The organism is Microbacterium rhizosphaerae (assembly GCF_034120055.1).
Classification (GTDB): domain Bacteria; phylum Actinomycetota; class Actinomycetes; order Actinomycetales; family Microbacteriaceae; genus Microbacterium; species Microbacterium rhizosphaerae.
Map to the genome: position 1 here is coordinate 2,284,784 of NZ_CP139368.1, position 57,671 is coordinate 2,342,454.

Annotated in this window: 52 protein-coding genes (2 of these 52 running past the window's edge); 19 read left to right on the forward strand and 33 right to left on the reverse strand. The window is 70.2% G+C overall.

Annotated features, from left to right (window positions below; translation table 11 throughout):
- The 3 genes from SM116_RS10190 to SM116_RS10200 all read right to left on the reverse strand — a co-directional run.
- Window positions 1-203 carry the beginning of an RNA polymerase sigma factor gene (locus tag SM116_RS10190; RefSeq protein ID WP_320940874.1) on the reverse strand. The gene continues 1,018 nt to the left of window position 1, outside the view, so the window shows 203 of its 1,221 coding nt (coding positions 1-203); it begins with the start codon at window positions 201-203; its stop codon lies beyond the left edge, outside the window.
- A gap of 7 nt (window positions 204-210) precedes the next feature.
- Entirely contained in the window at window positions 211-564 is a 354-nt protein-coding gene (locus SM116_RS10195) for a YciI family protein (protein ID WP_320940875.1), read from the reverse strand.
- 130 nt (window positions 565-694) lie between these two features.
- On the reverse strand, window positions 695-1,621 hold the full coding sequence (locus SM116_RS10200; protein WP_320940876.1) for a heme o synthase: 927 nt from the start codon (window positions 1,619-1,621) through the stop codon (window positions 695-697).
- Between the two features lie 318 nt (window positions 1,622-1,939).
- On the opposite strand from SM116_RS10200, the gene tkt reads away from it, so the two are divergent.
- From tkt to pgl, 6 genes are read left to right on the forward strand one after another with little or no spacing between them, the layout of a single operon-like run.
- On the forward strand, window positions 1,940-4,048 hold the full coding sequence (gene tkt, locus SM116_RS10205) for a transketolase (protein WP_320940877.1): 2,109 nt from the start codon (window positions 1,940-1,942) through the stop codon (window positions 4,046-4,048).
- A 32-nt stretch (window positions 4,049-4,080) separates the two neighbouring features.
- Window positions 4,081-5,187 (forward strand): transaldolase, encoded by a 1,107-nt coding sequence (gene tal / locus SM116_RS10210; RefSeq protein WP_320940878.1) that lies wholly within the window; start codon window positions 4,081-4,083, stop codon window positions 5,185-5,187.
- Window positions 5,184-6,809, forward strand: coding sequence for a glucose-6-phosphate isomerase (locus tag SM116_RS10215; protein WP_320940879.1), 1,626 nt, complete (start codon window positions 5,184-5,186; stop codon window positions 6,807-6,809). Before tal ends, SM116_RS10215 begins: the two co-directional genes overlap by 4 nt.
- A 13-nt stretch (window positions 6,810-6,822) precedes the next feature.
- Entirely contained in the window at window positions 6,823-8,373 is a 1,551-nt protein-coding gene (gene zwf / locus SM116_RS10220; protein WP_320940880.1) for a glucose-6-phosphate dehydrogenase, read from the forward strand.
- Window positions 8,370-9,314: a glucose-6-phosphate dehydrogenase assembly protein OpcA gene (locus tag SM116_RS10225; protein WP_320940881.1), complete on the forward strand. Its 945-nt coding sequence runs from the start codon at window positions 8,370-8,372 to the stop codon at window positions 9,312-9,314. The genes zwf and SM116_RS10225 overlap by 4 nt, the downstream gene beginning before the upstream one ends.
- Before the next feature lie 7 nt (window positions 9,315-9,321).
- Window positions 9,322-10,101, forward strand: a complete 780-nt coding sequence (gene pgl, locus SM116_RS10230) for a 6-phosphogluconolactonase (RefSeq protein ID WP_320940882.1) — start codon at window positions 9,322-9,324, stop codon at window positions 10,099-10,101.
- A 57-nt stretch (window positions 10,102-10,158) separates the two neighbouring features.
- Here the strand turns inward: pgl and SM116_RS10235 are convergent, their stop codons facing one another.
- From SM116_RS10235 to SM116_RS10285, 11 genes are all read right to left on the reverse strand, one after another.
- On the reverse strand, window positions 10,159-10,515 hold the full coding sequence (locus SM116_RS10235; protein WP_320940883.1) for an RNA polymerase-binding protein RbpA: 357 nt from the start codon (window positions 10,513-10,515) through the stop codon (window positions 10,159-10,161).
- Window position 10,516: 1 nt separating this feature from the next.
- Complete coding sequence (gene secG / locus SM116_RS10240; RefSeq protein WP_320940884.1) at window positions 10,517-10,768, reverse strand: preprotein translocase subunit SecG; 252 nt, start codon at window positions 10,766-10,768, stop codon at window positions 10,517-10,519.
- An 89-nt stretch (window positions 10,769-10,857) separates the two neighbouring features.
- Window positions 10,858-11,646: a triose-phosphate isomerase gene (gene tpiA, locus SM116_RS10245; RefSeq protein WP_320940885.1), complete on the reverse strand. Its 789-nt coding sequence runs from the start codon at window positions 11,644-11,646 to the stop codon at window positions 10,858-10,860.
- Entirely contained in the window at window positions 11,637-12,851 is a 1,215-nt protein-coding gene (locus tag SM116_RS10250; RefSeq protein WP_320940886.1) for a phosphoglycerate kinase, read from the reverse strand. The genes tpiA and SM116_RS10250 overlap by 10 nt, the downstream gene beginning before the upstream one ends.
- Before the next feature lie 6 nt (window positions 12,852-12,857).
- Complete coding sequence (gene gap, locus SM116_RS10255) at window positions 12,858-13,868, reverse strand: type I glyceraldehyde-3-phosphate dehydrogenase (protein WP_320940887.1); 1,011 nt, start codon at window positions 13,866-13,868, stop codon at window positions 12,858-12,860.
- A gap of 107 nt (window positions 13,869-13,975) precedes the next feature.
- Window positions 13,976-14,602 (reverse strand): superoxide dismutase, encoded by a 627-nt coding sequence (locus SM116_RS10260; RefSeq protein WP_320940888.1) that lies wholly within the window; start codon window positions 14,600-14,602, stop codon window positions 13,976-13,978.
- A gap of 151 nt (window positions 14,603-14,753) precedes the next feature.
- On the reverse strand, window positions 14,754-15,722 hold the full coding sequence (whiA, locus tag SM116_RS10265; protein WP_320940889.1) for a DNA-binding protein WhiA: 969 nt from the start codon (window positions 15,720-15,722) through the stop codon (window positions 14,754-14,756).
- Window positions 15,723-15,808: 86 nt separating this feature from the next.
- Entirely contained in the window at window positions 15,809-16,678 is an 870-nt protein-coding gene (gene rapZ, locus SM116_RS10270) for an RNase adapter RapZ (RefSeq protein WP_320940890.1), read from the reverse strand.
- 39 nt (window positions 16,679-16,717) lie between these two features.
- Entirely contained in the window at window positions 16,718-18,625 is a 1,908-nt protein-coding gene (gene uvrC, locus SM116_RS10275) for an excinuclease ABC subunit UvrC (RefSeq protein WP_320940891.1), read from the reverse strand.
- Between the two features lie 3 nt (window positions 18,626-18,628).
- Window positions 18,629-21,547 carry an excinuclease ABC subunit UvrA gene (gene uvrA, locus SM116_RS10280; RefSeq protein WP_320940892.1) on the reverse strand — a complete coding sequence of 973 codons (2,919 nt, stop codon included), beginning with the start codon at window positions 21,545-21,547 and terminating at the stop codon, window positions 18,629-18,631.
- Window positions 21,548-21,605: 58 nt separating this feature from the next.
- Entirely contained in the window at window positions 21,606-22,043 is a 438-nt protein-coding gene (locus SM116_RS10285; RefSeq protein ID WP_320940893.1) for a MarR family winged helix-turn-helix transcriptional regulator, read from the reverse strand.
- 42 nt (window positions 22,044-22,085) lie between these two features.
- On the opposite strand from SM116_RS10285, the gene SM116_RS10290 reads away from it, so the two are divergent.
- Window positions 22,086-22,322: a hypothetical protein gene (locus tag SM116_RS10290; protein WP_320940894.1), complete on the forward strand. Its 237-nt coding sequence runs from the start codon at window positions 22,086-22,088 to the stop codon at window positions 22,320-22,322.
- A gap of 18 nt (window positions 22,323-22,340) precedes the next feature.
- On the opposite strand, the gene uvrB is transcribed toward SM116_RS10290, so the two are convergent.
- A complete protein-coding gene (uvrB, locus tag SM116_RS10295) occupies window positions 22,341-24,419 on the reverse strand; it encodes an excinuclease ABC subunit UvrB (RefSeq protein ID WP_320940895.1) in 2,079 nt (692 codons plus the stop codon).
- Between the two features lie 110 nt (window positions 24,420-24,529).
- Window positions 24,530-25,129 (reverse strand): dephospho-CoA kinase, encoded by a 600-nt coding sequence (gene coaE, locus SM116_RS10300; protein ID WP_320940896.1) that lies wholly within the window; start codon window positions 25,127-25,129, stop codon window positions 24,530-24,532.
- A 114-nt stretch (window positions 25,130-25,243) separates the two neighbouring features.
- Here coaE and SM116_RS10305 point away from each other — a divergent pair, with 114 nt between their 5' ends.
- Window positions 25,244-25,987, forward strand: coding sequence for a response regulator transcription factor (locus SM116_RS10305; RefSeq protein WP_320940897.1), 744 nt, complete (start codon window positions 25,244-25,246; stop codon window positions 25,985-25,987).
- Window positions 25,988-25,990: 3 nt separating this feature from the next.
- On the opposite strand, the gene SM116_RS10310 is transcribed toward SM116_RS10305, so the two are convergent.
- The 5 genes from SM116_RS10310 to SM116_RS10330 form a co-directional block, all read right to left on the reverse strand.
- Window positions 25,991-27,145 carry a fused MFS transporter/spermidine synthase family protein gene (locus SM116_RS10310; RefSeq protein WP_320940898.1) on the reverse strand — a complete coding sequence of 385 codons (1,155 nt, stop codon included), beginning with the start codon at window positions 27,143-27,145 and terminating at the stop codon, window positions 25,991-25,993.
- Window positions 27,142-28,806, reverse strand: a complete 1,665-nt coding sequence (locus tag SM116_RS10315; protein WP_320940899.1) for a sensor histidine kinase — start codon at window positions 28,804-28,806, stop codon at window positions 27,142-27,144. Before SM116_RS10315 ends, SM116_RS10310 begins: the two co-directional genes overlap by 4 nt.
- An 86-nt stretch (window positions 28,807-28,892) precedes the next feature.
- Window positions 28,893-30,344 (reverse strand): 30S ribosomal protein S1, encoded by a 1,452-nt coding sequence (gene rpsA / locus SM116_RS10320; RefSeq protein WP_320940900.1) that lies wholly within the window; start codon window positions 30,342-30,344, stop codon window positions 28,893-28,895.
- 175 nt (window positions 30,345-30,519) lie between these two features.
- Window positions 30,520-31,167, reverse strand: coding sequence for a PH domain-containing protein (locus tag SM116_RS10325; protein ID WP_320940901.1), 648 nt, complete (start codon window positions 31,165-31,167; stop codon window positions 30,520-30,522).
- Complete coding sequence (locus SM116_RS10330; RefSeq protein ID WP_320940902.1) at window positions 31,164-31,331, reverse strand: hypothetical protein; 168 nt, start codon at window positions 31,329-31,331, stop codon at window positions 31,164-31,166. The genes SM116_RS10325 and SM116_RS10330 overlap by 4 nt, the downstream gene beginning before the upstream one ends.
- Before the next feature lie 149 nt (window positions 31,332-31,480).
- On the opposite strand from SM116_RS10330, the gene SM116_RS10335 reads away from it, so the two are divergent.
- Together SM116_RS10335 and SM116_RS10340 are read left to right on the forward strand one after the other, a co-directional pair.
- Window positions 31,481-31,864, forward strand: coding sequence for a DUF3054 domain-containing protein (locus tag SM116_RS10335; RefSeq protein ID WP_320940903.1), 384 nt, complete (start codon window positions 31,481-31,483; stop codon window positions 31,862-31,864).
- Window positions 31,865-31,891: 27 nt separating this feature from the next.
- A complete protein-coding gene (locus SM116_RS10340; RefSeq protein ID WP_320940904.1) occupies window positions 31,892-32,926 on the forward strand; it encodes an FUSC family protein in 1,035 nt (344 codons plus the stop codon).
- On the opposite strand, the gene SM116_RS10345 is transcribed toward SM116_RS10340, so the two are convergent.
- Entirely contained in the window at window positions 32,916-33,530 is a 615-nt protein-coding gene (locus tag SM116_RS10345) for a TetR/AcrR family transcriptional regulator (RefSeq protein ID WP_320940905.1), read from the reverse strand. The two genes, SM116_RS10340 and SM116_RS10345, sit on opposite strands and share 11 nt — an antisense overlap.
- Window positions 33,531-33,667: 137 nt before the next feature.
- Between SM116_RS10345 and SM116_RS10350 the strand changes: the two genes are divergently transcribed.
- The 5 genes from SM116_RS10350 to SM116_RS10370 all read left to right on the forward strand — a co-directional run bounded on the left by SM116_RS10350 (window position 33,668) and on the right by SM116_RS10370 (window position 38,312).
- The gene (locus SM116_RS10350) at window positions 33,668-34,261 is read left to right on the forward strand and encodes a DUF6230 family protein (RefSeq protein WP_320940906.1); all 594 of its coding nucleotides are present in this window, start codon (window positions 33,668-33,670) and stop codon (window positions 34,259-34,261) included.
- A 70-nt stretch (window positions 34,262-34,331) separates the two neighbouring features.
- Window positions 34,332-35,639, forward strand: a complete 1,308-nt coding sequence (locus SM116_RS10355) for a DUF6114 domain-containing protein (RefSeq protein ID WP_320940907.1) — start codon at window positions 34,332-34,334, stop codon at window positions 35,637-35,639.
- A gap of 66 nt (window positions 35,640-35,705) precedes the next feature.
- Entirely contained in the window at window positions 35,706-37,079 is a 1,374-nt protein-coding gene (locus SM116_RS10360; RefSeq protein ID WP_320940908.1) for a ferredoxin reductase family protein, read from the forward strand.
- Window position 37,080: 1 nt separating this feature from the next.
- Window positions 37,081-37,545, forward strand: coding sequence for an FMN-binding protein (locus SM116_RS10365; protein ID WP_320940909.1), 465 nt, complete (start codon window positions 37,081-37,083; stop codon window positions 37,543-37,545).
- Window positions 37,542-38,312 carry an FAD:protein FMN transferase gene (locus tag SM116_RS10370; RefSeq protein ID WP_320940910.1) on the forward strand — a complete coding sequence of 257 codons (771 nt, stop codon included), beginning with the start codon at window positions 37,542-37,544 and terminating at the stop codon, window positions 38,310-38,312. The genes SM116_RS10365 and SM116_RS10370 overlap by 4 nt, the downstream gene beginning before the upstream one ends.
- Window positions 38,313-38,327: 15 nt before the next feature.
- On the opposite strand, the gene SM116_RS10375 is transcribed toward SM116_RS10370, so the two are convergent.
- The 4 genes from SM116_RS10375 to SM116_RS10390 all read right to left on the reverse strand — a co-directional run bounded on the left by SM116_RS10375 (window position 38,328) and on the right by SM116_RS10390 (window position 43,861).
- On the reverse strand, window positions 38,328-38,711 hold the full coding sequence (locus SM116_RS10375; RefSeq protein ID WP_320940911.1) for a hypothetical protein: 384 nt from the start codon (window positions 38,709-38,711) through the stop codon (window positions 38,328-38,330).
- Between the two features lie 45 nt (window positions 38,712-38,756).
- Window positions 38,757-40,871, reverse strand: coding sequence for a DEAD/DEAH box helicase (locus SM116_RS10380; protein ID WP_320940912.1), 2,115 nt, complete (start codon window positions 40,869-40,871; stop codon window positions 38,757-38,759).
- A 132-nt stretch (window positions 40,872-41,003) separates the two neighbouring features.
- On the reverse strand, window positions 41,004-42,653 hold the full coding sequence (locus SM116_RS10385; protein ID WP_320940913.1) for an FAD-dependent oxidoreductase: 1,650 nt from the start codon (window positions 42,651-42,653) through the stop codon (window positions 41,004-41,006).
- Window positions 42,654-42,712: 59 nt separating this feature from the next.
- Window positions 42,713-43,861, reverse strand: coding sequence for a cysteine desulfurase family protein (locus SM116_RS10390; protein ID WP_320940914.1), 1,149 nt, complete (start codon window positions 43,859-43,861; stop codon window positions 42,713-42,715).
- A gap of 53 nt (window positions 43,862-43,914) precedes the next feature.
- Between SM116_RS10390 and glgX the strand changes: the two genes are divergently transcribed.
- Genes glgX through glgB form a run of 3 tightly spaced genes read left to right on the forward strand, consistent with a single transcriptional unit; the run spans window position 43,915 to window position 50,342 of the window.
- Window positions 43,915-46,068 (forward strand): glycogen debranching protein GlgX, encoded by a 2,154-nt coding sequence (glgX, locus tag SM116_RS10395; protein WP_320940915.1) that lies wholly within the window; start codon window positions 43,915-43,917, stop codon window positions 46,066-46,068.
- A gap of 45 nt (window positions 46,069-46,113) precedes the next feature.
- A complete protein-coding gene (locus tag SM116_RS10400; protein ID WP_320940916.1) occupies window positions 46,114-48,186 on the forward strand; it encodes a maltotransferase domain-containing protein in 2,073 nt (690 codons plus the stop codon).
- Window positions 48,183-50,342: a 1,4-alpha-glucan branching protein GlgB gene (gene glgB, locus SM116_RS10405; protein WP_320940917.1), complete on the forward strand. Its 2,160-nt coding sequence runs from the start codon at window positions 48,183-48,185 to the stop codon at window positions 50,340-50,342. The genes SM116_RS10400 and glgB overlap by 4 nt, the downstream gene beginning before the upstream one ends.
- 18 nt (window positions 50,343-50,360) lie before the next feature.
- Here the strand turns inward: glgB and SM116_RS10410 are convergent, their stop codons facing one another.
- Together SM116_RS10410 and SM116_RS10415 are read right to left on the reverse strand one after the other, a co-directional pair.
- On the reverse strand, window positions 50,361-51,317 hold the full coding sequence (locus tag SM116_RS10410) for a tetratricopeptide repeat protein (protein WP_320940918.1): 957 nt from the start codon (window positions 51,315-51,317) through the stop codon (window positions 50,361-50,363).
- Window positions 51,314-53,170, reverse strand: coding sequence for a DUF8094 domain-containing protein (locus SM116_RS10415; RefSeq protein ID WP_320940919.1), 1,857 nt, complete (start codon window positions 53,168-53,170; stop codon window positions 51,314-51,316). Before SM116_RS10415 ends, SM116_RS10410 begins: the two co-directional genes overlap by 4 nt.
- Before the next feature lie 166 nt (window positions 53,171-53,336).
- Here SM116_RS10415 and SM116_RS10420 point away from each other — a divergent pair, with 166 nt between their 5' ends.
- Window positions 53,337-54,401: an AI-2E family transporter gene (locus SM116_RS10420; protein WP_320940920.1), complete on the forward strand. Its 1,065-nt coding sequence runs from the start codon at window positions 53,337-53,339 to the stop codon at window positions 54,399-54,401.
- Here SM116_RS10420 and SM116_RS10425 read toward each other — a convergent pair whose 3' ends face one another.
- From SM116_RS10425 to SM116_RS10445, 5 genes are all read right to left on the reverse strand, one after another.
- Window positions 54,402-55,115 carry an alpha/beta hydrolase gene (locus SM116_RS10425; RefSeq protein WP_320940921.1) on the reverse strand — a complete coding sequence of 238 codons (714 nt, stop codon included), beginning with the start codon at window positions 55,113-55,115 and terminating at the stop codon, window positions 54,402-54,404.
- Window positions 55,116-55,117: 2 nt separating this feature from the next.
- A complete protein-coding gene (locus SM116_RS10430) occupies window positions 55,118-55,402 on the reverse strand; it encodes a hypothetical protein (RefSeq protein ID WP_320940922.1) in 285 nt (94 codons plus the stop codon).
- A gap of 3 nt (window positions 55,403-55,405) precedes the next feature.
- Complete coding sequence (locus tag SM116_RS10435) at window positions 55,406-55,993, reverse strand: aggregation-promoting factor C-terminal-like domain-containing protein (RefSeq protein WP_320940923.1); 588 nt, start codon at window positions 55,991-55,993, stop codon at window positions 55,406-55,408.
- A 228-nt stretch (window positions 55,994-56,221) separates the two neighbouring features.
- Entirely contained in the window at window positions 56,222-56,788 is a 567-nt protein-coding gene (locus SM116_RS10440; protein ID WP_320940924.1) for a DivIVA domain-containing protein, read from the reverse strand.
- Window positions 56,785-57,671, reverse strand: the 3' portion of a protein-coding gene (locus SM116_RS10445; protein WP_320940925.1) for a phosphatidate cytidylyltransferase. 331 nt of this gene lie beyond the right edge of the window; 887 of the gene's 1,218 nt are visible here — the last part of the coding sequence; its start codon lies beyond the right edge, outside the window — the gene reads right to left on this strand; the stop codon is at window positions 56,785-56,787. The genes SM116_RS10440 and SM116_RS10445 overlap by 4 nt, the downstream gene beginning before the upstream one ends.

A 57,671-nucleotide genomic window follows, 5' to 3' on the forward strand; every position in this document is an offset into this window, starting at 1 on the left:
ACCGTCGTCAGCCACGCGCCCGGGCGGTCGGGGATGCCGCGTCCCGGCCACACCTCGACCGCCCGCGCGAACGCCTCCTGTGCGCTCTCCTCCGCCAGATCGAGGTCGCCGGTGAGCGCGGCGGTCGCGGCGACCACCGCCGACCACTCGCCGCGGTGCGCCTCGGTCAGCGCAGCCGAGACAGGCCGGGACGCGGCATCCATCTGCCACTCAGCCGTGCGAGACGAGCGGGTGCACCTGAACCGCGCTGTGGTCGTGCTGGAGCTCGCCCAGCTCGCGGGCGAGATCCAGTGCGGCGTCCAGGTCGGCGACGTCCACCACATAGAACCCGCCGAGCACCTCCTTGGTCTCGAGGAACGGCCCGTCGGTCACGAGCGGCCGCTCGCCGCCCGGGCGGAGCGTCGTGGCCATGCGGCTCGACTCGAGCTGGCCGGAGCCGATGATCGCCGAGCCGGCGCGAGCGCGGAACGCGCGGTGGCCCTCGTCGATCTGTCGCCATTCCTCCGCGGTCGCGGCATCCCACCGCGCCTCGTCGCCGTAGATCAGGATCAGATACTGCGCCATGTCTTCCCTCTTCCGTTCGTCGGAATCGTCGAGAGGCGTTGTGCCCCTCATCTGACCGACGAACGAGGAGCCTCGTGATTCGACAGGCGACGCGGATCGGATTCTCCGACCGCGTTCATGAGGAGACTACTCAGAAAGGCAGCAGCGGGTCGATCGCGATCGCGACGAACAGCAGCGTCAGGTACGTGATGGATGCGTGGAACACACGCATCGGACGGGGCTCCGTGCCGCGCACCGCGCGATTGTAGAGGCGGTGCGACTCGTAGACGAACCATCCGCCGAAGACGAGGGCGGATGCCGTGTACACCAGGCCCATCTGCGCCACGGGGATCAGCAGCAGCGAGCACGCCACGGTCGCCCACGCGTACAGGATCACCTGCAGCCCGACCTGCGAACCGCTGCGGGTGGCGCCGAGCATCGGCACGTCCACGTCGTCGTACTGCTTGCCGTACTTCATCGACAGAGGCCAGTAGTGGGGCGGCGTCCAGAGGAAGACGAGGAGGAAGAGTATGACCGGCGGCCACGCGAGCGAGCCCGTGACGGCGGTCCAGCCGATGAGCACGGGGAAGCATCCGGCGATGCCTCCCCACACGATGTTCTGCTCGGTGCGGCGCTTGAGGATCATCGTGTAGATCACGACGTAGAAGAAGATCGCGACGGCGGAGAGGACGGCGGCCAGCCCGTTGGTCGTGAGCCACAGCCACACCGTCGAGAGCGCGGCCAGTGTCCACGCGAAGATCAGCGCGCCCCGGGGCGAGACCTCGCCGGTCACCAGCGGCCGGTTCTCGGTGCGCTGCATGTGCGCGTCGATGTCGCGATCGAGGTACATGTTGAACGCCGCGGCGGAGCCGGCGCTCATCGAGCCGCCGATGACCGTGGCGAGCACGAGCCACAGGCTCGGGAAGCCGCCCTGGGCCAGGATCATGACCGGCACCGTCGTCACGAGCAGCAGCTCGAGCACGCGGGGCTTGGTGAGAGCGACGTACGCGCGGAGGGTTCGACCGAGCGAGTGGCGCGACTTCTGCGCCGTGGATGTCGCTCCCTGCGTGGTCGTCATGCTGCGCGAGCCCCCTGAATGCCTTCGAAAACCTTCTCGAGTCTATGGCATGGGGCGCCGGTGCCCGGTCGCGCATCACCTCGGCGCGCGCGCGGTCGTGATGATCCCGACACCGTCCGGACTCGCGGTCGTCACAGCCGGGCGATGGGCCGCTGAAAGGCTGTCGTCACACAATGTCAAGGCCCCAACGGGACGGAATGCCGCTTCGCTATGCTGAGACAACACGCGCGCCCAAGCGTCGACGTCCACCCCCCTCTCCGCACCGAAGCGGCGTGTGTTGAGGGTTCGACCGGGCGCCCCTCCAGGAAAGGCGGTCCCGTGTCGGAACTGCAGTGGGAAGAGATCGATGGACGCGCCGTGGACACGGTGCGCGTACTGGCGGCTGATGCGGTGGAGAAGGTCGGCAACGGCCATCCCGGCACCGCGATGAGCCTCGCGCCGGCCGCGTATCTGCTGTACCAGCGGGTGCTGCGCCACGACCCCGCAGACACGCACTGGCTCGGCCGCGACAGGTTCATCCTCTCCGCGGGTCATTCATCGCTCACGCAGTACATCCAGCTCTACCTGGGCGGGTTCGGTCTCGAGCTGTCCGACCTGGAGGCGCTGCGCACGTGGGGGTCGCTGACCCCCGGTCACCCCGAGTACCGGCACACCAAGGGCGTGGAGATCACGACCGGTCCGCTCGGCCAGGGACTGTCCTCGTCGGTCGGCTTCGCGTACGCGGCGCGCTACGAGCGCGGCCTGTTCGACCCGGATGCGCCGGCGGGCACCAGCCCGTTCGACCACTTCATCTACGTGATCGCGAGTGACGGCGACCTGCAGGAGGGCGTGACGAGCGAGGCGTCCTCGCTCGCCGGCCACCAGGAGCTCGGCAACCTGATCGCGATCTACGACTCCAACCAGATCTCGATCGAGGACGACACCGACGTGGCGTTCACCGAGGACGTCGCCAAGCGCTACGAGGCCTACGGCTGGCACGTGCAGACGGTGGACTGGAAGAGCACCGGCCAGTACGTCGAGGACGTGCCGGAGCTGTTCGACGCCATCGAGGCGGCGAAGGGCGTGATCGACAAGCCGTCGCTCATCATCCTCAAGACGATCATCGGCTGGCCGGCTCCCGGCAAGCAGAACACGGGCAAGATCCACGGCTCGGCCCTCGGCGGCGACGAGCTGGCGGCGACGAAGAAGGTCCTGGGATTCGACCCGGAGAAATCCTTCGCCGTCGCGGACGACGTCATCGCGCACACCCGCAAGCTGGGCGAGCGCGGGGCGGCCGTCCACGCCGAGTGGCAGACCTCGTTCGATGCGTGGGCTGAGGCGAACCCGGAGCGCAAGGCGCTGCTGGACCGTCTGCTGGCCGGCGAGCTGCCCGACGGCATCGCCGATGCCCTGCCGGTCTTCCCGGCAGGCAAGGACGTCTCCACGCGCGCGGCGTCGGGGACCGTCATCAACGCGCTCGCCGCGGAGCTGCCCGAACTGTGGGGCGGTTCGGCCGACCTCGCGGAGTCGAACCTCACGACGATCAAGGACGCGAAGTCCTTCATCCCGCAGGAGTGGTCGACGCACGAGTGGTCCGGCGACCCGTACGGGCGGGTGCTGCACTTCGGCATCCGCGAGCACGCGATGGCCGCGATCGTCAACGGCATCGTCCTGCACGGTCCGACGCGCGCCTTCGGCGGCACGTTCCTGATCTTCAGCGACTACCAGCGCCCGTCCCTGCGCCTGTCGGCGCTGATGGACATCCGGTCGATCTTCGTCTGGACCCACGACTCCGTCGCGCTCGGCGAGGACGGCCCGACGCACCAGCCGATCGAGCAGCTGGCGACACTGCGCGCGATTCCGAACTTCGCCGTGGTGCGGCCGGCCGACGCCAACGAGACCGCGCACGCGTGGCTCGAGCTGCTGCGCCGCCAGGGCGGGCCCGCCGGCCTCGCCCTGACGCGTCAGAACATCCCCGTGTTCGAGCGCGGCGACGGCGACGCCGAGGGCGACACGTTCGCCTCGGCCGCGAACACGGCCAAGGGCGCTTACATCCTCGCGGAGTCGCCGACCGGCACGGTCGACGTCATCCTGATCGCCACCGGGTCCGAGGTGCAGCTCGCGGTGAACGCCCGCGAGGCGCTGAAGGCCGAGGGCGTGGGAGCGCGCGTGGTCTCCGCGCCGTCGCTGGAGTGGTTCGCGGAGCAGGACGAGGCGTACCGGGAGCACGTGCTGCCGGCATCCGTCGCCGCTCGCGTCTCGGTCGAAGCCGGTGTCGCCCTGTCGTGGCGCGGCATCGTCGGCGACCGCGGCCGCTCGGTCTCCATCGAGCACTTCGGCGCCTCCGCCGATTACAAGACCCTGTTCGAGAAGTTCGGCATCACCACCGACGCCGTCGTGGACGCCGCGCGCGCCACGATCGCCGCGGTCGCCCGATCGAACAGCTGAGCATCCAGGAACCCGAGGAACCGAGGAGTACCATGAGCACCCCCACCGAACAGCTCACCGCCGCCGGCGTGAGCATCTGGCTCGACGACCTGTCGCGAGGACGGATCACCTCCGGCAACCTGGCAGAACTCATCCGCACGCGCAACGTGAGCGGCGTGACCACGAACCCGACGATCTTCGCCGCTGCCCTGGCCGGTCACGGCTACGACGACCAGGTGAGCGAGCTCGCGAAGAGCGGCGCGAACGCGGACGACGCGATCTTCCGGATCACGACGGATGACGTGCGGGATGCCGCGGACATCCTGCGTCCCGTGTACGACGCCACGAACGGGGTCGATGGCCGCGTGTCGATCGAGGTCTCCCCCGACCTCGCCCACGACACCGACGCGACCATCGCGCAGGCCCAGCAGCTGTGGCACGCGGTCGACCGGCCGAACATCCACATCAAGATTCCCGCGACGAAGGCCGGCGTCCCCGCCATCACGGCGGTGCTCGCGCAGGGCATCTCCGTGAACGTGACGCTGATCTTCAGCCTGGAGCGCTACGCCGCGGTCATCGACGCCTTCCTGGCCGGCATCGAGCAGGCCAAGGCGAACGGCCACGACATCTCCGGCATCCATTCGGTCGCCTCGTTCTTCGTGTCCCGGGTGGACACGGAGGTCGACAAGCGGCTCGCGGCGATCGGAACCGACGAGGCGGCGCAGCTCAAGTCGAAGGCCGGCATCGCCAACGCGCGCCTGGCCTACGAGCTGTTCGAGAAGGAGTTCGCCTCCGACCGGGCGAAGGCCCTCACCGCGGCCGGCGCGACCGTGCAGCGCCCGCTGTGGGCGTCCACGGGCGTCAAGGACCCGTCCCTTCCCGACACCCTGTACGTGACCGAGCTCGTCGCCCCCGGCACCGTGAACACGATGCCGGAGAAGACCCTCGAGGCCACGTTCGACCACGGGGTCATCACCGGCGACACGGTGACGTCGAACTACGCCGACGCGCACGCGGTGATCGACCGCCTGGGCCAGGCGGGGGTCGACTTCGCAGACGTGACCCAGGTGCTCGAGGACGAGGGCGTCGAGAAGTTCATCGACTCCTGGCACGGCCTGCAGAAGACCGTCACGGACGCACTGGCGGGAGCTGCGCGGTGAGCTTCGAGATCCATGTCTCGGGGCACATCAAGAACGTCGTAGAGGAGACCCTTCCCGGTCTCGTGGCCGACCTCGTCGCCTCGGGCGTCACCGCCGGAGATCCGACGCTGTGGGGTACGCAGGCCGAGCCCGAGGCGTCACGGCGTCTGGGCTGGCTGGATGCGGTCACCGTCTCGCGCCCGCTCGTCGCGGAGATCGAGGCGCTGCGCGCCGAGTTGCACGCCCGTGGAGTGACGCGCGTGGTGCTCGCGGGCATGGGCGGCTCGTCACTCGCGCCCGAGGTCATCACGCAGACGGCGGGAGTGCCGCTGATCATCCTGGACTCGACGGCGCCCGGCCAGGTCCTCGACGCGATCGACGGCGACGCCGAGTCCGGCGGCCTCGACAGGACCGTGCTCGTGGTCTCCAGCAAGTCGGGCTCGACCATCGAGACCGACTCCGCCAAGCGCGCGTTCGAGGCCGCCTTCCGCGACCTCGGCATCGATCCCGCCGAGCGCATCGTCGTCGTGACCGACCCGGGCTCGCCGCTCGACCAGTCGGCGCGCGCCGACGGCTACCGCGTGTTCAACGCAGACCCGAACGTGGGCGGTCGGTACTCGGCGCTGACGGCCTTCGGGCTCGTGCCCGCCGGCCTGGCGGGCGTCGACCTCGGCGAGCTCCTGGACGAGGCCGATGCGACCCTGCTCGAGGTCGCGATCGACAGCCCGTCGAACCCCTCGCTGGTGCTGGCCGCGGCGATCGCGGGCGGCGGGGATGCGCGGCGCGACAAGCTCGGCCTCATCACCGACGGCACCCACATCGTGGGCCTGCCCGACTGGATCGAGCAGCTCGTCGCCGAGTCCACCGGCAAGGAGGGCACGGGCATCCTCCCCGTGGTGCTGCTGCCGGTCTCGCCCGAGGTCGAAAGCAAGCCGGACGACCTCCAGATCGTGCGATTCGTCGACGACGCGAACAAGTTCCACCTGTTCGAGCACCACGAGGGCGAGGTCCTCGTCAGCGGCTCGCTCGCCGCGCAGTTCATCGTCTGGGAGTACGCCACCGTGATCGCGGGACGGATGCTGGGCATCAACCCGTTCGACCAGCCCGATGTCGAGTCCGCCAAGGAGGCCGCCCGCGGCCTGCTGGATGACCGACCCGCCCCGACTCCGCCCGCATTCACTGCGGAGGGCGTCGAGGTCCGCGTCTCCGACCCGGCCCTGGCCGAGTCCGGAACCGTCGCCGGCGTCCTCGAGGCCCTGTGGGCCCGCATCCCTGCGCATGGCTACGTGTCGATCCAGGCCTACGTCGACCGCATCGAGCTGCCCCAGCTCGACGGTCTGCGTGAACTGGTCGCGGCCGACTCGGGCCGCCCGACGACGTTCGGATGGGGTCCGCGCTTCCTGCACTCGACCGGCCAGTACCACAAGGGCGGTCCCGCCGACGGCGTGTTCCTGCAGATCACCGAGGCGACCGACGTCGACCTCGAGATCCCGGGTCGTCCGTTCACCTTCGGCCAGCTGATCGAGGCCCAGGCCGCGGGCGACGCCAAAGTCCTCGCCGAAGGACACGGCCGCCCTGTCGTCACGATCACCCTGACCGATCCGCAGACCGAGGTCCTCGGCCTGTTCGAGGCAGCCCAATAGGAGACGCCGACCAATGACCGTCGACATCTCGCGCGGGAACAATCCCCTGCGCGATCCCGACGACCGCCGCCTCAACCGGATCGCCGGTCCGAGCGCGCTCGTCATCTTCGGGGTGACGGGAGACCTGTCCCGGAAGAAGCTCATGCCCGCCGTCTACGACCTGGCGAACCGGGGGCTCCTGCCGCCGGGCTTCGCGCTGGTCGGATTCGCCCGCCGCGACTGGGCGGACGAGGACTTCGCCCAGGTCGTGTACGACGCGGTGAAGGCGAATTCGCGCACCGAGTTCCGCGAGGAGACGTGGCAGGAGCTGCTGCAGGGCATCCGCTTCGTCTCGGGCGAGTTCCAGGACCCCGCCGCCTTCGCCAAGCTGCGCGAGACGGTCGAGAGGCTGGACGTCGAGCGCGGCACGATGGGCAACCACGCGTACTATCTGTCGATCCCGCCGAAGGACTTCCCCATCGTCGCGGAGCAGCTGAAGAGCTCGGGGCTGGTGGACGACACGGCCGACAAGCCGGACCGCTGGCGTCGCGTGGTGATCGAGAAGCCCTTCGGCCACGACCTGGAGTCCGCGCAGGCGCTCAACGACGCGCTGCGGACGGCCTTCCCGGCCGACTCGATCTTCCGCATCGACCATTACCTCGGCAAGGAGACGGTCCAGAACATCCTTGCGCTGCGCTTCGCGAACGAGCTGTACGAGCCGATCTGGAACCGCAACTACGTCGATCACGTCCAGATCACGATGGCCGAGGACATCGGCGTCGGCGGACGCGCCGGCTACTACGACGGCATCGGCGCTGCGCGCGACGTCATCCAGAACCACCTCCTGCAGCTGCTCGCCCTGACCGCGATGGAGGAGCCCATCTCCTTCAACGCGAAGGATCTGCGCGCAGAGAAGGAGAAGGTCCTGGCGGCGGTCACCCTGCCCGCCGACCTGTCGCTCGCCACGGCGCGCGGACAGTACGCGGGCGGATGGCAGGGCGGCGATCGCGTCGTCGGATTCCTCGAGGAGGACGGGATGAACCCCCGGTCCACCACCGAGACCTACGCCGCGATCAAGCTCGCCATCAACACGCGCCGTTGGGCCGACGTGCCGTTCTACCTGCGCACCGGCAAGCGGCTCGGACGCCGCGTCACCGAGATCGCGGTCGTGTTCAAGCGCGCGCCCGAGCACCTGTTCACCCGCAACCAGACGTCGGGCCTCGGCGAGAACGCGCTCGTCATCCGCGTGCAGCCCGACGAGGGCGTGACCATCCGCTTCGGGTCGAAGGTGCCCGGTGCCGGGACGCAGGTGCGCGACGTCACGATGGACTTCGGCTACGGCCACGCGTTCACCGAGGCGAGCCCCGAGGCGTACGAGCGCCTGATCCTCGACGTCCTCCTCGGCGACCCGCCGCTCTTCCCCCGCCACGAGGAGGTCGAGCTCAGCTGGAAGATCCTCGACCCGATCGAGAAGTTCTGGGCGCAGGACGACCGACCGCTCGAGCAATACTCACCTGGCTCGTGGGGACCGCCGTCTGCCGACGATCTCCTCGCTCGCGATGGCCGCACATGGAGGCGCCCATGATCATCGACCTGCCCGACACCAACGTGAGCAAGATCTCGCGCGCGCTCGTGAGCGTGCGCGAGGAGGGGGGCGCGGTGGCCCTCGGCCGCGTGCTGACGCTCATCATCGTCGTGAGCCACGACACCGCGGAAGAGGTCATCGAGGCGGCGAACGACGCCTCGCGCGAGCACCCGATGCGCGTCATCGTGGTCATGTTCGGGGATGCCGAGGCTCCTCCCCGCCTCGACGCCGAGATCCGCGTCGGCGGCGACGCCGGTGCCAGCGAGGTGATCGTCCTGCATCCGTACGGCCTCGCCGGCTCGAACGCGGAGAGCCTTGTCACGGGTCTGCTGCTGCCGGACGCGCCCGTCGTCGCGTGGTGGCCGCGCGAGACGCCCCCGATGCCGTCGCGATCGGAGATCGGCCGCATCGCCCAACGGCGCATCACGGATGCCGCGACGCAGCCCGACCCCACCGCGTGGGTCGCCGGGCTCGCCGGGCACTACGCCCCGGGCGACACCGACTTCGCCTGGACGCGCCTGACGCGCTGGCGGGAGCAGCTCGCCGCGGTGCTCGATCAGCCCCCCTACGAGCCGGTGACCGCGGTCGAGGTGCGCGGCGCCTCGGACTCCCCGTCCACGGCGCTGCTCGCCACGTGGCTCGGACTGAAGCTCGAGGTGCCCGTGGACTGGAAGTACCTTCCGGCGGACGAGTGGGCCAGCGGCATCAAGTCGGTGCGCCTCGTCCGCGCCAGCGGCGACACCCTCCTCGAGCGCCCCTCCCCCGGCGTCGCCGTGCTGACGCAGCCCGGGCAGCCGTCGCACGACCTCGCGTTCCCGCGGCGCACGCTCCGCGAGTGCCTCGCCGAGGAGCTCCGGCGTCTCGATCCCGACGTCTTGTATGGTCGGGTCATCACCGAAGGCTGGTCTCTTCTGGAGGCGGCCTCCCCGGAGCTGACGTAGGAGTCGCATGCCTGATACATCCGACGAGAAGCGCGTGGTCGTGCATGCCGATCCGTCGACTCTCGCCGACGCGGTCGCCGGCCGGTTCATCCAGCGACTGATCCGCGGCGCGGGCGCGGGCGGCCCGATCCATGTGTCCCTCACCGGCGGATCGATGGGGGGAGCGGTGCTGGCCGCCGTCCGCACGCATCGACGGCTGTCGGAGGTGGACTGGGCCGACGTGCACTTCTGGTGGAGCGACGAGCGCTTCGTCGAGGCCGACAGCCCGGAGCGCAACGACGTGCTGGCCCGCACCGCGCTGCTGGATCACCTCGACATCCCGGCCGCCAACATCCACCCGATGGGCGCGTCGGACGGCCGACTCGACCTGGATGCCGCGACCGACGCGTATTCGCGGGAGCTCGCGGCCTTCGGCTCTGCGCAGGAGCCGTGGCCGTCGTTCGACGTCTGCTTCCTCGGAGTGGGCCCCGACGGGCACATCGCATCGCTCTTCCCGGACCGCGGCGAGATCCTCGTCACGGACCGTGTCACGCTCGCGGTGCGCGACTCCCCCAAGCCTCCGCCGGAGCGCATCACCCTCACCCGGCCCGTGATCAACGGCTCGAAGCGCGTGTGGCTCGTGCTCGCCGGCGCGGACAAGGCATCCGCTCTCGGCCTCGCCCTGGCCGGCGCCAGCTACCCGAGCGTGCCGGCCGCGGGCGCCAAGGGGCGTCGCCGCACGGTGTTCTTCGTCGATGAGGCCGCGGCGTCCCAGGTGCCGCCGGAGCTCATCGACCCGGAGTACTGACGAAGAAGCGGATGCCCCGACGGGGCATCCGCTTCTCTTGTCGAAACCGGTGTCGGATCAGGCCTGGCCACGCCGCTCGCGCAGCTGCTGCAGCGCGTCATCAAGCAGCTGCTCGGCCTCTTCCTCCGTGCGACGCTCCTTCACGTAGGCGAGGTGCGTCTTGTAGGGCTCCGACTTCGGCAGCTCCGGGGGGTTCGTCTTGTCGCGACCCGCGGGAAGGCCCGAGTGCGGGGAGTCGATGATGTCGGGGATCTCCTCGTCGGGGATGCCGGCCGAGAAGTAGCGCACCGTCTCGTTGCCGAGCGCGTCCCAGTACGAGATCGCGATCCGCTCGGCGTGGTAGCCGTGGTCCTGTTCGCCCATCGGGCCCGCACCGACGCGCGTGCCCCGGATGGCGTTTCCGCCTGTTGCCATGTCAGAGTCCCTGGAACTTGGTGATCAGGCCGAGGGCCACGATCGAGACGAACCACACGAGGGCGAGGACCACCGTGAAGCGATTGAGGTTGCGCTCGGCGAGACCCGAGGAACCGAGCGAGGAGGTGAGCCCGCCGCCGAACATGTCGGAGAGGCCGCCTCCTCGACCCTTGTGGAGCAGGATCAGCAGCGTCAGCAAGAGGCTCGTGATGCCGAGCAGCACCTCGAGGACGAACTGGATGATGTCAACCACGTAAAGCCTTTCCATGCCGCCCGTCGGAGCGCGCACAAGGGACCATTATACGAGTCCCCGGCCCGTGAGCCGGGGAGTCGCTCGGCTTGTCAGACGCCGACGTGCTTCTGGTACCGGACGATCGCCGCGAATTCGTCGACGAGCAGGCTCGCCCCGCCCACGAGCGCGCCGTCCACATCGGGCTCGCGCATGAAGCTCGCGATGTTCGCCGCCTTCACCGAACCGCCGTACAGGATGCGGGTCGCCGCGGCGGCGTCCGCGCCGAGCGCCTCCGCCACCACGCCGCGGAGCTTCGCGCAGACGTCCTGGGCCTGATCCGGCGTCGCCGCCTGGCCCGAGCCGATCGCCCACACCGGCTCGTACGCCACCACGACCTCGGTGCCGGCGGGAAGACCCTCCAGCGCCTTCTGCAGCTGACCCACGGGAACGGCGCTCGCGCCGTGCTTCTCGAGGTCCTCGGCGGTTTCGCCGACGCAGATCACGGGTACCAGCCCGTTGCGGATCGCCGCCTGCACCTTGGATGCCACGACCTCGTCGCTCTCGGCGTGATACTCACGGCGCTCGGAGTGACCGACGATCACGTAGCGGCAGCGGAGCTTCGTCAGGAAGGCGCCCGAGACCTCACCCGTGTAGGCGCCGGAATCGTGCTGCGACAGGTCCTGCGCACCGAGGGCGAACGGGATCCGGTCGGCGTCGATCAGCGTCTGCACGGTGCGCAGGTCGGTGAAGGGCGGGAAGACCGCCACCTCCACGGCGTCGTCATGCTTGGCATCCCTCAGCGTCCAGTGCAGCTTCTGGATGAAGGCCACCGACTGCAGGTGGTCGAGGTTCATCTTCCAGTTGCCGGCGATGAGCGGCGTACGGGTCGTCACTGCCATCCGAGGACCTCCAGTCCGGGAAGCTTCTTGCCCTCGAGGAACTCGAGGCTTGCGCCGCCACCTGTTGAGATGTGACCGAACTGGCTGTCCGCGAAGCCCAGCTGGCGCACCGCGGCGGCGGAGTCGCCGCCGCCCACGACGCTGAGCCCCGTCACCTCGGTGAGCGCCTCGGCGATCGCCCGCGTTCCGGCCTCGAAGGCCGGCATCTCGAACACGCCCATCGGCCCGTTCCAGAACACGGTCGTGCTGGTGCGGATGTGCTCGGCGAACTGCGCAGACGTCGCGGGGCCGATGTCGAGACCGAGTCCCGAGGCCCCGAATGGCGTGTCCTCGAGCGCGGTGGCGTCCGCGACGACGTGCTCGGCATCCGCCGAGAAGGACGCGGCCACCACCGCGTCGACGGGCAGCACCAACTCCACGCCGCGCTCGCGCGCGGTTGCGATGTACCTGCGGACCGTGTCGAGCTGGTCGGCCTCGAGAAGGCTCGAGCCGACCTTGTGGCCCTCCGCCGCGAGGAAGGTGAACATCATCCCTCCGCCGACGAGCAGGCGGTCCACGCGCGGCAGGAGGTGCTCGATGACGCCCAGCTTGTCGCTGACCTTCGATCCGCCGAGCACGACCGTGTAGGGGCGCTCGGGGTTCTCGGTGAGGCGATCGAGCACGTCCAGCTCCTGCTCGATCAGCAGACCCGCCGCCGAGGGGATCTGCTGCGCGAGCTCGTACACGCTCGCCTGCTTGCGGTGGACGACGCCGAAGCCGTCGGACACGAGAACGTCGCCGAGTGCGGCCAGCTCAGCCGCGAAGGCGGCACGGGTCGCGTCATCCTTCGCCGTCTCTCCCGCGTTGAAGCGGAGGTTCTCGATCACCGCGACGTCGCCGTCCTCGAGGGATGCGACGGCGTCGTGCGCCGACTCGCCGACAGTGTCGCGGGCGAAGGCGACCGGCTTTCCGAGCAGCTCGGAGAGCCGCTGTGCGACCGGCTCCAGGCTGTACTTCGGATCGGGGGCTCCGTCGGGCCGGCCCAGGTGCGAGCAGACGACGAGTCGCGCGCCCTGGTTGATCAGGGCGTTGAGCGTGGGCAGCGACGCGCGCACGCGGCCATCGTCCGTGATGACGCCGTCCTTCAGGGGGACGTTCAGATCACAGCGGACGATGACGCGCGCGCCTGCGAGCGAGCCCAGGGATTCCAGGGTGCGCAGTGCCATCGTGCGTCAGAGACGCTCGGCGACGTACTCGGTCAGGTCGACGAGACGGTTGGAGTAGCCCCACTCGTTGTCGTACCAGCTCGAGACCTTGACCAGGTTGCCGCTGACGTTCGTCAGGCCCGAGTCGAAGATCGACGAATGCGGGTTCAGCTGGATGTCGCTCGAGACGATCTGGTCGTCCGTGTACTCGAGGATGCCCTGGAGGCGACCGCTGGCGGCAGCCGCCTTGTACGCCTCGTTGACCTGCTCGATCGTCAGGCCCTCGGTCGGCGTGATGATCGTCAGGTCGACGATCGAGCCGGTGGGGACCGGAACGCGGTAGGACGAGCCGCTCAGCTTGCCGTTGAGCTCGGGAAGCACGAGGCCGATGGCCTTCGCCGCGCCGGTCGAGGCCGGGACGATGTTGATGGCGGCGGCGCGGGCACGACGCAGGTCGCTGTGCGGGCCGTCCTGCAGGTTCTGGTCGGCGGTGTAGGCGTGGGCCGTCATCATGAAGCCGCGCTCGATGCCGAATGCGTCCTCGAAGACCTTCGCCAGCGGAGCGAGGCAGTTCGTGGTGCATGAGGCGTTCGAGAGGATGTTCATCGTGGCCGGGTCGTAGGTCTCCTCGTTCACGCCCATGACGAACGTGCCGTCCTCGCCGCTGGCGGGAGCGGAGATGATGACCTTCTTGGCGCCGCCGGCGATGTGCTTGCCCGCATCCGCCGCCTTCGTGAAGCGTCCGGTCGACTCGATGACGATGTCGACGCCGAGCTCGCCCCACGGCAGGTTCGCCGGGTCGCGCTCTTCGAACACCTTGATGGCCTTGCCACCGACGGTGATGGAGTCGCCGTCGTACGACACGCTCTCGGAGAGCTGGCCGCCGACCGAGTCGTACTTGAGGAGGTGCGCGAGCGTCTTGTTGTCGGTGAGGTCGTTCACCGCCACGATGTCGAGGTCCGCGCCCTGAGCGAGGGCGGCGCGGAGGAAGTTGCGTCCAATGCGGCCGAAGCCGTTGATTCCGATCTTGACGGTCACGGAATGTCTCCAGAGGGGGTGTCATGCGCGAGAGCGCGATTGTAACGATTCCAGACAGCGGACAACGGCGTCCCGGCAGAGCGGACCCTGCCGGGACGCCCTACACGCTATGACAGTACCAGCAGGCCCGAGGTCTGCTCGCGGGCCGTCGAGAAGCGCTTCTGGACGTTGGCCCAGTTGGCGATGTTCCAGAACGCCTTGACATAGTCGGCGCGGACGTTCTTGTAGTCCAGGTAGTACGCGTGCTCCCACACGTCGAGCAGCAGCAGCGGCACGCTGCCTGCGGCGAACTGCGACTGCTGGTCGAAGAACTGCTGGATGATCAGGTTCTCGCCGATCGAGTCCCAGAACAGCCCGGCCCAGCCGGAGCCCTGCACGCCCAGCGCGGCGGCGGTGAAGTGCGCCTGGAACTTGTCGAACGAGCCGAAGTGGTCGTCGATGGCGGACTCGAGGTCGCCCGTCGGCTTGTCGCCGCCCTCGGGCGAGAGGTTCGTCCAGAAGATCGAGTGGTTGGTGTGACCGCCCAGGTTGAAGGCGAGGTCCTTCTCGAGCTTGTTCACGTTCGCGAGATTGCCCGAATCGCGCGCCTCGGCGAGCTGCTCCAACGCCGTGTTGGCGCCGGCGACGTACGCCGCGTGGTGCTTGTCGTGGTGCAGCTGCATGATCGTCGCGCTGATGTGCGGTTCGAGTGCCGCGTAGTCGTAGGGGAGGTCGGGCAGCGTGTAGTTCGCCATAATCGCTTCTTCCTATCGGCGCCGCGCCGAGGCTCACCCGGTGCAGCGAGGGTGACGTGTTCATCCTAGTAAGCGGCAACACCGCCGTTCCGAGGTTGCTTCCGCCTATGACGGCGACGCGGGGGCGATACCCAGGTGCGGCCGCGACGCGTCAGGCGCCGGGAACGCCGACGGCCGTGCCGGGAAGACCCTCGGCGGCCGCCTTCTTGTCCGCCATGGCGAGGAGGCGACGGATGCGGCCCGCCACGGCATCCTTCGTCAGCGGAGGGGATGCGTGATGCCCCAGCTCGTCGAGACTCGCATCGCGGTGCGCCAGGCGCAGCTCGCCGGCCTCTCGGAGGTGGTCGGGGATCTCGTCGCCGAGGATCTCCATCGCACGCTCCACGCGGGCGCACGCGGCCACTGCTGCCTGCGCGGAGCGGCGGAGGTTCGCATCGTCGAAATTGACCAGGCGGTTGACGCCGGCGCGCACCTCGCGGCGCTCGCGCAGCTCGTCCCAGTGCGCCGCTGTGCGCCCTGCACCCATCGCCTGGAGTGCGATGCGGATGGCGTCGGTCTCGCGGACGACGACGCGCGGCACGCCCCGGACCTCGCGCGCCTTCGCGGCGATGCCGATGCGGTGGGCGGCGCCCACCAGGGCCATGGCCGCCTCGCTCGACGGGCACGAGATCTCGAGCGCCGCGGAGCGTCCGGGGTCGGACAGAGAGCCGGCGGCGAGGAACGCGCCCCGCCACACGCCGGCGAGATCCTGGCGATTGCCTGTCGTGACGCGGTTCGGCAGCCCGCGCACGGCGCGACGACGCTGATCGAGAAGGCCCGTCTGCCGGGCGAGGGTCTCGCCCCCGTCGATGACGCGAACGGCGTAGAGGCTCGGCCCGTGGGGGCCCGATCCCTGCACCTGCACGAGCTCCGGGCGCACACCGTACAGCTCGACGAGCTCGCGCGCCGTGCGGCGAGCGAGGACCTCGGAATCGAGCTCGGCCTCGACCGCGACGCGGTTCGCAATCGAGTGCAGCCCGCCGGAGAACCGCAGCAGCGCCGTCAGCTCAGCCGCGCGAACGGTCGGTCGAGGGTCGCGCAGCGCGATGAGCTCTGCCTTCACGTCGGCGGTGAGGGGCACGGCACTCCTTGCGGATCGGCGGTCGGGACGGTCGTCCAGCCTACCCGGAGCGGCGGCCTGCTGCGGGCCGCCGTATCCGCGGGCTGTCATTCATGACCGAGGTCGCGGTGCGCGACGCGGACGGCCACGCCCGGGATCGTCGTCAGCCGCTGTGCGAGCTCGCGGGCCACCGCGACCGAGCGGTGCTTGCCGCCGGTGCATCCGATCGCCAGCACCGAATGGCGCTTGTTCTCGCGCTGATACCCCTCGAGAACGGGCCGGAGCGCCCGCTCGTAGGCGTCGATGAATTCCTGGGCGCCGGGGGCTTCCAGGACGTATGCGCGCACGGCGTCGTCCTCCCCGGTGAGGGGACGCAGCTCCTCGACCCAGAACGGGTTCGGCAGGAAGCGCATGTCGGCCACGAGGTCGGCATCCGGCGGCAGGCCGTACTTGAAGCCGAAGCTCACGATCGTGAGGGAGTGCCGGGCGGCGCCCTGCTCCGAGAACATGTCGACGACCGTCGTCGCCAGCTGATGGATGTTGAACGCCGACGTGTCGATGACGACGTCCGCGCTCTCGCGGATGGCCGCGAGCCACTCCCGCTCCAGGCGGATGCCGTCGAGGATCGTGCCCTCGTCCTGCAGGGGGTGCGGCCGCCGCACAGCCTCGAAGCGACGCACGAGGACGTCGTCCGACGCATCCAGGAAGACCACCCGGAGCTGCTGGCGCGCATCGCGGAGGGCTCGCGTGACGTCGGGCAGCTCGGTGAACAGATCGCCCCCGCGCACGTCGACCACGACAGCGACCTTCGGCAGCGCCGAGCCCGCGTACTGCGTGAGCTCCAGGAGCGGCTTCAGCATCTGCGGGGGCAGGTTGTCGACGACGTACCAGCCGAGGTCCTCGAGCGCGTTCGCCGCCGTCGAGCGCCCCGCGCCGGACATGCCGGTGACGATGAGCATCTCCCCCGCGTCCGTCATGGGTCCCCCTCGTCTCCGCCGGAACCGACGACGACCAGCCTATCGAGAGGACAGATGCGCGTGCACGGAGGACGCCAGCTTGGGGCCGATGCCCGGGAGCTCGGCGATCTGCTCGGGCGTCGCGTCACGCAGCGCGGTCACGGAGCCGAAGTGGCGCAGGAGCGCCTTGATGCGCGCATCCCCGAGTCCGGGCACCTCCGCGAGCACCGTCGTGATGTCGCGTCGCCGGCGCTTGCGCTGATGCGTGATCGCGAAGCGGTGGGCCTCGTCGCGCAGCCGCTGCAGCAGGTACAGCGCCTCGGATGTGCGGGGCAGGATCACCGGGTAGTCCTCGCCCGGCAGCCACACCTCCTCCAGCCTTTTGGCGATGCCGCACAGGGCGACCTCGGGGTGTCCGGCGTCTTCGAGAGCGCGCTGCGCGGCTGCGACCTGCGGCTGTCCGCCGTCCACGACGAGCAGCTGCGGGCGGTACGCGAAGCGGGCCCGCTTCCGCGTCGTGACGACCGGCTCGTCGCCATCCGCCACCGCCTCGGCCACGGGATCGGGCTCCGGCTCCTCCGGCCGGTCGAGATATGCCAGCCGCCGCATGAGCACCTGGTGCATCGAGTCGGTGTCATCCGTCGTCTCGGCGATGGAGAACGACCGGTACTGGTCCTTGCGGGGCAGGCCGTCCTCGAACACGACCATCGACGCGACCACATTCGTGCCGGACAGGTGGGAGATGTCGAAGCACTCGATGCGCAGCGGCGCCTCCGCGAGGCCGAGAGCCTCCTGCAGGTCGGTGAGGGCGTGCGATCGCGCGACGTAGTCGCTCGTGCGGCGCGTCTTGTGGAGCATGAGCGCCTGCTGGGCGTTGAGCGTCGCGGTACGCATGAGGTCGGCCTTCTGGCCGCGCTGCGCGACAGTCAGGGACACCGCCTTTCCCCGGCGCTCGCGCAGCCACTGCTCGAGCTCGGCGGAGTCCTCCGGCAGCTGCGGCACGATGACCGTGCGCGGGATGTCGATGGCCGTCGCATTGCCGTAGGCCCGCTGCAGCACCTGGTCGACGAGCTCGGCTCCCCCGATGTCGATCTCCTTGTCGACGGTCGACGCGCGGACGCCGCGGACACGTCCGCCTCGCACGACGAAGTGCTGGACGGCGGCGGAGAGCTCGTCCTCCGCGATGCCGAAGAGGTCGGCATCCGTATCGTCCGAGAGGACCAGGGCACTGCGGCTGAGCACCGCGTCGATCGCCTGCAGCTTGTCGCGGAAGACGGCGGCGGACTCGTAGTCCATCGCGGCGGAGGCCTCCCGCATCCGTCGCGTGAGCTCGCGGGCGAAGCGCTCGTCGCCGCCGGACATGAATGCGACGAAGTCGTCGACGACGGCTCGGTGCTCCTCCACCGTGACCTTCATCGAGCAGGGGCCGCCGCACCTGCCGATCTGGCCGGGGAAGCACGGCCGCCCGGTCTGCATCGCGCGCTTGTACGACGCGTCGCTGCACGTGCGGATGGGGAAGACCTTGATCATGAGGTCGATCGTGTCGTGCACCGCCCAGACCTTCGGATAGGGACCGAAGTACTTCGCGCCGGGAATGCGGCGGTTGCGAGTGACGATGACCCGCGGAGCCTCATCAGCCAGGGTGATCGCCATGTAGGGGTACGACTTGTCGTCCTTGTAACGCACGTTGAAGGGCGGCGAGAACTCCTGGATCCACATGTACTCCAGCTGCAGGGCCTCGACATCGCTGCCGACGACGGTCCATTCGACGGAGGCCGCGGTCGTCACCATCCGCCGGGTGCGCTCGTGGAGCGTGCGCAGCGGAGCGAAGTAGTTCGACAGCCGGGCGCGCAGGTTCTTCGCCTTGCCGACGTACAGGATGCGGCCGTCGCGGTCGCGGAAGCGGTACACCCCGGGGTCGGTGGGGATCTCCCCCTGCTTCGGCTTGTACGGAAGCTGATCCGCCATCGCTCAGCCGGCCTTGCGCGCGAGCGACTCCTGCAGCGTCGCGCCATCCAGCCCGAGCACCTCCGCGAGGAACACGCCCGTGTGCGAGCCCTCGGCGCGCGCGACCTTCTCCGGAGTGCCGGTCGCGATGATCTGGCCGCCGCCCGATCCGCCCTCGGGGCCCAGGTCGATGACCCAGTCGGCCGACTTGATGACATCGAGGTTGTGCTCGATGACGATGACCGTGTTGCCCTTGTCGACGAGGCCGCCCAGGACCTCGAGCAGCCGGCGCACATCCTCGAAGTGGAGGCCCGTCGTCGGCTCGTCGAGCACGTAGATGCTGCGACCGTTCGAGCGGCGCTGCAGCTCGGTGGCGAGCTTGACGCGCTGCGCCTCGCCGCCCGACAGCGTCGTCGCCGACTGGCCCAGGCGGACGTAGCCGAGGCCGACGTCCACCAGGGTGCGCAGGTAGCGATGGATCGCCTGGATGGGCTCGAAGAATTCCGCCGCCTCGGAGATCGGCATCTCGAGCACCTCGGCGATGTTCTTGCCCTTGTAGTGCACGGCGAGGGTGTCGCGGTTGTACCGCTTGCCGTGGCAGACCTCGCAGTCGACGTAGACGTCGGGCAGGAAGTTCATCTCGATCTTGATCGTGCCGTCGCCCGCGCACGCCTCGCAGCGCCCGCCCTTGACGTTGAACGAGAAGCGGCCCGGCAGATAGCCGCGGACCTTCGCCTCGGGCGTCTCGCTGAAGAGCGTGCGAATGCGGTCGAAGACCCCCGTGTAGGTCGCCGGGTTCGAGCGCGGCGTGCGCCCGATCGGCGCCTGGTCGACGTGCACGACCTTGTCGAGATCGTCGAGCCCGGTGATGCGCGTGTGCTTGCCCGGGACGGTGCGGGCGCCGTTCAGGCGCTGTGCCAGCACCTGATACAGGATGTCGTTGACCAGCGACGACTTGCCCGAACCGCTGACGCCCGTCACCGCGGTCATCACGCCGAGCGGGAACTCCGCCGTCACGTTCCTCAGGTTGTTCTCCCGTGCGCCGACGACCGTGAGCATGCGCTTGCGGTCGATGCGCCGGCGCTTGGTCGGGGTCGGGATGCTGCGCCGGCCCGCCAGGTAGTCGCCCGTGATCGACCCCTCGTCCGCCAGGAGCGATGAGAGCGGGCCGCTGTGGACGACCTCGCCGCCGTCGACGCCGGCGCGTGGTCCGATGTCGACGATCCAGTCGGCCGCGTGGATGGTCTCCTCGTCATGCTCGACCACGATGAGCGTGTTGCCGAGGTCGCGCAGCGTGACCAAGGTCTCGATGAGGCGCCGGTTGTCGCGCTGGTGCAGGCCGATCGAGGGTTCGTCGAGGACGTACAGCACGCCCGTCAGGCCCGACCCGATCTGGGTCGCCAGGCGGATGCGCTGCGCCTCACCGCCGGACAGCGAGCCGGCCGACCTGCTGAGGTTGAGGTAGTTCAGTCCGACCTGGATGAGGAAGTCGAGGCGCAGCCTGATCTCGCGCAGCACCTGCGCGGCGATCTTCGCCTCGCGGTCGGTGAGCTTGAGCTCCGCGAAATAGCGCTGGGCGTCGGCCAGGCTGAGAATCGACGCATCGGCGATCGAGTGTCCGTGGACCTTCACCGCGAGCACCTCCGGCTTCAGCCGGGCGCCGTCGCAGACGGGGCAGGGAACTTCGCGCAGGTACTCGGACCAGCGCTGGCGCTGCGCATCCGACTCCGCCTGGATGTACTGGCGCTCGATATAGGGCACCACACCCTCGAAGCCGGACGAGTAGCGCATCTCGCGCCCGTACCGGTTCTTCCACCGGACGGTCACCTTGTAGTTCTCGCCCCGCAGGACCGCTTCTTTGACCGCCTGCGGCAGTCGACGCCACGGCGTGTCGAGCGAGAAGCCGAGGTCTTCGGCGAGGCCCTGCAGGAGGCGCTCGTAGTACTGGAAGAGGCCCTTGCCCTGAGTCGTCCACGGGATGATGACGCCCTCGGCGATCGAGAGGTCCTGGTCGCCCAGCATGAGCTCGACGTCGACGGACATGCGCGTGCCGAGGCCCGAGCAGGCCGGGCACGCGCCGAAGGGTGCATTGAAGGAGAACGTGCGCGGCTCGATCTCGGTGAGCTGCAGCGGGTGCCCGTTGGGGCACGCGAGCTTCTCGGAGAAGGACTGCCACGCGGCGTCGCCCTCCTCATCGACGAAGTTGACCTGCATGATGCCGCCGGCGAGGCCGAGGGCGGTCTCGACGGAGTCCGTGACCCGGCCGAGGATGTCGGGGCCGGCCACGAGCCGGTCGACGACCACCGCGATGTCGTGCTTGTAGCTCTTCTTCAGGACCGGAGGCTCGGCCAGCTGGATCAGCTCGCCGTCGACGACGGCGCGTGCGTAGCCCTTGGCGCTCAGCTCGCGGAAGAGATCGACGAACTCGCCCTTCTTCTGCGTGACCACCGGCGCCACGATCTGGTACCGCGTGCGCTCGGGCAGATCGATCAGCTGATCGGCGATCTGCTGCACGGTCTGCCGTTGGATGACCTCGCCGCACACGGGGCAGTGCGGGATGCCGATGCGCGCCCAGAGGAGGCGCATGTAGTCGTGGATCTCGGTGATCGTGCCGACGGTCGAGCGCGGGTTGCGGTTGGTGGACTTCTGGTCGATCGAGACGGCAGGGCTGAGGCCCTCGATGAAATCGACGTCGGGGCGGTCGACCTGTCCCAGGAACTGACGGGCGTAGGCGCTCAGCGACTCGACGTAGCGCCGCTGGCCCTCGGCGAAGATCGTGTCGAACGCCAGGCTCGACTTGCCCGAGCCGGACAGGCCGGTGAACACGACGAGCGAGTCGCGCGGGATGTCGAGATCGACGTTCTTGAGATTGTGGACGCGGGCCCCGCGGACGCTGAGTCTTCCGCTGGTGAATCCGGAGTTGGCGAGGGGGACGATGGGCACCCGTCAAGTCTAGGTGGGGGGTCAGACACCGGCTTCGGACACACGTTCGATCCTCAGGTCACGGCGCCGTTCGCCGACCGGCGAACGGCGCCAATCCATCGCGCAGGGCGGCGATCTGCTCCGCATCCATCCCGACCCGCTCCATGATGCGCCCTGGGACGTCGAGCGCGAGCTCTCGGAGATCGCGGCCCGCGTCGGTCAGGCCGATGTCGAGGCGCCGCTCGTCGTCGGCGCTGCGCATCCGTGTGATGAGTCCTTGCGCCTCGAGCCGCTTCACGAGAGGTGAGAGGGTCGGCGGCTCCATGGCGAGCTCGGCGGCGAGATCGCGCAGCGATCGGGGCGACTGCTCCCACAGTGCGAGCATCACGAGATACTGCGGATGCGTGAGCCCCAGCGGCTCGAGCACCGGCCGGTAGATCCCGACGACGTTGCGGGCCGCGGTCACCAGCGCGAAGCAGAGCTGGTTGTCGAGCTTCAGGAGGTCTTCCCGATTCATGCGCCTATCCTACGACCACGAATAGTTAGTACACTAAGAATCATGACCGCAGACAGACCGGCCCGTCCTCCGCTCCGCACGCGCGTCCGCGAGGCGGGCGGCTGGTACTCGTGGGTGAACTCCCGGCTCATCCGGCTCGCCGGGCCCGCCTCGGTCGGACCGTACGAGACGACCCCCGAACCGGTGCGCACCGAGCGCCCGTGCCCGCTGTGCGGTGCGCCGATGTCGACCCACACGTTCGACCGCTCGGGGCCGAAGCCCCTGCTGCACTGCCCCTGACCCACCCTCCGCGGGTGCTCAGACGTGGCCCGCGCGCTCCATCGCGCGCAGCTCCTTCTTGAGATCCTGCACCTCGTCGCGCAGCCGTGCCGCCAGCTCGAACTTGAGCTCGCCGGCCGCCGCCAGCATCTGCGACGACAGATCCGCGATCGTCGACTCGAGCTGCGCCGCACCCTCGGCCGCGATGCCCGTCCCCAGTCGAGGTGTCGGGCTCTTGCCCTTGCCGCTCTTGTTCTTGGACGCATCCCGTCCGCGCATCATGCGGTCGGTGTCCGAGGCCTCGCGGGCCAGCACCTCGGTGATGTCCGCGATCCGCTTGCGCAGCGGCTGCGGGTCGATGCCGTTCGCGGCGTTGTAGGCGAGCTGCTTGTCGCGGCGCCGTTCGGTCTCCTCGATGGCGTTGCGCATGGAGTCGGTGACCGAGTCGGCGTACATGTGCACCTCGCCGGAGACGTTGCGCGCCGCGCGGCCGATCGTCTGGATGAGCGAGGTGCCGGAGCGGAGGAAGCCCTCCTTGTCGGCATCCAGGATCGCCACGAGCGAGACCTCCGGAAGATCGAGGCCCTCGCGGAGCAGGTTGATGCCCACCAGGACGTCGTACACGCCGGCGCGCAGCTCGGTCAGCAGCTCCACCCGGCGGAGCGTGTCGACGTCGGAGTGGAGATAGCGGACCCGCACGCCGTGCTCGCCGAGGAAGTCCGTCAGCTCCTCCGCCATCTTCTTCGTCAGAGTCGTCACGAGCACGCGCTCGTTGCGGCCGGCCCGGACGCGGATCTGCTCGAGCAGATCGTCGATCTGCCCCTTCGAGGGCTTGACGACGATCTTCGGGTCGACGAGTCCGGTCGGACGGATGATCTGCTCGACGACCCCGTCGGCGATCCCCATCTCGTAGCGCCCCGGGGTCGCGGACAGGTAGACCGTCTGGCCGATCCGGTTCTTGAACTCGTCCCAGCGCAAGGGACGGTTGTCCATCGCGCTCGGCAGCCGGAAGCCGTGCTCGACGAGCGTGCGCTTGCGCGACGCATCCCCCTCGTACATCGCGCCGATCTGCGGGACCGTCGCGTGGGACTCGTCGATGACGAGCAGGAAGTCGTCGGGGAAGAAGTCGAGCAGGGTGTGCGGCGGCTCGCCCGCTACGCGCCCGTCGAGGTGCCGGGAGTAGTTCTCGATGCCCGAGCAGAAGCCGAGCTGCTGCAGCATCTCGAGGTCGAACGTCGTGCGCATGCGCAGCCGCTGCGCCTCCAGCAGCTTGCCCTGCCGCTCGAACTCCGTGAGACGCTCCGCCAGTTCGGCCTCGATCGTGCCGATCGCGCGCTGCACGACGTCGGTGCCGGCGACGTAGTGCGACGCGGGGAAGATGGGGACCGACTCGAGACGCTTCACCACATCGCCGGTCAGGGGATGCAGCATGTACAGCGCCTCGATCTCGTCGCCGAAGAGCTCGATGCGGATCGCGAACTCCTCGTACACCGGGATGATCTCGATCGTGTCGCCGCGGACACGGAAGTTGCCGCGCGAGAAGTCCACGTCGTTTCGGTTGTACTGCATCGCGATGAACTGACGGATGAGGGCGTCCCGGTCGTACCGCTCCCCCACCTGCAGCGCGACCATGTTGCGCAGGTACTCCTCCGGCGCGCCGAGGCCGTAGATGCACGAGACGGTGCTGACGACGACGACGTCGCGGCGGCTCAGCAGCGAATTGGTCGTCGAGTGGCGCAGGCGCTCGACCTCGGCGTTGATCGACGAGTCCTTCTCGATGAAGGTGTCGGTCTGCGGGACGTACGCCTCGGGCTGGTAGTAGTCGTAGTAGCTGACGAAGTACTCGACGGCGTTGTGCGGCATGAGGTCGCGGAACTCGTTGGCGAGCTGGGCGGCCAGCGTCTTGTTGTGCGCGAGCACGAGCGTCGGCCGCTGCACCTGCTCGATGAGCCAGGCCGTCGTCGCGGACTTGCCCGTTCCGGTGGCGCCGAGGAGCACGACATCCGTCTCACCGGCGTTGATGCGCGCGGCGAGATCGGCGATCGCCTGGGGCTGGTCGCCGCTCGGCACGTACTCGCTCACGACCTCGAACGGGCGCACGGATCGGGTCGTCTGCATGCTTTCCAGCGTAGGCCGGGCCACGGACATCGGGGCCGGACATCCGGGCCGGGTGTCCGGCGCGCCGACGACAGGTCCGACTCTCGGGCCATCGCGGGCGCTGCGGCGGCTCAGGACCCGGCGAGGCGCTCCCACAGGGCGTCGGTCTGCGCGATCGTCTCGTCGAGCGCCCCGGACGTGTCGATGACCACGTCGGCGAGGGCGAGCCGCGTATCGTCGTCGGCCTGGGCGGCGATGCGCGCCCGAGCTTCCGGCTCCGACAGACCGCGTAGGGCGACGAGCCGGCGGACGCGGGTCTCGACGGGAGCGTTCGCCACGACGACGAGGTCCCAGCGGTCGCCGGCGCGGGCTTCGGCGAGCAGCGGCACGTCGTAGACGACCACCGCGTCGCGGTCGGCCTCGAACGCCGCAGCGAAGCGCCGGTGGGACTCCGTCGCGACGGCCGGGTGGACGATGGCGTTCAGCCGCGCCAGCGCCTCGGGGTCGCCGAAGACGACGGCGCCGAGAGCCGCCCGATCCAGGGCTCCGTCGGGGCGCAGCATCCCGGCGCCGAACTCTGCCGCGATGCGCTCCAGCACGGGCGACCCCGGGCTCTGCACATCCCGCACGATCTGATCGGCGTCGACGATGACCGCCCCGTGCTCGGCGAGGCGGCGGGCGATCGTCGACTTCCCCGAGGCGATGCCTCCGGTGAGCGCGATGAGAGGCATGTGACGAGCATGCCACGGATGGATGGCACGGCCGGCCGCCGGCCCGTTAGCATGACGGGTGTCCATGCGCGCCCAGAGGCGGTCGCGGGATGCGGTCGTCATGAGGGGCTCGAGATGGATGTGGCACGCGTAGCCGTCGTCGTCGAGGATGACGAAGACATCCGAGCTCTGCTCGCCGCGGTCCTCGAGCAGGCCGGATTCGATGTGCACACGGCGGCGACCGGGGCCGACGCCCTCGACCTGGTCCGTGCCCACGATCCCATCGTGACGACCCTGGATGTCGGTCTGCCGGGAATGGACGGCTACGAGACGGCGCGACGCATCCGCGAGATCAGCTCCGCCTACATCGTCATGCTGACCGCGCGCACCGAGGAGATCGACGCGCTGCAGGGGCTCGACGCCGGCGCGGACGACTACATCACGAAGCCCTTCCGTCCCCGGGAGCTGCGCGCCCGCATCGATGCGATGCTGCGCCGGCCACGCATGCGCTCCGACGTGGCGGTCCGGCCCGGGCCGGCCTCGGGCTCCGACGGCGAGTCGTGGCTCGAGCACGACGGCCTTCGCGCCAACCCCGCCATGCGCCTCGTGGTCGCCGACGGCCGCACGATCGAGCTCACCCGCAGCGAGTTCGACATCCTCGTCGAGCTGCTGACCTCCGACCGCAGGGTCGTGTCGAAGTCGCAGCTCGCCCTGCTGCTGCGCGGCGAGAGCGATCCCGGCGCCTATGTCAACGACAACGACACGCGCGCCATCGAGGTGCACGTGGCGAACCTGCGCCGGAAGCTCGGCGACTCCCCGTCGAGTCCGCGCTGGGTGGAGACGGTGCGCGGCGTGGGCTATCGGCTCCCCGCCGGCTGAGCCTCACGCCTCCCCGATCAGCACGGACGACTCGACGCTCGACGCCGCCCGGCGCGCAGCATCCCGCGCCGTATCGATCAGGGTCTGGGCGTCGTAGCCCGCGGTGGTGCTGAGACCGACGCCGACGCCGAGGACCGGGATCACTCCCCCGCTGACGCGTCCGAGCTCGTCGAACACCCCGCGATAGACGACGGATGCGCGCCGCCGCGCATCCACGGGCGACTCGGCGACGGTCGCGAAGATCATGCCGGCTTCGCCATCCGTACCGACCACCGCCTGCGCCGGCGCGTAGCGGCGGACCGCCGCGCGCCAGGTCTGCACGACGTCGCCCGCCGTGTCGCCGCCGAACGCCGTCGCGATCTGTTCGAGATCCTCGATCCGCACCGACACGACGGCGATGAGCTCGCGACGCCAACCGGCACGCCGAGCCAGCACCCGCAGCCACGCCTCGAATCGCGCGGTGGAGACGATGTCGAGATCCCCCTCCTCCACCACGGGCTGCGCACGGTCCGGTGCGCGCTCCGCGAGCAGGACGGAGGTCGCTACGGTCGCGACGATGATGAGCACGACGGTGATGAGGCTCGTCGTCACCGTGCCGAACCAGCTGGTGAACAAGGCGCTGTCGGGACCCACGACGAGCAGCGCCGTCGTCCGCGACACGTAGTAGAGCGCGAGCAGCCCGAGCACGAACGCGAATCCCCACGCCGGACGACGTGTCAGGAGATCACCGCGCAGGCATTCGGCCGATCCGGCCGCCCCCATGACGATGAGACTCGCGAACATCGCCAGCGCCCCTTGCCAGCCGTCCGGCCGTGGCGCCGTCAGCAGGACGGCCGCACCGGTGCCGAGCGTGGCGATCACGACCGCGGCCACCGCCCAGCCCATGCGCCGGCCGTTGAAGTTGCGCGCGCCGAGCCAGAGGCATCCGATCCCCGCGACGAAGGCGCTGTTGCCGACGCACACGAGCCACGCCGTCGTCGGGTAGGCGGCCCACAGCGCGTAGGCGAGCGTCGTCACGATGGCGCCGACGTACGCGACCGACCAGATCGCACCGGTGCTGTCGTCGCGTCGGACCATCGCTCCCGCGATGAAGATCAGTGCGCAGACGATGACGACCAGCGCGGTCATCGCGGATACGGATGTCGGCTCGAGCGTCACCGGGACTCCTCCGCGGGCGGACGGGCGGGCAGACGCACGACGAAGGTCGAGCCGACGCCGACGGTGCTGCGCAGCGTGATGTCGCCCCCCTGCGCGCGCACGAAGTCGCGGCTGATGGCGAGCCCGAGCCCGGACCCGCGACGCTGGCCGCGGACGCCCTCGGCCCGGTAGAACCTCTCGAAGACCCTCTCCTGCTCGTCGTCCGGGATGCCGACGCCGGTGTCCCGGACGAGCAGCCAGGTCGATGTGCCGTCGGTCGTCGTGCCGATGGTCACCGTGCCCCCGTCGCGGTTGTAGGCGATGGCGTTTGCGATCAGGTTGTCGACGACCTGGCGCAGGCGCAGCGGATCGGCGTAGGCCGTGGCCTCCTCGAGGCCGCCCGCATCCAGGATGACCGCCTTGCGGGTCGCACGCGGCGACAGCGACTCCGCCGATGCCCGGGCGATCTCGGCGACGTCGAGCTCACGCGGCGACATCGTCAGCGCCGGAGTCGCGGAGCTGCTCGATGCCGCGAGGATGTCGCCGACGATGCCGAGGAGCCGCTCGGCGTTCCGCTCGGCGATGCGGAGGTTCGCGCGCGCTCCGTCCGGCAGGCCGTCCGCGTCGAGCGCGAGCTCCAGATAGCCGAGGATCGACGTGAGCGGCGTGCGCAGCTCGTGCGAGACGGATGCGACGAGCTCGTCGCGTGCGCGCAGCGCCGTGAGCTCACCGGTCACGTCGCGCGAGACGACGACGGCTCCGGCATCCGCCCCCGTGTCGTCGGTGAGCCGCCGCGCCGACACGCTGAGCGCCCGCCGCGCGGGGCCGGGCTCGCCGAACCACACGACGTCGTCGTCGAAGGCGTCGCCGCGCAGCGCCCGCTCGAGCGGCATCTCGCCCGCCGGCACGGGCGTCTCGCCGTCCGCGCGGAAGACCGGAGCCGCACCCTCCTGCGTGTCGTCGACGTCGAGCGTCTGGAGCCGGCCGTAGGCGTCGTTCGTGACCGCGGTGGCGCCGTCCGCCCCGACGCGGATGACACCGAAGTCCACCGCATCCAGCACTTCCGTGACCTCCTGCTCCTGGCGCCGCGTCCGCTCGAGGACGCGGCTCAGGAGCTGGGCCTGTGTGGATAAGAGGGTGCGCTGCGCGGCCGTGCGGCGGGCGGTGAGGAAGCTCGTCACCCCCACGGCCAGCACGATCAGGGGCAGCAGCACGTTGTCGTAGGTGAGGGCGCCGCTCGGCTGCAGGACGAGGGTCGCCCAGAAGAGAAGGCACACGCCGGTGATGGCGCCGAACATGCCGAGCAGGCCGAAGCCTGCGGCGATCCACATCGTCGGGAAGACCCAGAGGAGGGCCAGACGCGAGCTCGGAGCGGATGCGCGCATCACCATGATCGCGATGATGTCCGCGGCCGGCACGATCGCGGTCAGACCGTACGGCAGGCGATCCCACGGGATGACGAGCGCCGCCGCGAGTCCCGCGAATACGACGAGCGCGCCCGCGAAGAACAGCGGGCCGTCTCCGGAATACGAATCGACGGCGACGAGCACCGACAGCACGAGCACGACGGTGGCCAGGAGCGCCTGATTGAGCGTCGCTGCGCGACTGCGGGTGCGATCGGGCAGCGGCGCGCGACGTGCTGCGCGCGCGGGGATGCGCGGATGTTCGGTCACCGCTGTCATGGGACGACCGTACCGCGCGGAACCCCCGGGTAGAACGACGCGGGGCCGGAGCCCGAAGGCTCCGACCCCGCGTTACGTGGTGCGGATCAGCGACCCGAGAGCTTCTCGCGCAGCGCGGCGAGAGCCTCGTCGTCGGCCAGCGTGCCGGCCGGGGTCGAGTCGCTCGAGAACGTCGACGGCACGTCGACGCCGCCGACGTTGTTCGCCTCGGCCTCGAGGGCCTTGGCGACCTGCGCCTTGTGCGCCTCCCAGCGCGCGTGGGCGGCAGCGTACTCCTGCTCCCACTTCTCGCGCTGCTCGTCGAAGCCTTCCTTCCACTGGTTGGTCTCCGGGTCGAAGCCCTCGGGGTACTTGTACTCCCCGTTCTCGTCGTACTCGGTGACCATGCCGTAGAGGGCCGGGTCGAACTCGGTGCCGTACGGGTCGACCGACTCGTTCGCCTGCTTGAGCGACAGCGAGATGCGGCGACGCTCGAGGTCGATGTCGATGACCTTGACGAAGACCTCTTCGCCGACCGACACGACCTGCTCGGCGAGCTCGACGTGCTTGCCCGACAGCTCCGAGATGTGCACGAGGCCCTCGATGCCGTCCGCGACGCGGACGAAGGCGCCGAACGGCACGAGCTTCGTGACCTTGCCCGGGGTGACCTGGCCGATGGCGTGCGTGCGCGCGAAGACCTGCCACGGGTCCTCCTGGGTCGCCTTCAGCGACAGCGAGACGCGCTCGCGGTCCAGGTCGACCTCGAGGATCTCGACGGTGACCTCCTGGCCGACCTCGACGACCTCGGACGCGTGCTCGATGTGCTTCCACGACAGCTCGGAGACGTGCACGAGGCCGTCCACGCCGCCCAGGTCGACGAACGCACCGAAGTTGACGATCGACGAGACGACGCCCTTGCGGACCTGACCCTTGTGCAGGTTGTTGAGGAACGTGGTCCGCGACTCGGACTGCGTCTGCTCGAGCAGGGCTCGGCGCGAGAGCACGACGTTGTTGCGGTTCTTGTCGAGCTCGAGGATCTTCGCCTCGATCTCCTGGCCGAGGTACGGCGTCAGGTCGCGGACGCGGCGCAGCTCGATGAGCGACGCCGGGAGGAAGCCGCGCAGGCCGATGTCGACGATCAGGCCGCCCTTGACGACCTCGATCACCTGACCGGTGACGACGCCGTCGGTCTCCTTGATCTTCTCCACGTCGCCCCAGGCGCGCTCGTACTGCGCGCGCTTCTTCGACAGGATGAGGCGGCCTTCCTTGTCCTCCTTCTGGAGAACGAGCGCCTCGACGTGGTCGCCGACCTTGACGACCTCGTTCGGGTCGACGTCGTGCTTGATGGAGAGCTCGCGCGAGGGGATGACGCCCTCGGTCTTGTAGCCGACGTCGAGGAGCACCTCGTCGCGGTCGATCTTCACCACGGTGCCCTCGATCAGGTCGCCGTCGTTGAAGAACTTCAGGGTCTTCTCGACCGCGGCCAGGAAGTCCTCAGCAGAGCCGATGTCGTTGATCGCGACCTGCTTGGTGGCCGGGGCGGTCGTTGCGGTAGTCATGTAGTGGGTAGTCCCTTTGGATGGTTTCGTCGGGCTCCGGACGCGCACGACAGCACATGCGGAGCAGGTGGATTTCTTGAACCGTCGCTCGCGCAGGCCGAAACAGCGCCCACGAGTGACACTCCAGAGTATCAGAACGCGCGGGCCATCTTCGGTGTTCCGCCCGCGATGGCGATCACCGCGGGAGCTGGATGGGGTCCGTCGTGGTGCGGTCGGGGTCGAACCAGTCGTACGGCGTGGTGTCGTCGCCGGCAGCGGGAGGTGCCGTGGGCTGCGGCGGCACCGGCGGAGTCCCCATCCCGTCGTCGATCACGGGACGCGGCCCGGCGTAGCCGCGCAGGCCCGCCTGGGCGATGACGCGCTGGATCGTGAGGCCGCGCTCGTCCGGCCGGCCGACGAAGCGGATGTCGCGCAGGCCCTGATCCTGGGCGGCCGACTCGAACACGAAATGGCCGTACCCGAGGACGCGCCCGACGAAGGGCTTGTAGACGGAGATGTCCAGGATGCGCGAGAGCGGCATCGTCGCGACCTGCTCCGAGAGGATCCCGTGGATGCGGAACACCCGCATGTTGGTGATGACGAAGCGATCGCGGCGCCGGTCGAGGATCCGCCAGGCCGCATGCAGCATCAGTGCGACACCGAGCAGCGTGGGCAGCCACCAGACGGGTGGCACGACCACGGCGATGCAGGTCACCACCAGACCGCCGGCGAGCTCGAGCGACGCGCCGACGACAGCGGCCCAGTGCTTGCGGACCTCGTCGATCACGACCTCGCCCTGATCCGAGATCAGGTGCTTGGCGGTGCGCGGGTCGACCTCGATCATGAACCCGCGAGCGAGGTGAAGAAGTGGACGACGGCCTCGCCGGCACCCCACACCACGGCGACCGCGCCGTGCACGGCGTTGGCGGCATCCTGCGGACGCGTCACGAGGTAGAAGAGCGCGAACGCGATGACGAACACGATGACGATGCGCTTGAGGATCTTCACGGGCAGGGTCCTTCCGGGTCGTCTTGCTGTCGGTCGAAAGCGGTCCCCCCGGACGCCAACTACCCATTAAACCGCGCGCGAGGCTCCCGGCGCGGCTCCGACACGCGGTGGCGGGCGGTGCGCCGATCGAAGGCTGAGAGGATGGAGGGATGCGTCATCCCCTTCGCACCGTCCTGCTCGCCTTCGCCGCGGACGCCGTCCTGGTCGTGGTGTTCGCCGCCATCGGCCGTGCCAGCCACCACGAAGCCGTCCTTCCCGGGCTGCTCGAGACGGCATGGCCGTTTCTCGCAGGGCTCGCACTGGGCTGGCTGATCTCGCAGGCGTGGCGCGCTCCGCTGGCGCCGGTGCGCACCGGCCTGCCGGTGTGGGCGCTCACGGTCGCGGCGGGGATGCTGCTGCGCGGGGTCAGCGGGCAGGGCGTGGTCGTGGCGTTCGTCATCGTGGCGTCGATCGTCCTGCTGGTGTTCCTCGTGGGCTGGCGCGCCGTCGCGCGACTCGTGACCCGCCGCCGCGCGGCCGTCGACGCCGCGTAGGACTCCACCGAGGCCTACGCTCGCGTCATGAGCATGGCCACCGCCATCCGGGCGCCCGGGCGAGCGCCCCTCCTCCAGGTCGGAAAGTCCGCGGTCGCGACGATCGTCGCGTGGCTCCTCGCCGGATGGCTCGTCCACGGCGCGCTGCCCGTGTTCGCCGCGATCGCCGCCCTCCTCGTCGTCCAGCCGAGCCTCAACCAGTCGCTGGCCAAGGCGATCGAGCGCACGGTGGGCGTCATCGCGGGGGTGGTCGTCGCATCGCTCCTCGGTCTCGTCTTCGGCGGTGCGACGTGGGTCATCCTCGCCTCGGTGGTCGTCGCCCTCCTCCTGGCGTGGGCGCTGCGCATGACCGCAGCGACGTCGAACCAGGTCGCGATCAGTGCGATGCTCGTCCTCGCTCTCGGCACCGCGACACCCGGGTACGCCGTCGACCGCGTCATCGAGACGCTGATCGGAGCGGTCGTCGGCTTCCTGGTGAACATCGCGATCGTTCCTCCCGTCGAGGTCTTCCCCGCGCGCGACGCCGTCGGGCGCCTCGGCGACGAGCTCGCCGCGTCGCTCGCACGGCTGGCGGACGCGCTGGAGACACATGTCTCCCGCGCCGAGCTGGAGGACATCCTGCTGCAGGCTCGGCTCATGCGTCCGATGAAGGATGCCGCGGATCGTGCGATCAGTGCGGCGGGCGACTCCTTGACCCTGAACCCGCGAAGCGCGAAGCACCGCACCATCCTCGCCGGGGTGTCCGAGCTGCAGAAGGTGTACGACCCCATGGTCACGCAGGTGATCGGCATGACCAGGGCCGTCTACGACCGCTATGAGCCGACCGTCCCCGAGGACCCTGCGCTGCGCGCGATCGCGACGCAGCTGCGCCGTGCGGCGCACGATGTGCGGCTCGATCTGCCGACCGAGACTGCGGAGCCCGGGCAGGACGAGGATCCGGCGCTCACCCGGCCGCTCGTCGTCGCCCGCCCGCCGGAGCATTGGCTCCTCGTGGGCGCGCTGCTCGAAGACCTGCGCCGCATCCACGAAGCCCTGACGGAGCGGAAGGACGTCAGTGGATGAAGCCGGAGAGCGCGGAGGACTGCTCGGGCTCGACCGTCACGACGATCGAGAAGAGGCTCCGCACGAGGAAGTCCACGAGCGCCAGCTTCTCCATACGATGCGTGATGACGCCGTCGATCAGCATCTGCTCCGCGAAGGCGACCCACGAGCGCACGGAGGTGCGCAGCAGCGTCGAGTCGGGGCAGCCGAGCTCGGCCACGACGGCCATGACGCGTTCGCTCTCGACGACCCGCACGCCCTCGACGATCTCGCGCACCTCGGCGTCGCCGCTGGCCGCGCCGCGCACGAGCGAGAAGAACGTGCCTTCGTGCTCCTCCACGAACTCGACGATCCGCGTCAGCGTGTCCCGGAGGCGGTCGACAGGGCCGAGCTCGGCGTTCGGCTCGGTCGCGTGCAGCAGCGCATCGCCGGCGGTGCGCACCACCTCGCGGTGGAATCCGTCGCGCGACCCGAAGTAGTACGCGAACAGGCCGCGTGACACGCCCGCCTCCCGGGCGACGTACTCCGTCGTGAGCGCTTCGAGCGGGCGATCGGCGAGCGCTGCCACGCCGAGCGCGATGAGCTGAGCCCGTCGCTCGTCGGAAGTCAGCCTGCTTCGCCCCATGCCACGAGCTTAGGACGACACTCGACGCACCCTGTTGGCGGTGCGCCAATAGCTTATTGACACTCCGCCAGTAACCTGTCTAGCCTCGCTAGAGGCCGCCGAGGACGGCGCGCCGCACACCCGATCGAAGGAGATCGATGAAGCTGTCACGCCTCACCCGTTCCCGAGGGGGACGCGTCGCGCTCGCGGCCGTCCCCGCGACCATCGCCGTCAGCGCGCTCATGACCGGGGTCGCCTTCGGCGCCGTCCCGGTGTCGTTCGCCGTGTCCGGCACCCCGTTCAAGATCAGCGCCTCGCACCTGCACGGCGACGGCTTCTCCCAGTACGGCGGCGTCGCCCAGGAGAAGAGCGGAGCCGTGCACCCCGTCGCGATCGCCAACATCGGCACCGCGTCGCTCTCGGACCTCTGCCAGTCCGTCGTGACCGACACCCCGCTCGGCAAGCTCGGACTCCTCATCAACGCCGGCGGGGGCGGCCACCCCGCGACCGCCTCGGACCTGCAGATCGGCATGACCGACCTGCAGGGCGACGCCACGTTCCACGACATCCGCATCGGCGTCGATGCATCCTCCGTCATCACGAACGCCAAGGGCACGGCAGGAGATTTCGCGCAGGACGCCTCCTCGCTGGACATCGACAACCTGAAGCAGACGGCGTGGAGCACGACCGCCGGCACCTTCACGCTGACCGGCATGCACCTCCAGCTGACCGACGGTCACGCGTGCTTCTAGCCATCGCCTGCGTCCCGGAGGGCGGATACCCGTCCGCCCTCCGGCCGCATGCTCGAACGAACGAGGAATCGTGTCCACCAGCGTCCCCCGTCGCTTCGCCCGCTTCTACCGATCGCGTCCGCTCGTCGGCGGCTCGCTCATCGTGCTCGCCGGGCTCGCCGTCTTCATGTCGACCCAGCTCGACCTCGGGAAGATCCACATCCAGGTCGGCATCGAGGGCTTCCAAGCACTCGTGATCCCGATCGCGCTCGTCGCCCTCGGCGTGCTGATCATCGCCGATGCCCGGCACCGCATCTTCTACGGCGTCATCGCGCTGGCCGTCGCCATCTACGCCGTCGTGGGGGTGAACCTCGGGGGCTTCCTTGTCGGAACGATCCTCGGCATCGCGGGCGCCGTCGTGGCGCTCTCGTGGATGCCGCCCACCGCCGCCTCCCCGGAACCGACCGACACCGCGGAGTCCACAGACGAAGAGGCGCTGGATGCCGACCCCCTCGGGTTCGACGACCTCCTCGAGCCGGCCGAAGCCGCCGCCGTCACCGACGCGTCCCCCGTGCCGGAGCCGCGCCCTTTCGTGCGGCGGCCGGCTGACACCGGCCGCGGCGGGCGCTCGGGCCTCCGGACATTCGCCCTCGCGGGCGCCGTCGCCCTCTGCGGCGTGGCGATCGCCACCGGCATGCCCGCTCAGGCCGCGCATGCGGAGTCTCCGCTGTGCACCGGGCTGCTCGGCATCCTGTGCCCGCCCGCCTCGTCGCCGTCGCCGACCCCCTCCCCGTCCGGAACCTCGACCACGTCCCCCGGGCCTCTCCCCCTGCCCCCGGCCGGCGTGCCGGGCGCATCCACGCCGGTCTCCGCACCGCAGACCGGCGCGACCCCGAGCCCGTCGGCGACGCTGCCGCCCGGCGTGCCCCCGTCGGCCTCGGCCTTGACCGCGCCGCAGCCCGCCGACACGAGCGTGGCGCTCGACCCGGCAGCTCCCGTGGTCGCGACCGAGTCGGCGACGCTCACGGCGACATCTCTCTCGCAGACGAACGGCCGCTACGTCGACACGGTGCTGCTGCGGCGTCCCGATGGCTCCACGGTGCGCGCGCTGAAGATCCTCGGCGATGCCGGCCTGCTCAAGAACATGCGCCTCCACGGCACGGGGGCACATCACGGCGCCGGCATCGACGCATCGCAGCTCGATGTGGCCGGCCCCATCCACTTCTACGCCGCCGCCTTCTCGGGCAAGGCGTTCGGCATCCTGCCCCTCAGCTGGAATGTGGACTCGCCCCCGCCCGTCGGCGTGCCCATGCCGCCCTTCACCGACGTCACCGTGGAGCTCGTGTACTTCGACGCCGGCGGCCAGACGCTCACCGCTTCGCACATCACTCCGCAGTAACGCCGCCACAGGTCGCGGCGAGCCGCGTCATAGGAATCCCACAAGGCCGTGGGGCACAGTCGACGCATGACGACGACCGCCGCCAGGCCCGCACGGCGCCTGCGCACGCGCGAGGCGTGGCACGTCGGCGCTGTCGCCGTCATCTGGCTGACGAGCCTCTTCGTCGTCTCGCTCTGGATCTCGGGCGGCGGCATCCGCGATCTGCTCGCGATGGATGCCGACTCCCTGACGACCCTGGGGCGCCTGACCGGGCTCGTCGCAGCGAACCTCCTGCTGTATCAGGTGCTGCTGATGGCGCGGATCCCGCTCTTCGAGCGTGGATTCGGCCGCGACGGGATGACGCGGATGCACCGCGTCGTCGGCTTCTGGTCGTTCTGGCTCATGCTCGCCCACATCGTGCTCGTCGTCGCCGGCTACTCGGCGGCGAGCGGGCTGAATGTGCTCGTGCAGACGTGGGACTTCGTCGTGGACTATCCGGCGATGCTCCTCGCGACCGCCGGCACGGTGCTGCTGGTCATGGTCGTCGCCACGAGCATCCGTCGCGCTCGCGCGCGTCTGCGCTACGAGTCGTGGCACCTCCTGCACCTCTACGCGTACGTGGGGGTCGGGCTCGCGCTCCCCCACGAGCTGTGGACCGGGGCCGACTTCCTCTCCTCACCGGCCGCGACGGCGTACTGGTGGACGCTCTGGGCACTGGCCGCGGCATCCGTCCTCGTCTTCCGCCTCGGCGTGCCCACCGTCCAGTCGCTCCGCCACGGTCTGCGCGTGGTCGGCGTCGAGCGCGACGGCGACCGCGGTGTCGCAGTGCGCGTCAGCGGACGCAGCGGCGCGCCGCGCGCCCGCGCAGGACAGTTCTTCATCTGGCGGTTCCTCGACGGCCCGGGCTGGACGCGCGGCCACCCGTTCTCGCTCGCCAGCGCGCCCGGGCGCGATCTCGTGCTGTCGGCTCGCTTGGCGGGCGACGGCTCGACGCGCCTCGCCGCACTGGCGCCCGGCACACGCGTGCACGTCGAGGGCCCGTACGGGACGATGACCGGGGATGCGCGCGAGGGCACGAAGCTCCTCATGATCGGCGCAGGTGCCGGTGTCGCGCCGCTCGTGGCGATCCTCGAGGCGGAGGCGTTCGCGCCCGGCGACGCGGTGCTGGTGACGCGCGATCACGCGCGTGCTACAGCGATGCGCGCGCCGCAGATCGCCGCACTCGTGCAGCGCCGGGGACTGCGTTACGCCTCCCTGGACGGTCCGCGCGGACGGTCGTGGCTCCCGCGCACGCACGACGCATGGGCCGGTCCCCAGCTCATCGCCTATCTCGCGCCGGACATCCAGGAGTACGACGCGTACGTGTGCGGACCGCCCGCCTGGATGGATGCCGTCACCGCCGACCTGCGCGCCGCCGGCCTTCCCCGTACCCGCATCCACACCGAATCGTTCGAGGTCTGACATGAAGCGCATCGCGTACGCCGTGCTCGGGACCCTCGCGGGCCTGGTGCTGCTGTTCAGCTACCGCACCTCGCTGCAGGTCGTCCCGCCCACCGCCGGAACCGTGTCGGGGGGCACCCCGAGCGGGTCCTCCGGAACGTCCGGCGGCTCATCGGGGTCGTCGGGGGGCTCGTCATCCACCACCCTCAAGGACGGGACCTACACCGGCCAGTCGACGGACACCCGCTGGGGCCCGGTACAGGTGCGGATCACGGTCTCCGGCGGCCGCATCACGGCGGCCGACGCCGTCGACTACCCCATGAACAACGGCCGAGATCAGCAGATCAACCAGTACGCGATCCCGCAGCTGCAGAACGAGACGCTGCAGGCGCAGAGCGCGCAGATCGACATGGTCTCGGGTGCGACCTACACCAGCGAGGGCTACACGACCTCGCTGCAGAGCGCGATCGACCAGGCGCGCTCGTGATCCCGCAGGATGCGCCGCACGCCGCGGTCGAGCACGTGTGGGGAACGGTCGTCAGCGTCCAGACCGTCGGGACGCCGCAGCCCGACGCCGTCGGCGCGTTCTTCGCGGAACTCCACGAGATCGACCGGATCTTCTCGCCGTACCGGCCGGACTCGGAGATCTCGCGCATCGCCGACGGACAGCTGACGATCGGCGCCGCCGATCCGCTCGTCCAGGAGGTCGCCGCGCGGTGCGCCGCGTACGAAGGCGAGACCGGCGGACTGTTCAGCGCGTACTGGCGCGGATGCTTCGATCCCACCGGGCTCGTCAAGGGGTGGGCGATCGACCGCGCCGCGGCGCGGCACCTCGAGCCGCTCGTCGACGGCGTGACGATCGGCGCGATCGGCGTGGATGCCGGCGGAGACGTCCTGGTGTTCACCCACCCCGATCTCGACCGGACGTGGAACATCGGCATCGCCGATCCGCGCCGCCCCGGCGCCGTCATCGCCACGGTACCCCTGCGCAACGGAGCCATTGCGACCTCCGGCATCGCCGAACGCGGCGCGCACATCCTCGACCCCCGTACGGGATCGGCGGCGACGGGAGTTGCCAGCGCCACCGTGGTGGCGTCGACGCTCGAGATCGCCGACGTCTGGGCGACCGCCTCCGTCGTCGCGGGCTTCGACGCGCCGCTGCCCCCGCACGGCACCGTCCTGCTGGTCGCGGAGGATGGGCGCATCCGTCGCGGGATCTCGGGCGTCGAGGTGTCGGTCGGCTCGCCGTCCTGATCGGGGGCCGCAGGCTCAGAGCAGGAAGAGCTGGCCCAGGACGAGGAAGACGATGATGAAGACGACCACGATGCCCGCGATGATGCCGAGGGTGCGGGTCGAGAGCTTCGCGACGCCGAAACCGATGAGGAACGGCAGGGCGGCGAGGAACAGGGCCACGACCCACCAGAACGCCGCGTAACCGCCCGGGCTCGCGTTCTTCAGGTGCACGCCGAACAGCGCCTGCGTCGCCGGATGGGTCGCGAACGCCACTGCCGATGCGAGGGGCACGGCGATGAACGCGGCGACGATGATCCCGATCAGGAAGCCCCAGAGTCCGTGACGATCGCTGTCCTCGCTGAGGACGCCGCCCTTGGACTGCTGCTGCTGCGTCGACGCGCGCGATCCGCTTGATGCCATGCGCAGAAGCCTAGTGGTATCGGACCACCCGTTCGAGGAGGCCGATCAGCCCCGCAGCGCGAGGACGAACGGGAGGACGGAGCTCGCGCCGGCCAAGCGCAGTTCGCGTGCGGCGACGGTGAGCGTCCACCCGCTCTCGACCCGATCGTCGACGAGGAGCACAGGACCGTGCGGCACGTCGAGTCCCGCTGCCGAGAACCGGCCCCACACGTTCGACACGCGGAACGCGCTGTTGCCGCCCGGCTGCCCCGACGGGCCGCCGTCCACGAGGTCGAGGGAGCCGAGGAACGGCAGTCGTCCGATCTCGGCGATGCCGCGGGCGAGCGATCCGACGAGCTGGGGTCTGGAGCGTGACGGCATGGCGACGACGGCGAGCGGCCGTTCGTCCCATCGCCAGTCTGCGAGCACGCGGACGCTCGCGGAGAGGAGCGCGGGAGGCAGAGGGCCATCGCCGGCGCCGGTCGCGAAGGTCTCGCGGAGCATCCCGCCCCAGCCGAGGTCGGTCAGCCGGGCGAGAGCGCGACCCTCGGACGCCTGCTCGTCGGCGGCGATGCGGCCGCGGACCGGCACGCCCAGGCGGTCCGCTCCCGTGGGCCATTGCCGGCGCGACTCGATGGGCACGCCCACCCGGTCGAGGGCGGCCGCGGCCTCGTCGGCCGCCTCCGCCGCGATCTGTGCGGGGAACCAGGCGCCGGCGCAGTTGTCGCAGCGCCCGCACGGCGAGGCCGACTCGTCGTCGAGGGAGCGCTGGAGGAACTCCATCCGGCACTGACCGGTCTCCTCGTAGTCGAGCATGTGCTGCTGCTCGGCAACGCGCTCGGCGGCGATCCGGCGATAGCGATCCTCGTCGTAGGCCCACGGTTGGCCCGTCGAGACCCACCCGCCCGTGACCCTGGCGACCGCGCCGTCGACGTCGAGCACCTTCAGCAGCAGCTCCAGCGGAGTCCGTCGGATGTCGACGATCGCCTCGAGCGCGGGGGTGGACAGCGGCGCGCCGGCATCAGCGAGCGCACCGAGCACACGCTCGGCCCTTTCCCGATCGGGCATCGACGCGGTGGCGAAGTAGTGCCAGATGTCTCGGTCTTCGGCACCGGGCAGGAGCAGCACGTCCGCAGACTCCGTCGCCCGGCCAGCGCGGCCGACCTGCTGGTAGTAAGAGACGGGAGAGGACGGCGCGCCGAGGTGGATGACGAATCCCAGGTCGGGCTTGTCGAAGCCCATGCCGAGCGCACTCGTGGCGACGAGGGCCTTCACCCGGTTCTGCGTGAGCGCGGCCTCCGCCTGCTCGCGCTCATCGGGATCGGTCTGTCCGGTGTAGGCCCGCACGTCGTAGCCCCGCTCGCGCAGCAGGCGCGCAGTATCGTTCGCGGCGGCGACCGTCAGTGTGTAGATGATCCCCGAGCCGGGCAGATCGCCGAGGTGGGAGATCAGCCAGGCGAGCCGCTGTGCGGCGCCCGGCAGCCGCAGCACACCGAGTCGGAGGGAGGCGCGCCCCAAGGGGCCCCGGATCGTCAGGACGCCCGCATCCCCCTCCCCCGAGCCCGCGTCCAGCTGCTCCGCGACGTCAGCCACCACGCGGCTGTTGGCTGTCGCAGTCGTCGCGAGCACCGGGACACCGGCGGGCATGCGCGCGATGAGCTCGCGCAGGCGCCGGTAGTCGGGACGGAAGTCGTGGCCCCAGTCGCTGATGCAGTGCGCCTCGTCGACGACGAGCAGGCCCATGCGCGCGACGATCTGGGGCAGCTGCCCGTCGCGGAACGCCGGGTTGTTGAGCCGCTCGGGCGAGACGAGGAGGACATCGACCTCGTCGCGATCGAGCTGGGCGATGACCTCGCCCCACTCGTGCGCGTTCGTCGAGTCGATCTTCACCGCCCGAACGCCCGCCCGCGCGGCGGCGGCGATCTGGTCGCGCATGAGGGCGAGCAGGGGCGAGACGAGCACCGTCGGCCCGGCACCGCGCCGGCGCAGCAGCATCGTCGCGACGAAGTACACGGCGGATTTGCCCCAGCCCGTCCGCTGCACCACGAGGGCGCGACGACGGCCGTCGACGAGCGCGTCGATCGCCTCGAACTGGCCGTCGTGGAACTGGGCGTCGTCGCGTCCGACGAGCGCGCACAGCACATCGAGGGCCTCGGCACGGGTGGTCGTCGTCGGGGTCATGGCTTCCACCCTGCCGCATCCCTCTGACAGCGTCCCGAGCCGTCGCCTCGCTCGTCCGGTCCCCGGTGCATGCCGGGGATCCCTCCGCCCCGCACCCGCGCGGGCATCCGCTCGCCGTCGACCCGTCCTGAATCAGAAGGCGAGAGCGCGGTGGACCGACGCCACCGCGCTCGACCCCTCTCCGACGGCAGCCGCGACGCGCTTCATCGAGCCGCGTCGGACGTCGCCGGCCGCGAACACGCGGGGCAGCGATGTCTCGAAGGGCAGCGGTTCGCGCCCCAGAGCCTGCCAGTGCTCGAGCGTCTGGATCGCGACGTCCGTCCCCGTCCGCAGGAACCCGTCCGCATCGCGGTCGAGCGATGACAGCCAGCCGGTCGCCGGGTCGGCGCCGATGAAGCAGAACAGGCCCGAGGCATCCACCTCGCCGACGGTGTCGATCGTGACGCGCTCGAGCACATCGCCGCCGTCGAGCCCCACGACGTTCGAGACCGTGTGGACGTCGATGCGCGGATCCTCGACGAGCCGGTCGACGAGGTACGACGACATGCGCGTGCCGAGGTCCTCACCCCGCACCACCATGTGCACGGGGCAGCCGTTGCCGGCGAGGTACAGCGCAGCCTGGCCCGCCGAATTCGCCCCACCGACCACGACGACGGGCTTGTCCATCACCTGGCGCAGCTCGAGCTGGGTGGCCGCGTAATGGATGCCGGCCCGCTCGAAGTCGCCCCAGCGATCGAGGTTGAGCCGCCGGTAGGCCGCACCCGAGGTCACCATCGCCGAGCGGGCCCGGACGATCCGTCCGTCGGCGAGCGTGATGTCGAGGGCATCGTCGACGGGCTCCAGCCGCACCGCCTCGCACGGGGCGTACACGCGCACGCCGAACTTGAGCGCCTGCAGACACGCCTGGTCGATGAGATTGCCGCCGGAGACGCCGAACGGGAATCCGAGGAAGTTCTCGATGCGGGACGTCGAGGCGGCCTGGCCGCCCGGGGCCACGGCATCCATCAGCACCGTCTCGAGCCCCTCGGATGCACCGTAGATCGCAGCGGCCAGCCCCGCGGGGCCGCCGCCGATGACGACGAGATCCACGACCTCATCCGCCTGACCCTGGTAGCTGAGCCCCAGCCGGTCGGCGACGAGGCCGGGCGTGGCGTGCAGCAGCGGCTCGCCCTGGATGAACGCGACAGGCAGGTCGTCCGCAGACATGCCGTGGCCTCCGGTGTAGGCCTCGAGCTCGGCCGGCTCGACCTCGAACGCGGTGTGCACCAGATCGAGCCGCTCCGCGAAGCGCCGCAGGGCGAGCAGCTCGCTCGAGCCCGTCGGCCCCACGAGCTTGAGCGTGAGCGCGGCCGGGCCGCGACGCAGCGATTCGCGGCGCGCCCAGAGCGCGTGGAGGATGAGGTCGCACAGCTCGTCGTCCTCGGCCATGAGCTTGCGCAGCTCGGTCCGCGAGACGCGCAGGATCCGGCCCGGCTGACTGACACGTGCCGACAGGAACGCGCCCTGACCGTTGAGCACGCCGAGCTCGCCCACGAAGGAGCGCGGCCCCATGCGGGCGATGATCTCCTCCTCGAGCCAGAACAGCGTGTCGCGCACCACCTCGATCTCGCCGGATTCCACCAGCACGAGGTCGTATTCGCGGTCCGACGACCGGAAGACGTAATCGCCCGCGCTCACGTCCTCGGGCGTGCCGAAGGCGGTCAGACGCTCCCACTGGGCGTCGGTCAGAGGGGGGCGCTGGATCGGATCGGTCGGGGACGGAGTCGCCGCAGTGTCTTCCACAGGGTCAGGCTAGCCATCCCGCCGACACGTCGGGGCCGTCCGAGTGCACGCCGGGAGGGTCAGCGGGATGCGGAGGCCACCGCCCGCGCGTATGCGCCGGGCAGCGCCGCCACGACCGCGTCGACGTCGGCCGTCGTGCTCGTGCGGCCGAGGGTCAGGCGCAGCACCGATCGCGCCTCGGCATCGGAGCGTCCCATCGCGAGGACGACGTGCGACGGCTCGGCCACGCCCGCTTGACAGGCCGAGCCCGTGGACACCGAGATCCCCGCCTGGTCGAGGAGGAAGAGCAGCGTCTCCCCCGACGCGCCGCGGAACAGCAGATGCGCGTTGCCCGGCAGGCGGTCGACGGGATCGCCGAGCAGCTCGACCTCCGGGATCGCGGCCTGCACCCCCGCCACGAGCCGCGCCCGCAGGGCCGCCAGCCGCTCCCCCTCCGCGAGCCGCTCCCGCTCCGCCGCCACGGCCGCGGCGGCGAAGGCCGCCGCTCCCGGGACATCCTGGGTGCCGGAGCGCAAGCCGCGCTGCTGCCCGCCGCCATGGAGCAGGGCGACCGGATGCGCCGCCCGCGCGACGACGAGCGCGCCGACGCCGACCGGTCCGCCGATCTTGTGGGCCGACACGCTGAGCGCGCTCGTGCCACGCCAGGCGGAGAACGACACGGGCACATGGCCGAGGGCGGCGACCGCGTCGAGGTGCAGCGGCACGCCCGCATCCAGGGCTGCAGCGGCCAGAGCCGCCGCGTCGTTGACGGTGCCGATCTCGTTGTTCGCGACGAGCGCGGTCGCCAGCGCGCCGCCGGGGAGGGCCGCCGCGAACGCGTCGACGGCGATGCGGCCGACCCGGTCGATGCGGACGGCCTCCACCCGCGCGCCCTCGTGCGCGGCGAGCCACTCCACCGTGTCGAGCGTGGCGTGGTGCTCGCCGTCCGGCAGGACGACGGCATCCGTGCCCTCGGGTCGCCCCCACCACAGGCCCTTGAGCGCGAGGTTCACCGATTCGGTGCCGCCGGACGTGAAGACCACCTCGATCGGCTCGCACCCGAGCACGCCGGCGAGATCCTCGCGCGACTGCTCCAGGAGGCGTCGCGCGGCCTGTCCCCCGGCGTGGATCGACGATGCGTTCCCGACCACGTCGGAGGCGGCGAGCCACGCGTCCCGGGCCTCCGGGCGCAGGGGACTCGTCGCCGCGTGGTCGAGGTAGACGCTCACCCGTCCACTCTCGCACGCCCCGCCATTGGCGGCGCGGCAGTTAGGGTACTGCCATGGCCATCGCCGCCGAGACACCCGAACTGCTGCGCAGCGACCTGGACCACCTGGGCGTGACCCTCCATGACGGCGGCGGCACCATCAGGGTCTGGTCGGCGCATGCGGACGCCGTCGAGCTCATCGTGTTCGACGACGTCGATCTCGACTGGATCATCGAATCGGTCGCCCTGGAGGACATCGGGCACGGCGTGTGGTCGGCATCCACCCCGCTCCTACGGCCGGGCACGCCGTACGCGCTCCGCGTCTCCGGGCACTCCGGACACGGCAACACCTTCAACTCCGGGACGCTTCTGCTCGACCCCTACGCGCGGAGCGTCCTGAGCCACCGCGACGGCTACCGCTCCGTGGTCGTGGACACGGGGTTCGACTGGGGCGGCGTCGAGAAGCCCCGCGTGCCGCTCGATCGCACCGTCATCTACGAAGGCCATGTGCGCGGCCTGACGAAGCGGCATCCCCGCATCCCGCCGGCTCTGCACGGCACCTACGCGGGGCTGGCCCACCCGGCGATGATCGAGCATCTCAGGTCGATCGGCGTGACGAGCATCGAGCTCCTGCCGGTGCACGCGTTCGCATCCGAGGAGCGCCTCGTGCGCCACGGGCTCGTGAACTACTGGGGCTACAACACGGTCGGGTTCTTCGCCCCGCACGCGGCGTACGCGAGCGAGGCGGCGCGGCGCGAGGGCCCCGATGCCGTCCTGCGCGAGTTCAAGGGCATGGTCAGGCTGCTCCACGAGGCAGGGCTCGAGGTCATCCTCGACGTCGTGTTCAACCACACGGCCGAGGAAGGCATCGGCGGTCCGCGCTCGAGCCTGCGGGGAATCGACAACCGCTCGTATTACCGGCAGACGGACGAGGGCGTCTACATCGACGTCACGGGATGCGGGAACTCCCTCGACACGTCGACGGATGCCGCGGCCCGCCTCGTCCTCGACTCCCTGCGGTACTGGGCGCGCGAGGTGCAGGTCGACGGCTTCCGGTTCGATCTCGCCACGACGCTTGGGCGCGACGAGCACAACCACTTCACCCCGGAGCATCCGCTCCTGCGCGCGATCATCGACGACCCCGACCTCGCGGACGTCAAGAAGATCGTGGAGCCGTGGGACGTCGGGATGGGCGGCTGGCAGACCGGCCGGTTCGGCGACGGATGGCTCGAGTGGAACGACCGCTATCGCGACCGGGTACGGAACTTCTGGCTGAGCGACATCGACTACGCGCGTCGTGCCGGCATCGCGCCCGACGGGATCGGCGGGTTCGCGCACCGGCTCGCCGGCTCGGCGAACACCTTCGGCGCCCAGCGCGGCCCGCTCGCGAGCGTCAACTTCGTGACCGCGCACGACGGATTCACGCTGCGCGACCTCGTGTCGTACGACGTCAAGCACAACATGGGCAATGGCGAGCAGAACCGCGACGGCGCCGACACGAACCGCTCGTTCAACCACGGCGTCGAGGGTCCGACAGACGACGGCGTCATCCTCGCCAACCGCCGCAAGGCGATGCGCAACCTGCTCGGCACGCTGCTGCTGTCGGCCGGCGTTCCGATGGTGACCGCCGGCGACGAGTTCGGCCGCTCGCAGCGCGGCAACAACAACGCGTACTGCCACGACTCGGGTCTCACGTGGCTCTCATGGGACCACGCGCCGTGGCAGGAGGACCTCCTCGAGCACGTGCGCCGCCTCACCCGTGTGCGGTCCGAGAATCCCGCACTGCGGCCCATCCGCTTCGCCCGGCTCGGGGAGCACACGCCGTCGGCATCCGTCATGGAGTGGTACGACGAGCACGGCGAGACGATGTCGATCGACAAGTGGAACAGCCCCGCGCACCGGACGCTGCAGTACGTCGCGGCGTCGACGCCCGAGTTCGAGGAGGCCAACCGCATCCTGCTCGTCGTGCACGGCCGCGAGACGCCCATCGACATCACGCTCCCCGATCTGCCCGGCGCCCTGTTCGTCACGCTGTGGTCGAGCGCCGACGAGCGCCCGACGACGGATGCCGTCCCCCTCCGTCCGGGCGAGGTCGTGGCGATGTCGCCCACGTCGATGCGCCTGTTCCGTGTGGATATGGACCCCGACGCGGTGATTCCCGACGAGGACGGCGCGTGGGTGGATCCGACGGCCGCCGGACCCGCATCCGACACCATCGGCGAAGCCTGACACAACAGGGTTCGGGTCGCGGCGGTGCCGCGCTATGTTCGTTCCGTGAGCCCCACCTCCGCGAAGCCGTGGCGCAGCGCCTCGGCGATCCCCGTCCGGCCGGCGTCCGAATGGGAGTCGGCGCGCGACACGCTGTCCTCTCGCATCCCGCTCCTCTCGCCGTATCCCGCCGCTCCCGACCGACGGTTCCGCCCGTCCGCGTATTCCGGCGAGGTCGTCCCGTTCGAGGTCACCGCGTTCCGCGAGGGACACGACATCATCGGCGTGCACGTGCGGCTCACGAGCCCGAGCGGGCAGGAGTCGCTCCATCGCCTGAGCCTGGTCGACCCGGGCTTCGATCGCTGGCAGGCTGACATCGCCCTGGTCGAGCAGGGCGTGTGGACCTTCCGCTTCGAGGCCTTCGCCGACGAGTTCGCGACGTGGGAGCACGCGGCCGATCTCAAGATCGCCGCCGGCGTGGATGCGCCGCTCATGCGCGAGATGGGTGCGCTGCTGTTCACGCGCGCGGCCGGGGAGTCCGATCGACCGGCCGCCGAGCGGAGGGCCCTGACGTCGGCAGCCGCCGCCCTGCGCCGCAAGAGCCTCGACGACGAGGCGGCGCTGGCCATCGTCCGCGATCCTGCGCATGTGCGGCGGTTCGCCGCACGGCCCCTGACCGCGCTCGTGACCATCGGCCCCGAGCTCACCGTGCTCGTCGAGCGGGAGCGTGCGGGCGTCGGCGCCTGGTACGAGTTCTTCCCCCGGTCCGAGGGCGCCGTCCGGCGGGAGGACGGCTCCATCCAGAGCGGGACGTTCGCCACCGCGGCCGCGCGGCTGCCCGAGGTCGCGGCCATGGGCTTCGATGTGCTCTACCTCCCGCCGATCCACCCGATCGGCGAGACGAACCGGAAGGGCCGCAACAACACGCTCGATCCGCAGCCCGGCGACCCCGGCTCCCCGTGGGCGATCGGCGGCGCGGCGGGCGGCCACGACAAGGTCCATCCCGACCTCGGCACGCTCGCCGACTTCCGCCGGTTCGTGAGGGCCGCGCGTGCGCACAAGCTCGAGGTCGCTCTCGACTTCGCGCTGCAGGCATCCCCCGACCACCCCTGGGTGCACGAGCACCCCGAGTGGTTCACGACGCTGCCCGACGGCTCGATCGCCTATGCGGAGAATCCGCCGAAGAAGTACCAGGACATCTACCCGATCAATTTCGACAACGATCCGGCGGGCATCCGCGCGGAGGCTCTGCGCGTCATCCGCCATTGGATCGCCCAGGGCGTGCGCATCTTCCGCGTCGACAACCCGCACACCAAGCCCCTGCAGTTCTGGGAGTGGCTCATCCGCGAGGTGAGCGCCGAGTATCCCGACACCGTCTTCCTCGCCGAGGCGTTCACGCGTCCTGGGCCGATGCGGGCACTGGCGATGGCGGGCTTCCAGCAGAGCTACACGTACTTCACGTGGCGCAACACGAAGGCGGAGCTCGAGGAGTTCCTGATGAGCCTCGCGCACGAGACGGACGACTTCCTGCGGCCGAACCTCTTCGTCAACACGCCCGACATCCTGACCGAGTTCCTCCAGTTCGGCGGCCGTCCGGCCTACCGCCTGCGGGCGGCTCTGGCCGCGACGGCGGCGCCCACATACGGCGTGTACGCCGGCTACGAGCTCTACGAGAACGTCGCACGGCCGGGCTCCGAGGAGAACATCGACAACGAGAAGTACGAGTACAAGCTCCGCGACTGGGCGGGTGCCGAGGCCCGTGGCGACTCGCTCGCCCCGTTCCTGCGGCGCCTGAACGAGATCCGGCGGGCGCACCCCGCGCTCCGGCAGCTGCGCAACCTCAGCGTGCACTGGAGCGACGACGACTCGATCCTCGTCTACAGCAAGCATCTGCCGGCGGCGCTCTCCCCCGACGGCGTCGATGACACGATCCTCGTCGTCGCGAACGTGGACCCGCACTCGGTCCGTGAGACGACCGTCCACCTCGACACGCGCGTGTGGGGCGTCGAGCCCGGCTCGTCGTACGAGGTCGAGGATCTCATCACCGGAGCCACCTGGACGTGGGCCGATCACAACTTCGTCCGTCTCGACGCCTTCGCCGAGCCGGTCCACATCCTGCACGTGAAGGAGCGGCGATGACCACCACCGACGGGAAGATCGATCCCGGCCTGCTCGACGCCGTCGCCGCCGGCGCCTACCACTCCCCCCACGACGTGCTCGGCCTGCATCCCGCCGGCACGGATCGCTGGGTCGTGCGCGCGCGCCGCCCGCTCGCGAAGACCGTGACCGCGGTGTTCGCGGACGGCACCAGCACATCCTTGACGCACAGCCGTAGCGGAGTGTGGGAGGGAGTGCGCGAGGGTGCACCCGACGCCTACCGGCTCGTCACGAGCTATCCCGACGGCGCGGACTACGACGCGGACGACCCGTACCGTCACCTCCCGTCGCTCGGGGAGCTCGACCTGCACCTCATCCGTGAGGGGCGGCACGAGCAGCTGTGGGACGCGCTGGGCGCGCACGTGCGGGAGAGCTCGGGCTCCCAGGGCACCGCGTTCACCGTGTGGGCGCCGAACGCGCAGGCGGTGCGCGTGGTGGGCGACTTCAACCGCTGGGACGGTCAGGGCCACGCCATGCGGTCGCTCGGATCGTCCGGGGTGTGGGAGCTGTTCGTCCCCGATCTCGGCGCCGGCGCCGTGTACAAATACGAGATCCTCACCCGCTGGGGCGGATGGGTCACGAAAGCCGACCCCATGGCGCAGTTCGCCGAGGTGCCGCCGGCCACCGCATCCGTCGTCGCCGCCCCCCCCGCGCACGAGTGGGGGGATGCCGCGTGGCTCGAGCATCGCGGCCGCTCCACGCCCATCTCGCAGCCCATGTCGATCTACGAGCTGCACTTCGGCTCGTGGCGTCCGGGGCTGTCGTACCGGGATGCGGCCGACCCTCTCGTCGAGTACGTCACCGCCCAGGGCTTCACGCACGTCGAGTTCCTGCCTCTGGCCGAGCACCCGTTCGGGGGTTCGTGGGGCTATCAGGTCACCGGCTACTACGCGCCGACCAGCCGGTTCGGCACACCCGACGACCTGCGGTACCTCATCGACCGCCTGCACCAGGCCGGGATCGGCGTGATCATGGACTGGGTTCCGGGACACTTCCCGAAGGACTCGTTCGCCCTCGCCCGCTTCGACGGCGAGCCCCTCTACGAGCACGCGGACCCCCGGCGCGGCGAGCACAAGGACTGGGGCACGTACATCTTCGACTACGGGCGCAGCGAGGTGCGCAACTTCCTCGTCGCCAACGCGCTGTACTGGATCGAGGAGTTCCACGTCGACGGACTGCGGGTGGATGCCGTGGCCTCCATGCTCTACCTCGACTACTCGCGCAACGACGGCGAGTGGGAGCCGAATAGGTTCGGCGGCCGGGAGAACCTCGAGGCGATCGGCTTCCTGCAGGAGGTCAACGCCACCGCCTACAAGCGCTACCCCGGGATCGTGATGGTCGCCGAGGAGTCCACGAGCTTCACGGGCGTCACGGCCCCGACGAGCTCGGGCGGGCTCGGGTTCGGGTTCAAGTGGAACATGGGCTGGATGAACGACTCGCTCACCTACATCGAGCGCGACCCCGTCCATCGCTCCCACCACGAGGGCGAGCTGTCCTTCTCGTACGTCTACGCGTTCAGCGAGAACTTCATCCTGCCGATCTCGCACGACGAGGTCGTGCACGGCAAGGGGAGCCTGCTCGCCAAGATGCCCGGCGATCATTGGCAGAAGCTGGCGAACATGCGCGCATACCTCGCCTACATGTGGGGTCACCCCGGCAAGCAGTTGCTGTTCATGGGTCAGGAGTTCGGCCAGCTCTCCGAATGGTCCGAGGGCCGGAGCCTCGACTGGTGGATGCTGGACCAGCCCTCGCACGCCCAGCTGCTGGCATTCGTGGCCGAGCTCAACCGCGTCTACCGGGAGCACTCCGCACTGTGGGCGCGGGATGCCGACGGCGCGGCGTTCTCACGCCTCGGCGCTCCGCACTGGGATCCGAACGTGCAGGTCCTCGCGCGCCGCGACAACCACGGCAACACGGTGGTCGTCATCTGCAACTTCGGCGGCGTCCCGCTCGAGGACCACGCGCTCGACCTGCCCGCACCGGGTACGTGGCGCGAGGTGCTCAACTCCGACGCGGAGACCTACGGCGGCTCGGGCGTCGGCAACGCGGGCCACGTGACGACGGATCCCTCGGGCCGTGCGGTGCTCCGCATCCCCCCGCTCGGCGTCGTGTGGCTCGCGCACAGCGCGAACGCGTGACCGAACGGCGAGCGACGATCAGAAGAGCAGGCTGGCCAGGCGCGCCCGCGCGCGGATGACGCGCGGGTCGCCGTCGCCGACGAGCGTGAACAGCTCGAGCAGGCGCTCGCGCACCGGGCCGCGCTCGGCCGGGTCGAGTCCGGCGAACAGCTCGAGCAGGCGGTCGAACGCGTCGTCGACGTGCCCGCCGGACAGATCCAGGTCGGCGACGAGGAACTGGGCCTCCCTGTCCGTGGGCTTCGCCGCCGCGGCGTCGCGTGCCTGCTGCAGATCCGCATCCTGGACGCGCTGGAGCAGGCGCACCTGACCGAGGCCCGTCCGGGCGTCGGTGTCGCGCGGGTTCTCGGCGAGGGCCTTCTCGTACGCGGCGACGGCGCGATCGTAATCGCCGGCCTCGATGGCGTCGAACGCCTCGGCGTGCAGCGGCGGCAGCGGAGGCTCGGCATCCATGGCGTCCACGGCACCCTGCTCGGCGCCGTGGACGGCGACGGTCCCCGTCACGCCGTTCTGAGCCGCCACCTGCAGCAGCTGGGCGAAGACCTCGCGCACCTGCTGCTCCGGGACGGCGCCGGTGAACAGCGGCACGGGCTGGCCGCCGACGAGTGCGACCACCATCGGGATCGACTGCGCCCGGAACGCCTGCGAGAGCTGCGGGTTGGCGTCGACGTCGACCTTGGCGAGCAGCAGGCGCCCACCGAGCTCCCGGACGACCCGCTCCAGGACGGGGCTCAGCTGCTTGCACGGTCCGCACCACTCGGCCCACAGGTCGACGACCACCGGCACGGTCCGCGACAGCTCGAGGATCTGGCCGAACGTCTCGTCCGTGACGTCGACCACGAGAGACGGCACGACGGCGGTGCCGGCTCCCCCGGGTTCGGCTCCTCCCGCGGGCGCGGCGGGCGGCTGCGGGCGGTTGCGGAGTGCGGAGAGGTCGACGGCGCCGCGCATCACGGCACCGGAAGCGGCATCGGTCATTTGATCACCTGTGCGTCGTGGATGTTGCTGGTGTACCCGAGCAGACGGATCTGGTCGGTCGATCCCTGCGCCGGCACATAGAAGAACAGCTGGTCGCTGTACGTGGTGGAGTACCCGGTGGACGAGCTGTCGCCCGCGAGAGCCTTCGTCGCGCCGCTCGCCTTGATCTGCGCGCCGTCCTGCGTCGGCTTGACGTTCTCGCTCTCGTCGACGTTCACGGCGACGATGGCGCCGCTGGCCAGGGTGGCCAGCGCCACCGGCGGCTGGTCGCCCGCGGTGACCGTGAACGACATCTGGCCGGTCTGGGCCCCGGTCTTGTTGAAGTCGTCCAGGCGCTGCTTGCGGTTCGCGTCGACGGCGGCGCGCAGCTTGTCGGTCTCGCTGTCGAACGTCGACGCGTAGGTGCTCTTGTCACCGTTGGTGAGAAGATCCGCGTAGGCCGTGGCGAGCTCACCCGGCTCCATGAGCAGGAACGGCGAGTCTGGCTGCACCTGGGGGGCTCCGACGTAGACGGGCGCGACCTTGGGCAGCTGCGCCGCCGGCTCCATCGCCGCAGCGTACGTCAGCTTGTACTCCGACCACGGATCCTGCTGCGTCATGGTCATCATCGTCGGCGCGACCTTCTTGTCGGTCGGGTCGCTCACCACGGCGAGCACCGTGCGCGGCCACCCGTTGTAGGACTGGGGAAGGATCACCTTGAGCGGCTGGGAGGGGATCGCCGGCAGCGCCTTGTAGTCGGCGATCTTGGCGCGCAACGTGTAGTTCGTCACGCGCTCCGCCAGCATCGCACCGTCCAGGCGGGTCGCGGCGATCGTGTCGTCCTTCTTGTCGTCGGCCTGAGCGACGGTCTTCGAGATGCGGGTCAGGATGCGTCCCGCCTGCCCCTCGGTCACCGCCGGCAGCTGCTGGCCCTCCGGAACGATCACCGAGGTGCTGGGGGTCGGCGTCGGCGAGCCGGTGAACTGGGCCCACGCGTCCGCCGAGCAGCCCGTGAACGCCAGCGCCGAGACGGCGATGACGGGCAGGATCGCGAACGCGCGCCGGCTGGAGAGCGCGCGGCTGTCGCCGGTCTTCCCGGCGCTGATGACGCCCTTGTCGCCCTGCAGCTCGGACAGGTCGATGGGCTCGGTCACGGGGAGCGGAGGCAGCGCCTTCCGGCGGGGACCCCGCGAACGCCGCATATGACGGATGGCCAGGATGTACAGCAGCACGCCGACCGCCATGAGGATGGCGCCGCCCACGATGAGCGGGCCGGCCCATGGCGTGGAGGTCTGGAGCGGCCACGAGATCGAGATCGTGCTCGGTGCCGGCTTCGTGCCGTCGGTCGCGACGAGGACGCTCGTGCCCGCGGGCAGGTCCATGGGCGCGATCAGGACGCCATCCTGCTGGAACTCGTCGAGCCACAGGTCGGAGCCCGCCGGGCTGTGCGACGGCGCCGTGGGCGCCGCCGCGTCTCCGCCGCCGTCGCCGCCGCCGCTCGCGTCGCCGCCACCGCTGGAGTCTCCACCGCTGCCGTCGGAGCTGGTCACGCTCGGAGCGACCGGCGTGGTCGTCAGCTTGCCGGTCTTGGTCACGGAGACCTCGTCGTAGGACGTGTCCGCGAGCCACGCCTTGAGGTCGGATGTCCGGGCATAGGAGGCGAACAGCGTGCCGCTCCCCTGCGCACGCAGGGTCTGCGTACCTTCGCGCGAGTTCAGCACCGCGCCGTCGATGAGCACGAACGGCGCCTTCGAACCCGCCGGGACCGACGCGCTGGTGCTGGTCGGGCCTTGGAACACGGTTCGCTGGGCGATTCCGGCACCGATCATGAGCGCGGCCAGAACGAACGCCGCTACGGCCCAAACGAAACGCACGAAACCACATCCTCCAGTGCCCGCGCTCGGGCGCGCAGGGCTGTCAGCCGACGTTTCAGGTTATCGAAGACGACCTGAATGTCACGTGGGAGCATGCCCCTCCCGGGATTCGCGGACCTTGTCAGTATCCTGACGGAACACGCACCCCGCCGCAGAAGGATGCCCCGTGAAGCTCCAGAGTCCGTTCCGCACCGCTTTCCTGGCGACGCTCGGGGTCGGTCTGGGGCTCCTGCTCATCGGCAGCGTCCAGAACCTGTCGACGATCCTGCTGTACGTCGGGACCGCCCTGTTCCTGTCGCTCGGTCTCGAGCCGATCGTCGCCTTCTTCGAGCGGCGGAAGCTGAAGCGCTGGCTCGCCGTCCTCATCACGATCCTGATCGTCCTCGCCGTGTTCGCGGGCATCGTCCTGATGATCGTGCCGATCATCGTCGGCCAGATCAGCCAGCTCGTCACGACGATCCAGCATCTCATCGCGCACGGCGGATTCGACCCCGTACACGCGATCCGGACGTGGCTGCACGCGACCTTCCCCGCCCTCAATGTCGACCAGCTGTTCACCTACATCGAGAACTGGTACAACTCGCTCGACCTCGCGAAGCTCGGCGAGCAGATCGGAACCGGCATCATCGCCGTCGGCGGCGCCGTCATCGCGGGGATGGCGGGGGCGTTCATCGTCATCATCCTGACGATCTACTTCACCGCATCCACCCCCTCGCTGAAGACCGCGGTGTATCAGCTGGTTCCGGCGTCCAAGCGCGAGCGATTCGTCGACCTCGCCGAGCAGATCATCGGCTCGGTCGGCTACTACGTCATGGGCCAGGTGACCCTCGGGGTGATCAACGGCGTCCTGAGCGCGATCTTCCTGACCATCATCCAGGCGCCGTTCCCCGCCGTGCTCACGGTCATCGCGTTCTTCTTCTCGCTGATCCCGCTGGTCGGCACGATCACGGGCTCGACGATCATCGTGCTGACGTGCCTCGGGTTCGGCTCCCCCACCACGGCGCTCATCGCGGCGATCTACTACATCGTCTACATGCAGATCGAGGCCTACGTGATCTCGCCGCGCATCATGAACCGCGCGGTGTCGGTACCGGGCGCGGTCGTCGTCGTCGCCGCCCTCGCCGGAGGATCCCTCCTCGGCCTCCTGGGCGCCCTGGTGGCGATCCCGGTGGCGGCGAGCATCCTGATCATCTACCGGCAGGTCGTGATCCCGCGCCAGAACGAGCGGTAGTCAAGACTCGTCCCATTCGGTCGGAAGGGGGCGGGCGGCCGGGTTCATGGCGGCCACGACCTCGTCGAGCACGCGCCGGGTCTGGTTCTCGCCGACCCACAGATGCTTGCCGCCGGCCACCGGGACGACGCGGATGTTCGGGGCGACGGCGAAGCGCTCGGCCGCGGCATCGGGCTGCAGGTAGTCGTCGAACTCGGGGATGAGCGCCACCACCGGTCGCGGGTCGTCCGCCCACGCGGCGAGCTCGTCGGCGCTCGTCCGGTGCAGCGGGGGCGAGAGCAGGATGACCCCCTCGGCGCCGTGATCGCGCCCGTACTTAAGGGCGAGCTCGGTTCCGAACGACCAGCCGAGCAGCCACGGATGCGGCAGCCCGCGATCGATCACGAAATCCATGGCCGCGGCCACGTCGAACGCCTCGGTCCGGCCGCCGTCGAAGGCGCCCTCGCTCGTTCCGCGCGGCGACGATGTGCCGCGCGTGTTGAAGCGCAGCACCGCGATCCCGGCGAGCGCCGGCAGACGTCCCGCGGCCTTGCGCAGGATGTGCGAGTCCATGAATCCGCCCGCGGTGGGAAGGGGGTGCAGCGTCACCAGCGTCGCCACGGGCGCACGGTCGACAGGCAGCGCCAGCTCGCCGACGAGCGTCAAGCCGTCGAACGTGTGCAGCTCGATGTCCTCCCGGACGGCCGGCAGCAGGACAGGACCACGGATCTCCACGTTCAGAACACCTTCCAGCAATGCGAATGCCAGTGCCGACGCGCGGCGAGGTCCGCGGCATCGCCGAGCACGCCGTCCGCCCGCCACGCGACGAGGTGGGCGGTGCCGGGCTCGATGGTGCGGCCGCATCCCGGACACGTGTACGACTTGACCGCCTGCGCCGCGCTGACCGGCTGCACCGTCCACTCGGCCCCGCGCTTGATCACGGTGCGCTTGAAGCCGGCGATCATCCGGTCGAGCGAGCCGTCATCCTGCGGATCGGGCCGCCGGCGATTGGCCCGCGGCACGACTCAATACCAGCCGGTGCTCTGCGAGTGGCCCCACGCGCCGCACGGTGTGCCGTAGCGGCCCGTGATGTAGCCGAGGCCCCACGCGATCTGGGTCGCGGGGTTCGTCTGCCAGTCGGCACCGTAGGCCGCCATCTTGCTTCCCGGCAGCGCCTGCGGGATGCCGTAGGCGCCGCTCGAATTGTAGGCGTTGACGCGCCATCCCGACTCCCGGTTCCACAGCGCGACGAGACACGCGAACTGGTCGTCGCCCATGCCTCGGGCCTGGAGCATCTGGCGGGCGATGGCCTGAGCGCTCCCCGGGTTCGGCACCACGAACGGCGCCTTCCACGCGGTGGATGCGGTCGAGGCGGACGCGGTCTGCGTCGGCTTGGGCTTCGGCGGCACGTACACCGAGTAGCTGTCGCGCTGAAGTGTGTCGGTGCCGGCGGCGGCGTCGGCAGCGACGAGGGTCTGCGCGTTGTGGAGCGTCGATGTGTAGAGCGTCACGGGGGTGACCGCGGCCTCGGCATGGGGCGTCAGCGCCGCGCCGAGAGGACCGACGTAGGCGGCGACGAATCCGACCGCGGCGATCGCCGCGAAACCCGTCATGACACCGCGACGTCGCGACCACCTGGTCGGCTTTCGGGCCGGGGCGGGCGCCGCCTTCAAGGCCGGGGCGACCGTCTGGGCGGTCTTGGCCGCATGACGCAGCGTCCGCCGGGATGTTTCGGGAGTCATCTCGTTGCCGGAAGTCACAGTGTTGCGAGTCTAGCGAGCCGAACGCGGGGACGCCATCCGACGGCGCGCCGTGTCGCAGGACGACGCATCGGGGACCGCTCAGGCGACGGCGAGCATGACGTCGACGACGGCGTCGAGGACCGCATCCACCTGCACCTCGCTGTATCCGCCGCGCTGCATGCGGAAGGCGACCGAGCGCACCTGATCGGCGGACACCGGCGCGCCGGACGTGAAGTACCCCGCGATCCTGTCGGCGACGATGTCGACCTCGTCGATCCGGTAGCCCCACCGTCCGAACCCGACGCGGTCGAACCGCTCCTTCTTGGGCCGGCTCAGGCGATCGAGGATCACCTGAGCCTGCTCACGCGTCGAGTCCAGCCACGCGGCGGTGCCGCCCTCCGCGATCGCCTGCTCCCGCTGCCGGGACGCGAAGGCGTTCTCGATGCGCGCCAGCGCCGTGTCCACCGCCACGACCGAGTACCCGCGGCGGACCATCGGGAACGACACCGCCCGGATCGTCGCAGCGTTGACCGTGCCTTGCTCGCCGGCCTCGAAGGCGGCGCGCGCACGGATGAGGAAGGCGTCGACCGCGCGACGCTCATACCCCTTCGCGCGTCCCCTCTCGAGCGGGAAGAGCGGGGCGGATGTCGTGTCGTGAGAGGTCATGCGTGCACCAACGGGGAGAGGAGGTAGAAGAGCGCCAGAACGGCGACACCGGACGGAAGGATCGAGTCGAGACGGTCGAGGACTCCCCCGTGGCCGGGCAGCCACGAGCTCATGTCTTTGATGCCGAGGTCGCGCTTGATCATGGACTCGCCGAGATCGCCGATCGTGGCGGTCGCGAGGATGACGGCGCCGAAGACGAGTCCGGCCCACACGGGGATGTCGAGCATGAACAACGCGAGGAGGACGCCCGCCACCAGCACGCCGACCGCTGCGCCGGCGAAGCCTTCCCATGTCTTCTTGGGGCTGATTCGCGGGGCCATGGGGTGTCTGCCGAGGGTCAGGCCGGTCGCGTAGGCGGCCGTGTCCGCGACGACGACGACGATGATGCCGGCGAGCACCCACCACTGCCCGGTCTGCTCGCGCAGCAGGATCACCCCGAGGCTCCCGAGGAAGGGCACATAGAGGAACGCGAAGACGCCGATCAGGATGTCGTCGAGCACGTCGCCGTACGTCCGGCCGTCGCGAGCCGCCATCTGCCCGATCGCGCGCCACACGATGATCAGTGCGATCGCGGCGAACACCACCACCCAGTGCACCCAGTCGGCGAACAGGAAGCCCGCCGCGATCACGCCCGCGCCCGTGATCAGCTGCGGGATGACATCGATCCGGCGCCCTGCGGCCTGCAGGGCACGTGCGAACTCGAAGGCGCCGAGCAGGCACGCCGCCAGTGCGATGAGCGCGAACAGCCACGAGACGAACAGGAGCGACGCGAGGACGACCGCACCGATCCCGAGTCCGATGAGGATGGCGAGGATCAGGTCCCGGCCCGTCCGCTGCTTGATGCGCTCGTTGGCGACCTCGAACTCGGCGCGCGCCTGCGCCA

Bases quoted from the DNA above. Each gene is read 5' to 3' on its own strand.
- SM116_RS10315 (WP_320940899.1), bottom strand. From the start codon at position 28,806: ATGACAGCGGTGACCGAACATCCGCGCATCCCCGCGCGCGCAGCACGT.
- SM116_RS10235 (WP_320940883.1), bottom strand. From the start codon at position 10,515: ATGGCAACAGGCGGAAACGCCATCCGGGGCACGCGCGTCGGTGCGGGC.
- SM116_RS10345 (WP_320940905.1), bottom strand. From the start codon at position 33,530: ATGGGGCGAAGCAGGCTGACTTCCGACGAGCGACGGGCTCAGCTCATC.
- SM116_RS10435 (WP_320940923.1), bottom strand. From the start codon at position 55,993: ATGACGGGTTTCGCGGCGATCGCCGCGGTCGGATTCGTCGCCGCCTAC.
- SM116_RS10375 (WP_320940911.1), bottom strand. From the start codon at position 38,711: ATGGCATCAAGCGGATCGCGCGCGTCGACGCAGCAGCAGCAGTCCAAG.
- SM116_RS10225 (WP_320940881.1), top strand. From the start codon at position 8,370: ATGATCATCGACCTGCCCGACACCAACGTGAGCAAGATCTCGCGCGCG.
- SM116_RS10380 (WP_320940912.1), bottom strand. From the start codon at position 40,871: ATGACCCCGACGACGACCACCCGTGCCGAGGCCCTCGATGTGCTGTGC.
- uvrB (WP_320940895.1), bottom strand. From the start codon at position 24,419: ATGCAGACGACCCGATCCGTGCGCCCGTTCGAGGTCGTGAGCGAGTAC.
- SM116_RS10350 (WP_320940906.1), top strand. From the start codon at position 33,668: ATGAAGCTGTCACGCCTCACCCGTTCCCGAGGGGGACGCGTCGCGCTC.
- pgl (WP_320940882.1), top strand. From the start codon at position 9,322: ATGCCTGATACATCCGACGAGAAGCGCGTGGTCGTGCATGCCGATCCG.
- SM116_RS10440 (WP_320940924.1), bottom strand. From the start codon at position 56,788: ATGACCTCTCACGACACGACATCCGCCCCGCTCTTCCCGCTCGAGAGG.
- coaE (WP_320940896.1), bottom strand. From the start codon at position 25,129: ATGCCTCTCATCGCGCTCACCGGAGGCATCGCCTCGGGGAAGTCGACG.
- SM116_RS10340 (WP_320940904.1), top strand. From the start codon at position 31,892: ATGAGCATGGCCACCGCCATCCGGGCGCCCGGGCGAGCGCCCCTCCTC.
- SM116_RS10200 (WP_320940876.1), bottom strand. From the start codon at position 1,621: ATGACGACCACGCAGGGAGCGACATCCACGGCGCAGAAGTCGCGCCAC.
- SM116_RS10195 (WP_320940875.1), bottom strand. From the start codon at position 564: ATGGCGCAGTATCTGATCCTGATCTACGGCGACGAGGCGCGGTGGGAT.
- rpsA (WP_320940900.1), bottom strand. From the start codon at position 30,344: ATGACTACCGCAACGACCGCCCCGGCCACCAAGCAGGTCGCGATCAAC.
- SM116_RS10410 (WP_320940918.1), bottom strand. From the start codon at position 51,317: ATGACCGATGCCGCTTCCGGTGCCGTGATGCGCGGCGCCGTCGACCTC.
- glgB (WP_320940917.1), top strand. From the start codon at position 48,183: ATGACCACCACCGACGGGAAGATCGATCCCGGCCTGCTCGACGCCGTC.
- SM116_RS10290 (WP_320940894.1), top strand. From the start codon at position 22,086: ATGACCGCAGACAGACCGGCCCGTCCTCCGCTCCGCACGCGCGTCCGC.
- zwf (WP_320940880.1), top strand. From the start codon at position 6,823: ATGACCGTCGACATCTCGCGCGGGAACAATCCCCTGCGCGATCCCGAC.
- glgX (WP_320940915.1), top strand. From the start codon at position 43,915: ATGGCCATCGCCGCCGAGACACCCGAACTGCTGCGCAGCGACCTGGAC.
- SM116_RS10260 (WP_320940888.1), bottom strand. From the start codon at position 14,602: ATGGCGAACTACACGCTGCCCGACCTCCCCTACGACTACGCGGCACTC.
- tal (WP_320940878.1), top strand. From the start codon at position 4,081: ATGAGCACCCCCACCGAACAGCTCACCGCCGCCGGCGTGAGCATCTGG.
- SM116_RS10335 (WP_320940903.1), top strand. From the start codon at position 31,481: ATGCGTCATCCCCTTCGCACCGTCCTGCTCGCCTTCGCCGCGGACGCC.
- SM116_RS10365 (WP_320940909.1), top strand. From the start codon at position 37,081: ATGAAGCGCATCGCGTACGCCGTGCTCGGGACCCTCGCGGGCCTGGTG.
- SM116_RS10325 (WP_320940901.1), bottom strand. From the start codon at position 31,167: ATGATCGAGGTCGACCCGCGCACCGCCAAGCACCTGATCTCGGATCAG.
- SM116_RS10360 (WP_320940908.1), top strand. From the start codon at position 35,706: ATGACGACGACCGCCGCCAGGCCCGCACGGCGCCTGCGCACGCGCGAG.
- SM116_RS10305 (WP_320940897.1), top strand. From the start codon at position 25,244: ATGGATGTGGCACGCGTAGCCGTCGTCGTCGAGGATGACGAAGACATC.
- tpiA (WP_320940885.1), bottom strand. From the start codon at position 11,646: ATGGCAGTGACGACCCGTACGCCGCTCATCGCCGGCAACTGGAAGATG.
- SM116_RS10285 (WP_320940893.1), bottom strand. From the start codon at position 22,043: ATGAATCGGGAAGACCTCCTGAAGCTCGACAACCAGCTCTGCTTCGCG.
- rapZ (WP_320940890.1), bottom strand. From the start codon at position 16,678: ATGACGGACGCGGGGGAGATGCTCATCGTCACCGGCATGTCCGGCGCG.
- uvrC (WP_320940891.1), bottom strand. From the start codon at position 18,625: ATGGCGGATCAGCTTCCGTACAAGCCGAAGCAGGGGGAGATCCCCACC.
- SM116_RS10250 (WP_320940886.1), bottom strand. From the start codon at position 12,851: ATGGCACTGCGCACCCTGGAATCCCTGGGCTCGCTCGCAGGCGCGCGC.